This is a genomic window from Chryseobacterium sp. C39-AII1 (assembly GCF_039672645.1).
In the GTDB taxonomy this organism is placed as follows: domain Bacteria; phylum Bacteroidota; class Bacteroidia; order Flavobacteriales; family Weeksellaceae; genus Chryseobacterium.
In genome coordinates, this window is the sequence record NZ_JBDFPQ010000018.1 from 1 (window position 1) to 57671 (window position 57671).

At 34.5% G+C, this 57671-nt stretch carries 52 protein-coding genes and 1 tRNA gene (1 of these 53 running past the window's edge); 30 read left to right on the forward strand and 23 right to left on the reverse strand.

Annotated elements, in window-relative coordinates:
• Positions 1-479: 479 nt before the first annotated feature.
• From ccsA to ABEG63_RS18955, 5 genes are all read right to left on the reverse strand, one after another.
• On the reverse strand, positions 480-3725 hold the full coding sequence (ccsA, locus tag ABEG63_RS18935; RefSeq protein ID WP_346586900.1) for a cytochrome c biogenesis protein CcsA: 3246 nt from the start codon (positions 3723-3725) through the stop codon (positions 480-482).
• A gap of 298 nt (positions 3726-4023) precedes the next feature.
• Complete coding sequence (locus ABEG63_RS18940) at positions 4024-4605, reverse strand: Crp/Fnr family transcriptional regulator (RefSeq protein WP_267406289.1); 582 nt, start codon at positions 4603-4605, stop codon at positions 4024-4026.
• A gap of 80 nt (positions 4606-4685) precedes the next feature.
• Entirely contained in the window at positions 4686-5330 is a 645-nt protein-coding gene (locus tag ABEG63_RS18945) for a cysteine hydrolase family protein (RefSeq protein WP_346586902.1), read from the reverse strand.
• A gap of 28 nt (positions 5331-5358) precedes the next feature.
• The gene (locus ABEG63_RS18950; protein ID WP_312393369.1) at positions 5359-6006 is read right to left on the reverse strand and encodes a cysteine hydrolase family protein; all 648 of its coding nucleotides are present in this window, start codon (positions 6004-6006) and stop codon (positions 5359-5361) included.
• A 42-nt stretch (positions 6007-6048) separates the two neighbouring features.
• Entirely contained in the window at positions 6049-6600 is a 552-nt protein-coding gene (locus ABEG63_RS18955; RefSeq protein ID WP_267406286.1) for a cysteine hydrolase family protein, read from the reverse strand.
• Positions 6601-6788: 188 nt separating this feature from the next.
• Here ABEG63_RS18955 and ABEG63_RS18960 point away from each other — a divergent pair, with 188 nt between their 5' ends.
• From ABEG63_RS18960 to ABEG63_RS18985, 6 genes are all read left to right on the forward strand, one after another.
• Complete coding sequence (locus ABEG63_RS18960) at positions 6789-7262, forward strand: hypothetical protein (protein ID WP_346586905.1); 474 nt, start codon at positions 6789-6791, stop codon at positions 7260-7262.
• A 346-nt stretch (positions 7263-7608) separates the two neighbouring features.
• Positions 7609-10200 carry a DNA translocase FtsK gene (locus ABEG63_RS18965; RefSeq protein WP_346586907.1) on the forward strand — a complete coding sequence of 864 codons (2592 nt, stop codon included), beginning with the start codon at positions 7609-7611 and terminating at the stop codon, positions 10198-10200.
• A gap of 70 nt (positions 10201-10270) precedes the next feature.
• On the forward strand, positions 10271-10918 hold the full coding sequence (locus ABEG63_RS18970; RefSeq protein WP_312393357.1) for an outer membrane lipoprotein carrier protein LolA: 648 nt from the start codon (positions 10271-10273) through the stop codon (positions 10916-10918).
• Positions 10919-11040: 122 nt separating this feature from the next.
• On the forward strand, positions 11041-12489 hold the full coding sequence (locus ABEG63_RS18975; RefSeq protein ID WP_267406282.1) for an LptF/LptG family permease: 1449 nt from the start codon (positions 11041-11043) through the stop codon (positions 12487-12489).
• Between the two features lie 137 nt (positions 12490-12626).
• Positions 12627-13412 (forward strand): hypothetical protein, encoded by a 786-nt coding sequence (locus ABEG63_RS18980; protein ID WP_346586909.1) that lies wholly within the window; start codon positions 12627-12629, stop codon positions 13410-13412.
• 105 nt (positions 13413-13517) lie between these two features.
• The gene (locus tag ABEG63_RS18985) at positions 13518-14150 is read left to right on the forward strand and encodes a hypothetical protein (RefSeq protein ID WP_346586911.1); all 633 of its coding nucleotides are present in this window, start codon (positions 13518-13520) and stop codon (positions 14148-14150) included.
• A gap of 54 nt (positions 14151-14204) precedes the next feature.
• Here ABEG63_RS18985 and frr read toward each other — a convergent pair whose 3' ends face one another.
• Positions 14205-14759: a ribosome recycling factor gene (gene frr, locus ABEG63_RS18990; RefSeq protein WP_312393341.1), complete on the reverse strand. Its 555-nt coding sequence runs from the start codon at positions 14757-14759 to the stop codon at positions 14205-14207.
• 143 nt (positions 14760-14902) lie between these two features.
• Positions 14903-15610: a UMP kinase gene (gene pyrH / locus ABEG63_RS18995; RefSeq protein ID WP_267406278.1), complete on the reverse strand. Its 708-nt coding sequence runs from the start codon at positions 15608-15610 to the stop codon at positions 14903-14905.
• Between the two features lie 473 nt (positions 15611-16083).
• Between pyrH and porQ the strand changes: the two genes are divergently transcribed.
• The 5 genes from porQ (at position 16084) to ABEG63_RS19020 (ending at position 19182) form a co-directional block, all read left to right on the forward strand.
• Complete coding sequence (porQ, locus tag ABEG63_RS19000) at positions 16084-17076, forward strand: type IX secretion system protein PorQ (protein WP_312396030.1); 993 nt, start codon at positions 16084-16086, stop codon at positions 17074-17076.
• Between the two features lie 95 nt (positions 17077-17171).
• Positions 17172-17846: a (d)CMP kinase gene (gene cmk, locus ABEG63_RS19005; protein WP_346586913.1), complete on the forward strand. Its 675-nt coding sequence runs from the start codon at positions 17172-17174 to the stop codon at positions 17844-17846.
• Positions 17847-17941: 95 nt separating this feature from the next.
• Positions 17942-18292 (forward strand): YtxH domain-containing protein, encoded by a 351-nt coding sequence (locus ABEG63_RS19010; protein ID WP_267406275.1) that lies wholly within the window; start codon positions 17942-17944, stop codon positions 18290-18292.
• A gap of 80 nt (positions 18293-18372) precedes the next feature.
• Positions 18373-18681 carry a phage holin family protein gene (locus ABEG63_RS19015; protein WP_267406274.1) on the forward strand — a complete coding sequence of 103 codons (309 nt, stop codon included), beginning with the start codon at positions 18373-18375 and terminating at the stop codon, positions 18679-18681.
• 3 nt (positions 18682-18684) lie between these two features.
• Positions 18685-19182: a phosphoribosyl-ATP pyrophosphatase gene (locus ABEG63_RS19020; RefSeq protein ID WP_267406273.1), complete on the forward strand. Its 498-nt coding sequence runs from the start codon at positions 18685-18687 to the stop codon at positions 19180-19182.
• A gap of 93 nt (positions 19183-19275) precedes the next feature.
• Here the strand turns inward: ABEG63_RS19020 and ABEG63_RS19025 are convergent, their stop codons facing one another.
• The gene (locus ABEG63_RS19025) at positions 19276-19998 is read right to left on the reverse strand and encodes an RNA methyltransferase (RefSeq protein WP_346586914.1); all 723 of its coding nucleotides are present in this window, start codon (positions 19996-19998) and stop codon (positions 19276-19278) included.
• Between ABEG63_RS19025 and ABEG63_RS19030 the strand changes: the two genes are divergently transcribed.
• Positions 19984-22584, forward strand: a complete 2601-nt coding sequence (locus tag ABEG63_RS19030; protein ID WP_346586915.1) for a BamA/TamA family outer membrane protein — start codon at positions 19984-19986, stop codon at positions 22582-22584. The genes ABEG63_RS19025 and ABEG63_RS19030 overlap by 15 nt on opposite strands.
• On the opposite strand, the gene ABEG63_RS19035 is transcribed toward ABEG63_RS19030, so the two are convergent.
• Complete coding sequence (locus ABEG63_RS19035) at positions 22581-23198, reverse strand: ElyC/SanA/YdcF family protein (RefSeq protein WP_267406269.1); 618 nt, start codon at positions 23196-23198, stop codon at positions 22581-22583. The genes ABEG63_RS19030 and ABEG63_RS19035 overlap by 4 nt on opposite strands.
• Complete coding sequence (locus ABEG63_RS19040; RefSeq protein WP_346586917.1) at positions 23195-24319, reverse strand: 2Fe-2S iron-sulfur cluster-binding protein; 1125 nt, start codon at positions 24317-24319, stop codon at positions 23195-23197. Before ABEG63_RS19040 ends, ABEG63_RS19035 begins: the two co-directional genes overlap by 4 nt.
• 32 nt (positions 24320-24351) lie before the next feature.
• Between ABEG63_RS19040 and ABEG63_RS19045 the strand changes: the two genes are divergently transcribed.
• The 9 genes from ABEG63_RS19045 (at position 24352) to ABEG63_RS19085 (ending at position 34263) form a co-directional block, all read left to right on the forward strand.
• Complete coding sequence (locus ABEG63_RS19045) at positions 24352-24912, forward strand: TlpA disulfide reductase family protein (protein WP_346586918.1); 561 nt, start codon at positions 24352-24354, stop codon at positions 24910-24912.
• Between the two features lie 15 nt (positions 24913-24927).
• Positions 24928-25899 carry an iron ABC transporter permease gene (locus tag ABEG63_RS19050; protein WP_346586920.1) on the forward strand — a complete coding sequence of 324 codons (972 nt, stop codon included), beginning with the start codon at positions 24928-24930 and terminating at the stop codon, positions 25897-25899.
• A 251-nt stretch (positions 25900-26150) separates the two neighbouring features.
• Positions 26151-27074 (forward strand): ABC transporter ATP-binding protein, encoded by a 924-nt coding sequence (locus ABEG63_RS19055; protein WP_346586922.1) that lies wholly within the window; start codon positions 26151-26153, stop codon positions 27072-27074.
• A gap of 166 nt (positions 27075-27240) precedes the next feature.
• Entirely contained in the window at positions 27241-27690 is a 450-nt protein-coding gene (locus ABEG63_RS19060) for a MarR family transcriptional regulator (protein WP_267406263.1), read from the forward strand.
• A 20-nt stretch (positions 27691-27710) separates the two neighbouring features.
• A complete protein-coding gene (locus tag ABEG63_RS19065) occupies positions 27711-30104 on the forward strand; it encodes a 3-hydroxyacyl-CoA dehydrogenase/enoyl-CoA hydratase family protein (RefSeq protein ID WP_346586923.1) in 2394 nt (797 codons plus the stop codon).
• Positions 30105-30188: 84 nt separating this feature from the next.
• Positions 30189-30653 carry an IS200/IS605 family transposase gene (tnpA, locus tag ABEG63_RS19070; protein ID WP_346586924.1) on the forward strand — a complete coding sequence of 155 codons (465 nt, stop codon included), beginning with the start codon at positions 30189-30191 and terminating at the stop codon, positions 30651-30653.
• A gap of 104 nt (positions 30654-30757) precedes the next feature.
• Positions 30758-31939 carry an acetyl-CoA C-acyltransferase gene (locus ABEG63_RS19075; RefSeq protein ID WP_346586925.1) on the forward strand — a complete coding sequence of 394 codons (1182 nt, stop codon included), beginning with the start codon at positions 30758-30760 and terminating at the stop codon, positions 31937-31939.
• 172 nt (positions 31940-32111) lie between these two features.
• Positions 32112-32363: a four helix bundle protein gene (locus ABEG63_RS19080; protein WP_346586927.1), complete on the forward strand. Its 252-nt coding sequence runs from the start codon at positions 32112-32114 to the stop codon at positions 32361-32363.
• 121 nt (positions 32364-32484) lie between these two features.
• Entirely contained in the window at positions 32485-34263 is a 1779-nt protein-coding gene (locus tag ABEG63_RS19085) for an acyl-CoA dehydrogenase family protein (RefSeq protein WP_346586929.1), read from the forward strand.
• Positions 34264-34317: 54 nt separating this feature from the next.
• Here the strand turns inward: ABEG63_RS19085 and ABEG63_RS19090 are convergent, their stop codons facing one another.
• Complete coding sequence (locus ABEG63_RS19090) at positions 34318-34722, reverse strand: DUF805 domain-containing protein (RefSeq protein ID WP_267406257.1); 405 nt, start codon at positions 34720-34722, stop codon at positions 34318-34320.
• A 211-nt stretch (positions 34723-34933) separates the two neighbouring features.
• Between ABEG63_RS19090 and ABEG63_RS19095 the strand changes: the two genes are divergently transcribed.
• The 3 genes from ABEG63_RS19095 to ABEG63_RS19105 all read left to right on the forward strand — a co-directional run bounded on the left by ABEG63_RS19095 (position 34934) and on the right by ABEG63_RS19105 (position 36308).
• Complete coding sequence (locus ABEG63_RS19095; protein WP_346586931.1) at positions 34934-35206, forward strand: hypothetical protein; 273 nt, start codon at positions 34934-34936, stop codon at positions 35204-35206.
• Positions 35207-35236: 30 nt separating this feature from the next.
• On the forward strand, positions 35237-35572 hold the full coding sequence (locus tag ABEG63_RS19100; protein WP_346586933.1) for a YegP family protein: 336 nt from the start codon (positions 35237-35239) through the stop codon (positions 35570-35572).
• 289 nt (positions 35573-35861) lie between these two features.
• The gene (locus tag ABEG63_RS19105; RefSeq protein ID WP_267406254.1) at positions 35862-36308 is read left to right on the forward strand and encodes a phosphohydrolase; all 447 of its coding nucleotides are present in this window, start codon (positions 35862-35864) and stop codon (positions 36306-36308) included.
• Here the strand turns inward: ABEG63_RS19105 and ABEG63_RS19110 are convergent.
• Positions 36305-37021 (reverse strand): DUF2490 domain-containing protein, encoded by a 717-nt coding sequence (locus ABEG63_RS19110; protein WP_346586935.1) that lies wholly within the window; start codon positions 37019-37021, stop codon positions 36305-36307. The two genes, ABEG63_RS19105 and ABEG63_RS19110, sit on opposite strands and share 4 nt — an antisense overlap.
• 77 nt (positions 37022-37098) lie before the next feature.
• Positions 37099-38907 carry a TonB-dependent receptor gene (locus tag ABEG63_RS19115; RefSeq protein ID WP_346586936.1) on the reverse strand — a complete coding sequence of 603 codons (1809 nt, stop codon included), beginning with the start codon at positions 38905-38907 and terminating at the stop codon, positions 37099-37101.
• A gap of 636 nt (positions 38908-39543) precedes the next feature.
• On the opposite strand from ABEG63_RS19115, the gene uvrA reads away from it, so the two are divergent.
• A complete protein-coding gene (uvrA, locus tag ABEG63_RS19120; protein ID WP_312395919.1) occupies positions 39544-42336 on the forward strand; it encodes an excinuclease ABC subunit UvrA in 2793 nt (930 codons plus the stop codon).
• Positions 42337-42720: 384 nt separating this feature from the next.
• Here uvrA and cqsA read toward each other — a convergent pair whose 3' ends face one another.
• Positions 42721-43926 (reverse strand): alpha-hydroxyketone-type quorum-sensing autoinducer synthase, encoded by a 1206-nt coding sequence (cqsA, locus tag ABEG63_RS19125; RefSeq protein ID WP_346586938.1) that lies wholly within the window; start codon positions 43924-43926, stop codon positions 42721-42723.
• Between the two features lie 376 nt (positions 43927-44302).
• Between cqsA and ABEG63_RS19130 the strand changes: the two genes are divergently transcribed.
• The 4 genes from ABEG63_RS19130 to ABEG63_RS19145 all read left to right on the forward strand — a co-directional run bounded on the left by ABEG63_RS19130 (position 44303) and on the right by ABEG63_RS19145 (position 46804).
• Positions 44303-44374 (forward strand) — tRNA-Arg (locus ABEG63_RS19130).
• 46 nt (positions 44375-44420) lie between these two features.
• Entirely contained in the window at positions 44421-45422 is a 1002-nt protein-coding gene (locus ABEG63_RS19135; protein WP_346586940.1) for a hypothetical protein, read from the forward strand.
• 10 nt (positions 45423-45432) lie between these two features.
• Complete coding sequence (locus tag ABEG63_RS19140) at positions 45433-45861, forward strand: hypothetical protein (protein ID WP_312395894.1); 429 nt, start codon at positions 45433-45435, stop codon at positions 45859-45861.
• A 28-nt stretch (positions 45862-45889) separates the two neighbouring features.
• Positions 45890-46804, forward strand: coding sequence for a hypothetical protein (locus tag ABEG63_RS19145; protein ID WP_346586942.1), 915 nt, complete (start codon positions 45890-45892; stop codon positions 46802-46804).
• Here the strand turns inward: ABEG63_RS19145 and ABEG63_RS19150 are convergent.
• Positions 46801-47715: a helix-turn-helix transcriptional regulator gene (locus ABEG63_RS19150; protein ID WP_346586944.1), complete on the reverse strand. Its 915-nt coding sequence runs from the start codon at positions 47713-47715 to the stop codon at positions 46801-46803. The genes ABEG63_RS19145 and ABEG63_RS19150 overlap by 4 nt on opposite strands.
• Positions 47716-47872: 157 nt before the next feature.
• Positions 47873-48670 (reverse strand): SDR family oxidoreductase, encoded by a 798-nt coding sequence (locus ABEG63_RS19155; RefSeq protein ID WP_267406244.1) that lies wholly within the window; start codon positions 48668-48670, stop codon positions 47873-47875.
• 290 nt (positions 48671-48960) lie between these two features.
• Between ABEG63_RS19155 and ABEG63_RS19160 the strand changes: the two genes are divergently transcribed.
• Positions 48961-49908 carry a 3',5'-cyclic-nucleotide phosphodiesterase gene (locus ABEG63_RS19160; protein WP_346586946.1) on the forward strand — a complete coding sequence of 316 codons (948 nt, stop codon included), beginning with the start codon at positions 48961-48963 and terminating at the stop codon, positions 49906-49908.
• A gap of 95 nt (positions 49909-50003) precedes the next feature.
• Here the strand turns inward: ABEG63_RS19160 and ABEG63_RS19165 are convergent, their stop codons facing one another.
• From ABEG63_RS19165 to ilvE, 7 genes are all read right to left on the reverse strand, one after another.
• The gene (locus tag ABEG63_RS19165) at positions 50004-50801 is read right to left on the reverse strand and encodes a T9SS type A sorting domain-containing protein (protein ID WP_346586948.1); all 798 of its coding nucleotides are present in this window, start codon (positions 50799-50801) and stop codon (positions 50004-50006) included.
• 166 nt (positions 50802-50967) lie between these two features.
• On the reverse strand, positions 50968-52233 hold the full coding sequence (gene ilvA / locus ABEG63_RS19170; RefSeq protein WP_346586949.1) for a threonine ammonia-lyase IlvA: 1266 nt from the start codon (positions 52231-52233) through the stop codon (positions 50968-50970).
• Complete coding sequence (gene ilvC / locus ABEG63_RS19175) at positions 52223-53284, reverse strand: ketol-acid reductoisomerase (protein WP_267406240.1); 1062 nt, start codon at positions 53282-53284, stop codon at positions 52223-52225. The genes ilvA and ilvC overlap by 11 nt, the downstream gene beginning before the upstream one ends.
• 120 nt (positions 53285-53404) lie before the next feature.
• Positions 53405-53938: an acetolactate synthase small subunit gene (gene ilvN / locus ABEG63_RS19180; RefSeq protein ID WP_267406239.1), complete on the reverse strand. Its 534-nt coding sequence runs from the start codon at positions 53936-53938 to the stop codon at positions 53405-53407.
• A gap of 10 nt (positions 53939-53948) precedes the next feature.
• Positions 53949-55685, reverse strand: a complete 1737-nt coding sequence (gene ilvB / locus ABEG63_RS19185) for a biosynthetic-type acetolactate synthase large subunit (RefSeq protein WP_346586951.1) — start codon at positions 55683-55685, stop codon at positions 53949-53951.
• A gap of 11 nt (positions 55686-55696) precedes the next feature.
• Positions 55697-57379 (reverse strand): dihydroxy-acid dehydratase, encoded by a 1683-nt coding sequence (gene ilvD / locus ABEG63_RS19190; protein WP_346586953.1) that lies wholly within the window; start codon positions 57377-57379, stop codon positions 55697-55699.
• A protein-coding gene (gene ilvE / locus ABEG63_RS19195) for a branched-chain-amino-acid transaminase (RefSeq protein WP_346586954.1) crosses the window boundary here: on the reverse strand, positions 57372-57671 show its end. Its footprint extends 603 nt past the window's final position; only the last 300 of its 903 coding nucleotides appear in the window; its start codon lies off the right edge, out of view; it ends in the stop codon at positions 57372-57374. The genes ilvD and ilvE overlap by 8 nt, the downstream gene beginning before the upstream one ends.

The window sequence follows — 57671 nt, forward strand, 5'->3', positions numbered from 1 at the left end:
AAATGCTGGTACTGAATAATGTGAGAAATAAAATTGTTCACAGAGTTTTTGCCGTAATAAATCAACAAAAACCCTATGAAAAAAATTATATAAATAGCTTGGTTTTGTCATAGAAATCAGCATGACATTTCTAATACTAACTGTTTTATTAGCAATTCATTTGTAGCGATGTCATGCTGAGCGAAGTCGAAGCATTTTTTATTAAGTTTTCTTTTGTCTTAAAACAAAAGAAACAAAAATTCAAGACTTGGAAACTTCCGTTAAAAATTAAACTTTAATCCTAAAATTCCTAAAATTTGCGCAATGTCAGCATTGATTCTTAGATTGAACATTTGTGTCGCTCTTCGAACAGTGGAAATTTTTTAACGGATTAATTTTTAATTTTCTTAACGCTTCAGTTTCCTAAGTCTTTAAATATTGCACCAAAAAAATCCCTGAAAAATTAATTTCAGGGATTCTATTTTATTTATAAATGGAATTTATTTTTTGTTTAACGCTTTAAATTTAAAGAAAGAAACAGCCGATAAAAGTGCCATTGAAGCTAATCCGATATACACCCAAGCCGGAACCGGAACCGGATCTCCTGCTGCGTAAGAATGCAGACCGCTTAGGTAATAATTAACTCCGAAATACGTCATAACCATTGAACAGAATGCAAACATTGTCGCTACATGGAATGCCCATTTGCTTCTTAATCCCGGAACTAATCTCATGTGCAATACAAATGCGTACACCATGATCGAAATGAAAGCCCAAGTTTCTTTCGGGTCCCAGCTCCAGTATCTTCCCCAAGATTCATTTGCCCAGATTCCACCTAAAAAGTTCCCAACTGTTAATGCAAATAAACCAATCGTTAAAGACATTTCAGAAACAATAACCAATTCCTTCAATGTCGTATCATGTTGAATTTTATACGTTTCTTTATTTGAAATAATATAGAATACCAATGAAATTACGGCAATAATCATCGACAAGGCAAAGAAACCATAACTTGAAGTAATAATCGCAACGTGAACGATCAACCAATATGATTTCAATACAGGCACAAGTGGCGTAATCTGTGGATCAAGCGCTGAACCTCCGTGTGCAAACCCCATCATAATAACCGCTACCATAAATCCGGCTGCAGGAATCAAAGCGTTTGAATTTCTATATAAAATTAAACCAGCAGTAATACCTACCCAAGAGATAAAGATGATAGCTTCATAACCGTTACTCCAAGGTGCGTGACCAGAAATATACCATCTCGCCACCAATCCTAAGAAATGGAAAGCATAACCAATAATCCCCAGTACGATAATTACTTTGATCGCTTTATTTAAAACTTTATTTTTCTTAAATAAATCAACAAAACCAAGAATGAGAAGCAAACCTCCAACAATTGTATAGAAGATTAATAATTTAAAGTTGATGTTTACTTTATTCATGAAAACCTCAAGATCTACTTTAGATTTTGAAGGAACAACTGCTTTACCCCATTTTTGCTGATAATCTGAAAGTTTTGATAATTCAGCATCAGCTTTAGACCAGTTTCCGTTTTGTTGAGCCTGTAAAACTTCTGCAAAATAAGGCCCCATTACCTGCTGAGATTCCATATCTGGTTCGAACTTTTGATCCAACCAAGAATGCCATGTATGATTCGCATCATTTTTTACAGGAACAATTCTCATAAACTGTCCGCTGAAAAATTCATTAAAAATCTGAACTCTTTCGTTTACAGCAATTACTTCTTTATCATAATTTGTCTGTTCAGACGGTTTTTTACGGAAAGCAGCATTGTAATCACTTTCAAGAATATATGTTAAATTTCCGTTTTTATCTGCCGGGAAAAGGTTCATTAATGACGTGTAATCGTCATCATTAGCCTTTGTTTTTTGCTTTAATGCATCACCACCTTTTGAACCTATTTTAATCATCGGAACCATCGTCCAGCTTGGTGTATCTGTATTTACCGATAAAAACCATTGGTCTGCAGTAAGCGATTTGCCGTCCGTTCCTTTGAACTCATCTTTTTTATACAGTTTTCTTAAAACATCCAAAGCTTCGGTGTTGATAGGAACAATTCTTCCTTCAAAATTCTGAACTAAAAGATGTCCGAATTTTTCAGCATGCTCCGCGCTGATCTTATTTCTTGCAATAATTTCATCCGCAGAAACCACTTTCATTTTACCAAAAGGCTGTGCGCCTTGAGGACGAATTGTTTCAGAACCTGTATCGTGTGTATGACCATCACCTTCAACGTGAATATGCTCTCTGCTTCCGTCTGTAGTACCATGTGTTTCAATTTTCTGAGCATTCAAACCTAAGCTTAAAAGCAATAAAACAACAGCAGCCGTTTTCTTTTTGTTTACATCTTTCAGCATTTTATTTAATTTCCAGAAGTGAGTTCCTTTCCAGAAGAACATGAAGAACATTCCTCCAAATAAAAATGTATATCCGATATAAGAAATTAAAGTTCCCCAATAATCGTGGTTTACAGAAAGTACTGTTCCCATTCTGTCCGGATCGAAACTAGACTGGAAGAAACGGTATCCTTTATGATTCAAAACGTGGTTCATATAAATTTTAAAAGGCGTTTCTTTTCCTTCGTCGATAATTTTAATGTGGCTTTCATAAGCACTCGGCGATGAGCTTCCGGGATAAGTCTCCATCACGAAATCATCTAGTTTAAGTGCAAAAGGAGTGTTGTAAACTTTAGGTCCGAAACCTAACATGATATTCAAACCATCCATTGTGATTTGTTTGAAACCATTCGGATTTCCTTTTTCAACTGATAATTCAACCAATTGTTTTGTTTTTGGCCCCTGAATTTCAACTTTCAACATATCAGGGACATTTTGGTCTTTTTTTCTGTCACCTTCAATCGCTAACAGTTTTCCTTTTTTAAGACCTTCAGGAACCACCAGTTTCAACTCATTGATCGTGTATAAACTTCTCATTGCCAAAGGCTGGAATTCGTCTTTCGTTGTATTTCCTGTCGCCTGCGTTGCCATCGTCATATACGTTGCATCTACAGGAGTTTTGATGAACAATTTTCCACCTTCATTTCTAAATTCAACTGCGCCATCAATTGCTCTGTTGAAAGTTACCAATGTACCGTTGATTGATTTAGTTTCTCCCGGTTTGATGTAAATATTCTGTCTTCCGGTATTTCCTGTTGAAACCAGGTGAAGATATTCAGCACCGTTAGGATCAGCCAATAAACTGTCTTTTTTTCTCTGAATATAATCTTTAGCTTCAATTTTTACCGTTTTTCCGTGGAAATCATAAGTCGCATTGAAATCTTTATGCAACGGAGACATCATATAAGGAATATCTTGATAATCAAGAGCATCACCTTTTTCTTCGATTTTAATTTTAAAGAAATTTTTGTCGGTTACAATTTCGTTAGATGTTTCCCCTTCACGAATGTGCATTGTACCTTCAAAACTGATGTATCTTGTGATAGCACCTCCAACGAAGATCAATACAAATGCTAAGTGGAAAACCAAAATCGGCCATTTTTCTCTTTTCCAAAGTCTATATCTTCCGATATTTCCGATGAAGTTGAGAATGAGCAATAGCATGATTAATTCAAACCATTTTGCTTCATAAATTAGGGCTTTTGCCGTGGGCGTTCCGTAATCATTTTCAAGGAACGTTGCATAAGCCATCGCGAACGCGTAAACCAGCAACAATACAGCCATTGTTCTGGTTGAGATAAGAATATCTTGGAGCTTCTTCATGATTTATATACTTGACATGCAAAAATAAGCATGTAAAATAACAAAGACGTTAAAAAAAGCTGTTTTTTATCACTTTAGCCCCTGTTTACGCTATTTTGAATCATTCTTAATAAGCGAATTTTAATTGAGAAAAATTTAAATTGTAATCTCTAAAAAATATGAATTCATAATAGCTATTCCAGTTATTGAGCAATTCTATTTCCAAAATATTTAAATATGACTTAAAATAATAATATACAGCATGTTACAGCACCAAAGGAGATAGATACCTTATTGTAAAGAAAATTTAACCTGAAAATTATTTACCTAAGACAGTTCTTTTTCTGATTTTACTTAAAAATTCATGAGAAATCCCAAGATAAGAAGCAACCTGCTGTTGGGTTAGTCTTTGTTCCAAAGTTGGATATTTTTCAAGAAACTCGATATAACGTTTATCTGCTGTTTTATGCATTAGAGATAAAATCCTTCTTTGCAGCGAAATAGAAGTCTGCTGATTCATGATCCTGAAGAGTTTTTCTACTTGTGGCATAGTTTCGTACAACAAATTCTTATCTTTTTTAGAGATCATCAACACCTCGCTATCTTCCAGTGCCTCAATACTTAAAGTACTTGGGACATTATTGATAAGGCTATCGAGATCTAAAATCCACCAGTTTTCAACAGCAAAATATAAAGTTTGCTCCAAACCTTCTTCGTTCATAAAATATACTTTAAAACATCCGCTCGTTACAAAACCTTCAAAAAGGCAATATTCTCCTTCGCTAAGAACAACTTCTCTTTTTTTAAATTTTTTAAGCTCAAAAGGAGCCGAAAATTGTTTGAATTCTTCTTCAGAAAATTGAACACGTAATCCGATGTTTTTATATAGTTTTTCCAGCATTTTATCTTTTTTAACGAATAAAGATACCAATAATTATTGGTATCCTTACTTATAAAACTAATCATTTGTGTTTTGTTTTATTATTTTCCTTTAAGGTAATCTTGCGTGTTTACAATTTTAGCATAAAGGTTATCCAGTGCAGAAATACCCGCAAGGAAAGATTCGTGAACAGTAGCAGCCGGAACCACTTCACCATTCAATTCTCTGTCTCTCGTCGCACAAGCATCACCAATTACTGTATTGTTGTACCCAAGATCGAAAGCAGCTCTTGTTGTAGACTCTACACAAACGTCTGTCATCATCCCTGTAATTACAAGATTTTTGATGCCCTGAGCTTTAAGATATTCCTGAAGATCTGTTTCTCTGAAACTGTTTGGATAATGTTTGATGATTACTTTCTCATCCTTATTAGGTGCTACCAAAGCATTGATTTCCGCTCCCGGAGTGTTTGGTAAAAAGAAAGTAGCTCCTGCGTTGGTTGCAATATGCTTGATATGAATGATTGGCATTTTTTTAGACCTGTAATATTCCAACATTTTCTTTGCGTTTTCACCCGCTTCTTTTGCACCTACCAATTCCATACTTCCGCCAGGGAAATAGTCATTTTGCACGTCTATAATTAATAATGCAGTATCCGATTTAGTATTTTTCACATTGTCTGAATCATGACATCCTACTAAAACCATTAGCATTACAGATAATAATCCTAAGAATAGTTTTTTCATTTTTATTGAATTTGAATTAAATTTTAAATTATTGACCATTTACAAATTGTGCCGTTGTTTTTACTTTAGCGTATAATCCTCCAAGAGAATTTAATCCCGCCAAATAAGACTTCTGAACATTTGCAGCACTTACTGTTTTTCCGTTCAGCGTTCTGTCTCTCGTAGCTGTAGCATCTGTGATTACAGTATTATTGAATCCGAAATCGAAAGCAGCTCTTGTTGTAGAAACCACGCAAACATCCGTCATCATTCCGGTGATTGTAAGGTTTTTAACCCCGATACTTTTCAGATATTGCAGCAAATCTGTATCTCTGAAACTGTTCGGATAATGCTTTACAATTACTTTCTCTCCTGATTTTGGAGTAACCAATGCGTTGATCTCCGCTCCGGTAGTATTTGGTAAAAAGAAAGTAGCTCCGGCATTCGTTGCAATGTGCTGAATGTGAATTACAGGCTTTCCTTTCGCTCTGTAAGCAGCTAGCAATTCTTTTGTTTTTTGCCCTGCTCCGTCAGCATTTACTAAAGTCATTTTTCCACCAGGAAAATAATCGTTCTGAACATCGATAATCAGAAGCGCACTGTTGTCAAAATTTGTACTTTGAGCAAAAGCATTCTGCAAAACAGACGTTAAGAAAACACATGCGACCACACAGGTCTTTAAAAGAAACTTCATCATTTGTGTGAAAATTTTAAATTAATTTTTATAATAGCTTTTAAATCATTTCAAATAATCTTCAGTTGTCATTACATTCGCGTAAAGTCCGCCCAAAGCCGTTAACCCGGCAAGATAACCTGTATGAATGTCTTTTGCTTCAACTGTTTTACCATACAATTCTCTGCTTTCAGTAGCACAAGCATCGCCGATTAAAGTGGTATTAAAACCGTTATCCATCGCAGCTCTTACTGTTGCATCTACACAAACATCAGTCATCATTCCGCAAACCACAAGATCTTCAATTCCCAAAGCTCTCAGGTAGCTTAAAAGTTTTGTTTCTCTAAAACTGTTCGGATAATTTTTCTGAATAATTTTCTCATCCTCTAACGGTTTTACACAATCATTAATTTCAGCTCCGTAAGTATTTGGCAAAAAGAAATCAGCACCTTCATTGGTTGCGATATGCTGAATATGGATAACCTCTATTCCTTTTTCACGAGCATCTTTCAGTAATTTACCCGCATTTTCACCTGCGATTTCCGGTTGATATAAAGTATGTGTTCCTCCAACGAAATAGTCGTTTTGAACATCGATAATTAAAAGTGCGTTTTTCATAATGATTTTATTAATTATTTAATTTTACACTTGCAAAGTTATACCGTGGAAAGCGCAATACATTTGAACTAGTTCAAAAAGTGATTTATGCAAACCTTCTTTATAAAATTATCTATCATTAAACTTTTTTAAAAAGGATCTTGTAAAAGAAAATGCGAAATATTCCGTTTAATTCTTAAATTTGGCCAATGCAAAAGAATCTTTATATCATCATCATATCATTTTTTCTTGTGAGTTGTTATACGTATCAGGTAAAAAAACAGCATGATCCAGCCGCAGCAGAAACAAAAGCCGGATCAAAAAAAACAGCTACTGCGAATAATGATATTGCCCTTCAAGCAAAAAGCATCACGGCAGCGCCTCAAAATTTAAGCTCACCACAACCGCCCGCTCCTATGAGTATTCAGGAGAAATTGACTCCCAATAAAAATGTGAGAATTGAAGTTGATGGCAAAACTTACAAAGTAATCGTGGATCGTTGGGAAAGTGACAGCTTGGTTGCCCATCCGATTCGTAGTCCTAAAAAAATTCTGAAATTCCATAAGAACCAAATCAATAGTGAAAAAATTGCTGAAAAACGTTTTTCACAACCCATTGCAGATATTATTACTGTGGCAGTTTACACCGGAATTGGCGTTTTAGTTTGGTCGCTTTTGAAATAAATTCATTACAATTTATACAATATCGAAAGTCTTTTAAAGTTTTAAAAGACTTTTTCTTTTGTTGGCTAAAATATTGTATTCAAAATCTATTCTAAAAAATAAAGACATCATTCAGACAAGTTAAAAAAGTTTTACGCTACAGTTTAAAACATATTTTTACTATTTTTAAATCAAAACAAAGGAAAATTTAGACTGACAATTCAATTATTTTAAATATTTTTAATCAAAATTATTCAGAGAAAACAAAACGAAAAAGCCTTTTGTGAAAGGCGAAATTTACCATTCTTTTTAAATAAAAAAGATTCTTTGAATGTTGAAAAAACACTAAATTTGCCCACATTATATTATGGATAAAAAGACACAAAACACGCAGCAGGAATCGCCTGATAAAGGCAAATTTTTATCAAAGCCACGAGTATTTTCGGGGCTCACGTTTATTCTTTTTTCTATAGTTCTTACGTTTTCATTTGTTTCTTATTTAACAAACTGGAAGGCAGACCAAAGCCAGGCAGGAACTATGCTCGATAAAAGTATAAAATCTTCAAATATTTTTGGAAAATTGGGAGACTGGCTCGGAAATATTTTCATTTTTGAAAGTATCGGTGTCGCTTCTTTTATTATAGCCTTTTTATTTTTGGTTTTCGGAACAATTATTCTGAAAAAGAAAATCTTCAAACCTTGGAAAACCGTTGGTCACTCTTTGTTTTTCATTTGCTGGCTTCCTATTTTATTCGGAGCCATTACAAAAGGGCAAGGCGTCTTGAGCGGCGTTTACGGATACCAAATTATGGATTCTTTGAATGCCATTATCGGAAGTTACGGCCTTTGGCTAGTTTTGATTTCGAGCATTATCTTGTATTTCGTATTGGAATTTAATTTAAGACCCAGCTCGATTAAAAATAAATTCAACGAAATCAACGAAAATACCATTGGAAAAGTAAAATCGATGATGCCAAGTTCTGATGCAAACTTTGAAGCAGACGAAGAATTAATCGAAGAAATTGAAACGCCAGAAGAAATTCAACAAGTAAAAGCTGAAGAGCCCAAGGTAACCGTAACAGAAGTTGTTCAAAAACCGGCTCCTAAATTTACAGAACCGGAACCAGTGAGCGTTCCGAAAGGATTTCCTGAAGTTCCGGTTTCTACCAATTTAGATACGATCGTTACGCCAAATCATACTTCATTTGAAGAAGACAATAAAAATGATTTTTCAAACTCGATTAATTTAAACGTAAATACAAAACCTAACTTTCCGACATCAACTCCGGAACAGGCTTTTGATCTTCATCCAACGCCTACTCCGACTTCGGTTGCAGCAGTTTCAACAGCAGTAAAAGAGGAAATTAAATTTAATGTTGAGGTAGCTCCGGTTATAGATATTTTAGACGATTCCGACAAAAAATCTCAGGAATTGGTAGATCAGCACGGTCTTTACGATCATAAGCTTGATTTGGCTAAATTCCAGATGCCACCTGTTGAATTGTTGAAAGACTACGGAAACGAAGAAATTTCTATTAATAAAGATGAATTAGAAGAAAATAAAAACAAAATCGTTGGATTGCTGAAAAACTTTAACGTAGGAATTTCTGAAATTAAAGCTACGATTGGGCCAACTGTTACTTTATATGAAATTGTACCGGAAGCGGGAATTCGTGTGGCAGCCATTAAAAAACTGCAGGATGATATTGCGTTAAATCTTTCGGCATTAGGAATCAGAATTATTGCTCCGATGCCTGGAAAAGGAACGATTGGGATTGAAGTACCAAGAAAAAACCCTACGATGGTTTCTATGCGTTCGGTGATTGCCTCGCAGAAATTCCAAAATACAGATATGGATTTGCCTGTTGTTTTCGGTAAAACGATTTCGAATGAAATTTTCATGGCCGATCTTTCAAAAATGCCTCACTTACTAATGGCGGGTGCAACGGGACAAGGTAAATCGGTTGGGATTAACGCAATTTTGACTTCCCTTCTTTATAAAAAACATCCAAGCGAACTGAAATTCGTAATGGTGGATCCTAAAAAAGTGGAACTTTCTTTATATTCTAAAATTGAAAGACATTATTTAGCGAAACTTCCTGATGCGGAAGAAGCGATTATTACAGACACGAATAAAGTAATCAACACGCTGAACTCTCTTTGTATCGAAATGGATACGAGGTATGATTTGCTTAAAAATGCTTTCTGTAAAAACTTAAAAGAATACAACAAAAAATTCACGGAAAGAAAATTAAATCCTGAAAACGGTCACCATTATTTGCCATACATCGTTTTGGTAGTGGATGAGTTCGCCGATTTGATCATGACAGCCGGAAAAGAAGTAGAATTACCAATTGCCAGATTAGCACAGCTGGCGAGAGCGGTTGGAATTCACTTAATTGTTGCAACACAAAGACCCTCTGTAAACGTAATTACAGGTATGATTAAAGCCAACTTCCCTGCGAGAGCGGCATTTAGAGTAATTTCGAGTGTGGATTCAAGAACGATTTTAGATTCGCCGGGTGCAGATCAGTTGATTGGTAAAGGAGATATGCTTTATTTTAATGGAAATGAAATTTTAAGACTTCAGTGTGCTTTTGTAGATACGCCTGAAGTTGAAAGATTGGCAGAATTTATTGGCGAACAGAAAGGATATGCTTCGGCATTTATCCTTCCGGAATATGTTTCTGAAGATTCTACAAGTACGGTAAGTGCTTTTGATCCAAATGAAAAAGATGCGTTGTTTGAGGAAGCAGCAAGAATTATTGTTTCGACTCAGCAAGGTTCGACGTCTATGCTTCAGAGACAATTAAAGTTAGGCTACAACAGAGCAGGAAGAATTATGGATCAGCTGGAAGCTAGCGGAATTGTAGGCGGTTTTAATGGCGCAAAAGCAAGAGAAGTTATTATCAGCGATCTTCATTCTTTGGAACAGTTTTTGGAAGACCTGCGCAGTTAAGCATAAATAAAGGATTTAGATTTAACCTTTAAGACTTATAAAAATCTAAAATTAAAAGATTAAGAAAAAAATGAAAAGTATTATTTCAAAAATTATATTAGGAAGTTTTGTTGTGGGAGCCGTTGGTTTTTCTAACGCACAGAAAATTGATGCGAAGGCTAAACAAATCTTAGACGACATTACGGCAAATTATAAATCTAAAAAGAATTCGTATTTCAAATTTTCATTCGGAAGCGGTGTAAACGGTCAGGTTGCTAAAACAGAACCCGGAATTTATTACACAGCAGGCGATAAATACAAACTGAAGATCATGGATACTGAACAGATTTTTGACGGCAATAAAATCTACAACATCAGCGCCGATGATATGGAAGTTACCATTGCCAAGCCTAACGGAAGCAGTACCATGTTCTCTCCTATCAATTATCTTACCACCTACAGAAACGATTATAATGTAACGTACGGAGGTAAGAAAAACGTAAATGGCGTGAATGCAGATTTCATAAAACTGACTCCTGTAAAAGCAAACGGATTAAAATATGTTTATCTTTTTGTAGATTCAGCGAAAAAGCAAATGGTAAAACTAGAACAACACGGAAACAATAAAGATGTTGCCGTAATTGCTATTAAAGAATACAAAGAAAATCAGGAATTAGATCCTAATATGTTTGTTTTTGATAAGAATAAGTTTAAAAATTACGTGATTACAGAATTGTAAAATAAAGAAAGTGAATAAGGCAGATGAGCGATTTAGCGTAGAAGCCATTTTCTTTCATAAAAATTTCATAAAATATAAGAGCTGCAAAGAAAACTTTGTGGCTTTTTCATTAATTTTGGCGCATGTTAAAAATACTAGATCGATATATCATAAAAACCTTCTTTGGACCGTTTTTCTTTATATTCAGCGTATTGTTTTTCATTTTTATTGTAAACATTATCTGGGTTCAATTGGGGCAATTTATGGGAAAAGGATTAAGCTACTGGCAAATCCTTAAATTACTTTTTTATCTTGGGGTAAGCGTCGTCAGCTTGGTACTTCCGTTGACGATTCTTTTGGCAAGCATCATGTCCTTCGGAGAATTTGGAGAGCGGTACGAGCTTGCCGCGATGAAAGCCGCCGGAATCTCACTAACACGAGTAATGCTGCCGTTATTTGGCGTAACCACCATTCTCGCTATCCTACTCTACTTCTTCTCTAATAATATTATTCCGGATTTCCAGAAGAAGGCAAAGAATATGCTTTTTAACATCGCACAAACCAAACCCGCATTGAATTTCACTCCCGGTCAGTTTCTCGATCAGCTTCCCGGATATATGGTGAAATTTGATAAGATTTATGGTGAAAACGGTGAAAACATAGAAGGGGTTTTCGTTCATAAAAAAGCAAGTAACTACGAAAATCAACAGACCATCGTTGCTGAAAAAGGGAAATTTGCTCCGGCTGCCAATAAGAACTTTTTGAAATTGGTTTTATATAACGGATATATTTATGAAGACAATATTAAAGGTGGCGACGCAAGGCAGAAACAACCCGATCAGGCGATAAAATTCGATACGTTGGTTTCGCATTTCGACATTAGCGAAATCATTAATCAGGCCATTGAAAAAGAACAAATTACAGACGATTATCGTTTCAATACCTATACCGAGCTTAATACGACCATTGCGAAAATCAAGAAAGATAATCAGACGTTTTTTACCACGGTAAGCAGCGACGCTATGAATCAGGCTAACCCTGTAATTGGCTATATGGATCAAAATAAGTCTAAAGCTAAACCCAAACAGCAGGTAAAGCTAGACACAGTAAAAAGCAATAAAAAGCTTGAAATGATTTTTAATGCACATAGCAGACTGGATAATCTAAAAAATACGGTGGATGGGAAAACTACTGAGATCAAACAAAATGTAAAATACTTCAGTAAAGTTATTATTTACCAGCAGAGAATTCTTTCTTATTCTGTGACGTGTATTATTTTCTTTTTGATTGGAGCGAGTTTAGGTTCCATCATCAGAAAAGGAGGAATGGGAGTTCCTGTGATTATTGCCATCGTTATTTTCATCATCTTTTATGTAATGAATCTCGGAATTGAAAATGTTGCATGGGGCGGAACAATGGATCCTTATCTTGCGGCATGGCTTCCGAATATGATTTTGCTGCCATTCGGAATCTGGATGACATTTAAGGCACTTACCGACTCTCAGTTGTTTGATGCTGAAAAATACAAAGCATTCTTTAAACCAATCAGAAAGCTGTTTGTAAAAAGCGAAGAACACAAACGTTATCAATAATTATTTAATTAAAAATTTCGAAATAATAGTAAAAGATTCAGAGTTTTCTGGATCTTTTTTATGGTATATTAATTTTATTTATTTAATCTTTAATTAAGGATAAAAAATTATCTTTGTCCGAATTTAAAATTAATAACATGAAGAAATTTTTACTCGTGGGTTTATTAAGCCTTGCTTCTTTCAATGCTTATGCTCAGGAAGAAACTGAAACATACAATGGTGAAAAATATGGTTATATCATCGATAAAGCCGGAAAAAAAGTAGACGGGGTTGTACAATTATATGGTGGTTATTCCAGTCCGTGGCAGAATCAGGTGAAAGTTAAATTTGCCGCAGTTTCAGACATCGATAAAACGAAAAACAGAATAAAATTCAAAACGTATGATGCCGATGATATTAAAGAATATATGCTTTTTGAAGGTGATACGCCAAGAGTTTTTCAATCTATAAAATATACCAATACCAGAGAAGCACTTAACAGCTCTGAAAGCTCTACAGGATTGGGCGCAGGTTTTAAAGCCTTAAATAACCTTACAAGAACCTCTCAGTTTGCAGAATTGGTAATAGAAGGTAAGATTAAAGTATATAAATTATACGGTTATCCAACGGCATTACTATCCAACAGTTCGCAAGCTATTACCAAGCAGGAATCTGACAGGCTGATTAACAATCCTAATTATGTTTATTCAAAAAAAGGAGGAAAAGTTGAAGATTTTACGCCTGCAAAAGTAAAAATAGCGATTGCAGACTGCCCTTTCACCAAAGGAAAAATGACAAAAGGTGAATATGGTTCTTTAAAAAATGAAGAAAAGCAAAGAACTGGACTTGGAAAATTCATCAGAGATGAGATTAAAAATGCAACCGTAGACAAGTTATCTATTGTAAACGAAGTAATTTATGATTATAACGAAAACTGTAAATAGACAGTTTAATTTTAATAAAAATAACAGCAGTTTCGGTTTTGAAGCTGCTTTTTTCTTTATCTGAAGTATATTTTTTTCGTATTATTGGGCAACCAAATTTATTATATGAAAATTGTAATCACAACACTTTGCCTCGCATTGGTTATTTCATGCCAAAAAGAATCAAACTCGGCTATTAAAAATAAACCTTCAAAAGATAGTTTGACCGTTAAAAATGATTCAACCCAATCAAACGAAAATCCTCAAAACATCGATGAAATCAAGAAAGAATTTGCTCTTCTCAACAATAAATTATTAGCTAAAGAACTCGATTCAACCGGCTTTGATTATAACTGTGAAGAAATAGAAGGTGACGTGTATTTCTATTATGAAAACAAGAGCCTGAAAATGGTAAAACACTTTTTTTCGGATAGTCACTTTTCTTCTGTCACAAAATATTATGTGAAAAATGACAAGGTATTTTTTATTTTTAAAGATGATACATTATGGCAATTTGATGGTGGAACTCCTGAAAAACCGATTACAAAAGACAGTATCAATCAACAAAGGATTTATCTGCAAAACGATAATCCGATCCAGTGTTTAGAGAAAAACTTCATCATCAGATCAGCCGGTAAAAATGTAGATCCCGAAACGGTTCCGAATAAAGAAGGAAAATGTGATGTAAAAGAATTGATGAAAACCTACCAAACCATTCTGAAAAATAAAGATAAAAAAGACAAAGTACTTTGCTTATAAAACAAAAAGAGGTTCCCAAAGCGGAAACCTCTTTTATATTTTCAAGACTGAAAATTATACTTTCATAATTTCAGCATCTTTTACTTTCAGATGATCATCACAAGCTTTCACATATTTATCTGTAAGCTCCTGAATAGTTGCTTCAATCCCTTTAATAAGGTCTTCAGAAACACCGTCTAACTTTTTAAGTTCTTTCAAACCATTTTGTCTTGCGTTTCTTACAACGATTTTTGTATCTTCAGTTTCTCCCTTAGCCTGTTTTGCCAATTCACGTCTTCTTTCCTCTGTTAAAGGCGGTACATTAAGGATAATATTTTCCCCGTTGTTAGAAGGTGCAAAACCTAAGTTTGAGTTAATAATTGCCTTTTCAATAGCGTTAATCGCTGTTCTGTCCCAAGGTTGAATAGAGATTGTCATGGCATCCGGTACAGAAACGTTAGCCACCTGATTAAGCGGAGTCGGAGCCCCGTAATACTCTACCATCACATCCTGAACCATTGCTGTAGACGCACGCCCCGCTCTGATTCTTTGAAATGCATGATCCAAGTGCTTAATAGCTGCTTCCATGTCCTGCTGTACAGATTCTACTATAAGATCTAATTCTTCCATTATATAATAAAAATTTGATAAATTACACATTTATAAATGATTCAAGTAAAAAGAAACAGGTTAAAACTACAAAGTTCATTTACTTATTAACTTTGTAGTTTTTATTCCACTTGGCTCTTTTTACTTTTTACTTGGCTCTTAACTTATAAGTCAACTAAAGTACCAACATTTTCTCCGTCTACAATTTTTTCTAAATTACCATCTTTATTCATATCAAAAACAATGATTGGCAATTTATTTTCGTGGCTTAACGTGAATGCTGTCATATCCATCACTTTAAGGTTTTTAGCATAAACTTCGTCGAAAGATAAAGAATTATATTTTACCGCGTCAGCATTTTTTTCAGGATCGCTGTCGTAGATACCGTCTACTCTCGTTCCTTTTAAGATTACATCAGCATCAATTTCGATCGCTCTTAATGTTGCCGCTGTATCTGTGGTAAAATAAGGATTTCCTGTTCCTGCTCCGAAGATCACTACTCTTCCTTTTTCAAGATGTCTTACCGCTCTTCTTTTGATGAAAGGTTCCGCCACTTTGTCCATTTCAATAGCAGATTGAAGTCTGGTTTTCACTCCTGCATCTTCCAAAGCGCCTTGCAAAGCCATTCCGTTGATTACTGTAGCAAGCATTCCCATATAATCTCCCTGCACTCGGTCCATACCTTTTGCAGCACCTGCAACACCACGGAAAATATTTCCTCCTCCAATTACTATGGCAACTTCACAGCCTTTTTCTACCACTTTCTTGATTTCAGCAGCATATTCCTGCAGCCTGTCCGTATCAATACCGTATTGTCTGTTACCCATTAAGGCCTCACCACTCAGTTTAAGAAGGATTCTTTTATATTTCATCTTTATTTTAAATAACTTTTTTTCGTTAGAATGCGTCAAAATTTGACTTTGCAAATATAATCATTAATAAGGTTGATTTTATATTATAGATTATAAATTTTAAAAGTGGTGTTTCATACCTTTAATAAAGGCTTTTTCTGAATTATTATTGAAAATTTTTCTCCTTATTTCTTTTTCAAGAAGCTATTTCCCGCTTTTCGCACTCGCTATTTTCCTGGTTTCGGCTGCGGCTGGCAAAGCCAGCCGCAGCCGAAACCAGGAAAATGAGCTCAAACAAAGCTGCAATCGGGGCTAGGGATTGCCCATCAATTCAAAATCAGCCAAAAAATACAATGTTTTTCCTCCCGATTTCCACTTCAAAATCAAATGAAAACCACAATTTTCACAAAACTTAACTATTTACGTATAAATAATGTGATAAATATTTTGAAAAGTACGAAAAAGGATTATTTTTGCATTAATAATAAACTGAATTGAAGAAAATTGTCATTTTTTCATTATTTCTGTCAGGAATTGTTTCTTATGCACAAACAGGAGCAAATGTTTATCCTTTCTTAAACATTCCTGTGTCTGCAAGACAGGCTGCCTTGGGTGGAGATGCAATTACCATAAGAGATTATGATGCTTCCTTTGCGATTGCAAACCCGGCGTTGTTAAATAAAGATTCTGATAAACAGCTTTCTGTTAACGGAGCTGCATATCTGGCAGACTCCAAATACGGAACCATAGCCTATGCCCGAGACTTTGAAAACGGTCACATGGCCACCGTCAATGCACGATATATGAGCTACGGGAGTATCCCGAGAACAGATGAAAGCGGTTACGAAAACGGAACATTTTCAGCTTCTGATGTTGCTATCGGAGCAGGATATGCTTACCAGTTTGAAGAAGACTGGACGATTGGTGGAGGTCTAAATTTCATCACTTCAAAAATTGATAATTATACTTCTTCTGCCATCGCAGGAACTGCCGGAATCACTTATCACAATAAGAAAAGTAAGGAAGTTGCCTCTTTAGTTTTAAGAAATTTCGGATATCAGTTTAAATCATTTAACGGCACAAGAGAAAACCTACCTTTCAGAATCGATCTTGGATATACAAGAACGTTGAAGGCAATTCCTTTGGCGATTACTATTACCGCTCACGATTTGCAGGAGTTTGATATTTCTTCCCCCTATAATGTAGACGGACAGGAAGTAAATGTAGGAAGAAAAATCGCCGATCACTTTTCTGTGGGTGCAGAGCTATTTCCTGAGAAAAATTTCAACATTCGACTAGGTTACAATGTAAAAAGAGGAAATGAAATGGCCGTTGCAGATCAAAGAAACTTTTCCGGACTTTCCGGTGGTTTTGGGATTAAGCTTGCGAGATTCCGTTTAGATTATGCGCACATAAGATATCATAACGCTTCGAATGTCAATCAGATAGGTGTTTCGGTAGATTTAAGCAGCCATGCAGGATATTAATTCAGATCCTATTGATAAACAATATAAAACAAAAACCTTAAGAGATTTTCTTAAGGTTTTCTTGATTTTAAAGAAAAATTTTTGAAATTTGCGGTATGAAAAAACCTGTAATTGCTATCGATGGGTACTCGTCTACCGGAAAAAGTTCAATCTCAAAAATTATTGCCGATAAATTAGGACTTATTCATCTTGATACAGGGGCTCTTTATCGTGGGGTTACCTGGTTTGCATTACAAAATTGTACCGATCAAGCAGGATCTATTGATTTAAATAAGTTATTTTCAAATTTAAATCAAATTGATCTTGAATTTAAAAATCAGGAAGGAGGATTAATTCTTTTCCTTAATCATATTGATATTTCAAAACAAATCAGAACCAACGAAGTTTCAGACAATGTAAGTTTGGTTGCCAAGCAAAAAGAAGTGAGAGATTTTCTGTTGCAGTCCCAACGTAATTTAGCCGAAAAAGGAGGAATTATTATGGATGGAAGAGATATTGGAACGGTTGTTTTACCCAATGCAGATTACAAGTTTTTCCTAACAGCAAGCATCGATGAAAGAACTAAAAGAAGATTTCTCGAACTGAAAAGTTTAGGAATTGAAGCAGATGAAGAGCAGGTAAAACAAAATCTGATTGAACGTGACAAAATAGACAGCGAAAGAGAAATTGCGCCATTACGTCAGGCAGAAGACGCTCTTGTCATTGATAATACGAATCTGACGAAAAAAGAAACAATAGACGCTATTTTATCTCACATCGAAAAGATTTAACAACTTTTATTACGACATTTGGCTCCTTTGGTATGTTAATTGTAGACTTTATCAGTGTAAAAACTAATCTTTATTAACTATTAAAAAAACGAAAAATGTCTAGAAAAGGAAACAATACAGCGGGTATATTGGCAGGACTTCTTGCAGGTGCTGCGGCGGGTGTAATTTTAGGAATGCTTTACGCTCCTGAAGAAGGAAAAGAAACAAGAAAGAAAATCAAAAATAAGGCGAATGATCTTAAAGATCAGGCTAAAGATAAATACGGTGAGGTTTCTGAAAAAGTAAAAGATCAATACAATAATATTTCTTCTACTTTCAAAGAAACAGCAAACAGTGTAGCACACACAGTAAAAGACGGTTACGATAAATACAAAGATCAAATTGTGTCTCAGACAACTAACGTAGTAAAAGATGTAGAGGCAGAATTAAACGATCTTAAAAAATAAATAATTTAATTTCTGATTAAATTATTAAAAGGGACTTTGGAAATTAAAGTTCCTTTTTTTGTAACTTTTAAAAAAAAACAATGATAGAGACTATTAAAGAATACGCATCGAAGAGAATTGACCTCTTAAAAATTGAGGCAACCGAAAAATCTTCCCTTTCTGCAGGAATGATTGCCTATTTCGTAGTACTGCTTGTTGCTTTTGCCTTTTTTATTGTTCTTTTCAATTTTGGAATAGCATTTCTTATCGGTAAAGCACTGAATAATACTTCTTTCGGCTTTCTGATAGTGGCTGCATTTTATTTTGTAATCATGATTTTTATCGTTATCTTTAAGAATAAGATTGTAAATACTGTGGCAGACAGTGTTATTAAATTTTTAAACCACTAAACTATGGGGAGAAACTACGAAAATTTAAATGAATTAAGAATAAAGAAAAAGCTGTTGAAGGGGGAAATTGATGATCTTGAAAATCTTTTGACATTTAAAAACACAAAAGAAAGCTTAAGCGCCTTTACAAACGGACTGACGGATCAATATCTTCAGGAAAAGGTAGGCGAAAACGGTGAAGAAAAAGTGGTAATCCGCAAAGATGTTATCGCCAAACAGGTTACCTCAGAAGTAAAAGATATTTTACTGAGCAAAAATACAGCAATGGGCATTGCAGGTTCTGCCTTTTCAGGAAACGCTTTAGACGGCGTAGTAAGATTGGGCGTAACTGCTTTGGTAGGAAACTATGCTAAAAAGAACATGAAAAGCTCTAACTGGAAAAAGAAACTTTTAGGTGCTGCCATGATTTATCTTGCCCCAATTGCTTTAAAATATGTAAGAAAACAACTGGAGAGCTACCAGAAAAACAAAAGTGTTTCCAGTATGGAACAGCTTATATGATGTTTTAGAGTTATAGCGTGGGAGTGTTTGAGTTTAGAAAGAATGAAAAACTCTAAAATCCTCTGACTCTATAACTCTAAAACTCTATTTTCACTATCGAAAGAGCTGTCCTAAAATAATCCCTGCTGCCATAGAAACATTCAGGCTTTCTGTAGATTGCGACTTTCCAAATCTTGGAATCATTATACTTTTCTTAATTAATTTTTCTGTTTCTGGGCGCATGCCTTTTCCTTCATTTCCTAAAATAAGGTTGATTTTTTCGGGTTTTTCAAATGTATAAATATTTTCGCCATCCATATCGGTTCCTATATTTATATTTTCTGTTTTTGAAAGATATTCAACCAAATTAGTATAAACCATATTGACTCTAGTAAAAGAGCCCATACTCGCCATAATTACTTTCGGATTATAGAAGTCTACAGTGTCTTCGCTGCAGATAATTTGTTCAATCCCAAACCAGTCTGCGAGGCGAATAATTGTTCCTAAATTTCCGGGATCCTGAATGCCATCCAAAACCAGTTGAATATTTTTATCTTCAAGTTTTTTTTCTTCATTTAAATAACAAATCGCCACAGAATCTTTCGGATTTTGAAGAAAACTAATTTTTTTCAACTCATTTTCAGAGATATGAGTAATTGGTACATCTGTACGGTCTAATTTTTGCGGATCCGTAGAGAAAATTTCTTTAATTTTAAAGTTAGATTCAAAAAGTTCACAAATGATTTTATTACCTTCAACCAAAAACAAATTGTATTTTTGTCTGAACTTCTTTTTATCTAAAGACTGTAAAACTTTTATTGTATGAGCTGTAAGCATTATAAGAATTCTCCTCAAAAGTATTATAAAATTATTTCATTTGCAACATTTGTTGGTCTCTTGTATGCTTGTAGTACGACGAAGAAAGTTCCTGATGGCGAATATCTGCTTACCAAAAACAGTTTTGAGTTTGAAGATAAGAAAGAAAGTTTTGATGATGAATTAAAAAATTATGTTCAGCAAAAACCCAATAAAAAGCAATTGCTCTTTATGCCTTTAAGCTTATTGCTTTATAATGCTGCCAATCCTAAATACGACACGCTTCTTAACGAATATATGACGTATCCTAATGAAATGAGAAATCAGAAATTAAGAGATTCTCTTTTCATTAAATACAATATGAAAAGTAGTATTGGAAAAAGCTTATTGATGGATAGGTTATATCACAATTGGGGAACTCCTCCCGTAATTTTAGACCAGACGAGAACTGAAAAAAGTGCAGAATCTATCGAAAAAAGGTTAACGTACAGAGGTTTTTGGGATGCTGAAGTAAAATTTAAACACAATTTAGATTCTACAGGGAAAAAAGCTGCTGTAAATTATTTCATCAAACATAATGATGCTACTTATATAAAAGACTATTATTATAATATTCCGGATCCTAAAATTAAGTCTGTTTATGAACAGTCTAAATGGGAAACTAATATCAGAGCCGGACAGGTTTTAGACCAAACCGTTCTTGAAAAAGAGGTAACAAGAGTCAATGATTTGATGCGGAAAAATGGTTATTATCGATTCAATAACTCCAACGAGGAAGTTTATTTCGTGGCCGATTCTTTGAAAAGCAGAAAGCAGGTTCCTTTAACACTGGAAATTCATAGAGATTCTCTTGACACTCCTTACAAAGTGGCAACTATTGGAAATATTGACGTTGCTATTGTAGATGATGCCAGTGATTTTCCAAATAATACAAAGAAAGACAGTTTAAGAAGAGTTCGATTCCATAAGATGAATGATAATTACAAAAGCTCATCATTATGGCGTGCTATCATTGTTGACAGCAAGCAGGTTTATGATCAAAAAAAGCTTGACGTAACAAAGAGAAACTTTCTGACTATGAACAACTTTAGCATATTAAAAGCTAGAGATTCATTAAGACATGGCGGAGGAACTGCTCCGAATGACAGTATTGTTGATGTTTTGTATTTGTTAAAACCTCTTCCTAAATATGAATTGAAAGTAGGAACAGATGTTAATTATTCCCAGCTTTTGAATTTGGGGATTTCTCCATCTATCGATTTGACAACCCGAAATGTTTTCAGAGGTATGGAAAATCTTTCTACAAGTTTATCCGGAACATTTGGATCTATTCGAAGTACTCAGGATATCAATAAGAGAGTTTTAGCATATGAAATTTCGGCTCAAGGATCACTTAATTTCCCAAGGCTATTACTTCCGTTTGATTATTACAAATTTATCCCAAAAAGATATACCCCTACTTCATCTATTATTTTAGGAGCATCAATTCAAAATAATATTGGCCTGGGAAGGGTAAATTTTAATACAGGCTTAAATTATCAGGCGAATGTAAATGATCAGGTATATCACAAACTAACGTTGTTTAATACACAGCTGAGTTTAACTAAAAATAAATCAGCTTATTATGATTATTTCGTAAATGATAATGCGATCAGGGAAGAAATTTTCCAAAATTATTTCGCCTACAATACCAATGTAAGAGACGAGTTTAAAGCAGGTTTACTTACCAGAGATCAGGTTTCACAATTAATAACTGAAGACAATCTGTATCATGGAACTTTAGATGCACAAGGGCAAGATCTTTATACCGCATTTATCGGAACTTTGGTAAATAAAGACAGACAAACTCAGGATGTAATTATTTCATCTATGATTTACAATTTTGTCTATAATGAAATTGGTAAGAAAGATTATCCTAATGCCTTTTACTTTAACGGAAAAGTAGAATTGGCAGGAAATATTTTAAGTGCTTTCAACCAAAAAAGAAACGACGGTGGCGGTATTGTGACACAACCACAAAGAACCATTTTCGGAATTCCTTATGCACAATTTGTGAAATTTGATATTGATACGAGAAAGTATTTTAAATTTAACAGAAATACCCTAGTTCTTCGTCAGTTTATCGGCGTCGGAATTCCTTACGGAAATTCTAAAGATATGCCAATTGTAAGATCATATTTTAATGGTGGATCTAACGACATCCGTGCTTGGGTGGCTTTCGGCGGTCTTGGTCCGGCTGATTCTCAGGTCGATGAGAGAGTTCGAACGTATATGACTGATAATATTAAATTAACCACCAATATCGAATTAAGAGTGCCTTTTACGGATATGTATGAAGGAGCATTATTTACGGATATTGGTAACACCTGGAGTCTTAAAAACTACAACGATGGTTATGGAGATGAGTTTAAATTTAACAAATTCTTAAGCCAAGTGGGTATCGGTAGCGGGTTCGGATTGAGGGTAAATGTTGCTTACATTACTTTAAGAGTCGATTTAGCCTATAAAATTTACGATCCGAACAAACCAGATGGAGAAAAATGGAGATTCAATAATTTTAATCCATTCAAACCTACATTGAATATCGCGTTTGGATATCCTTTCTAATCCGGCGAAATTCCCAATGCAAAATAAACTACAGCAACCGTTCTGGCGAGTATCTCTCGGAACTGGTTTCTGTAGTAACTTTCTGGTTTTGTGACATCTTGAGCATCAAAACCTAAGGCATTCATGCTATTATTTCTTGCGAAAAGCAATGCTCTTAAATTATGGAAACCTTGTGAAACGATAATCACATTATCTTTCTTGTAAACATCTTTACAGCGTAAAATACTTTTATACGTATTGAAACCTTTCGGATCTTCAATAATAATATCTTCGGGCACCCCTTCCTGATATATGAGATACTTTTTCATGGCAGCAGGCTCATTGTAACCTGTACTTTTTTCGCCGCTTACAATAATTTTCTTAATTTTTCCGTGATGATACAACAAAGCCGTTGCATCCATCCTTTTTGTAAAATAAGGATTGGAAACACCGGATCGCATTTTCGGGGAAGTTCCCAAAACCAAAGCAATTTCTCTAGGCGGAATTTTAGAAATTTTAGTGTACGTTCTTCCGTCCGTCAATGCAAAAACCCACGCATTGGCAAGACATATCAGAAGAATACCAATTTCGATTGATATAAAACCTAAATTAAATATGTTTCTTATGATTCTCAAGTCAAATCAAAGTTAAGCTTTATTTTTTTAGTTTTCGCTATCGACATACAAGCTAAAATATGACCTTTCGCTTCTTCTTTTTCCGTTAAATATTCATTTTCCAGCAATTCCACCTCTCCTTCTTCCAAAACACATTCACAACTTCCGCAGATTCCTGATTTGCAAGAATATGGAACTTCAAATTTCTGAACCAATAATTGTTGAAGAATCCTTTCTTCATTTGTCGGAAGCTTCGTTTGATAGTCCTTTCCAAGCATTTTAAATTCTACTTCCACATTTTCAATCAATGGAAATTCTTTTTCTACAGGATAAATATCGTCATTAAATTCCTGAAAAAGCTCAAAGTGAATATTTTTCTTCGGAATTCCATGATGATAGCACGCATTGGCAAGAGCTTTAATCATTTCACCTTTTCCGCAGATCAAAACATCATCTACAGCGTCCCAAATAGTAGACTCTTCATCGGTATCATCTAAATGCAGAATTTGATTAATAATTAAACCCAATTTTTTTTCGTCAAGCCTTCCATAAAAGAAATGATTATCCGTTTTCTCTCTCGAATAAAAATAAAAAATCTGCAGTCTGTCACGATAGGTTTTCGCCAGATTATCCAGAGTTTCTCTATAAATTAAATCCTCTGAACTTTTATTTCCATAAAATAAAAACAACCTTGTCCTAGGCTCGTTATGAAGAATATTTTTAAAATGACTTAAAATAGGTGTAATTCCAATTCCTGCAGCAAAACCTACAATCGTTCGGAATTCGCTTGGCTTTGATATTAAAGTAAATCTTCCATTAGGTTCACTAACCAGCAATTTGTCTCCAACATGATAATTTTTAAATAGCGCTGAAGTTGCTCGTTCAGGCGAATTCACTTTTATTCCCAACGCTATTTTTTTCTCGTAAGGCGCTGAAGTCATTGAATAATCATTAATAATTTCTTCCCCGTGAGATTGAAATTTTACACTTACAAACTGTCCTGCATCAAACTCAAAATTCTCCTTCAAATTCTCAGGAATTTCAAACTCCAGAGAAAAAGTATTTTTGGTCAGTTCTTCCTTTTTCGTTATTTTTAGCCAATGAAACTGCGTCAGTTTCCCTTTATAGATTTGTTGTTCCATACTTCAATTCAAAAATAGATAAAAAATAATTTATGAAGAAGATAATTTTATCCACGCTTGTTCTGTTTGCCTTGGCAAGCTGCAAAAAAGAAAGCCAGAAAAATGATGCCACAACAGCTACAGATTCTATTTCTGTGACCGAAAATACAGATGCAACAAGCAGTACATTTACTTCTCCGGAAATTGCGCCCGAAAAAATAGGTGATTATTTAGCTAAAAATAACGACACTTTATATGTAACGAATTTCTTTGCAACATGGTGCGGACCGTGCATGAGAGAGATTCCTCATTTTAAGAATAAAATAAACGAATTAAAAGGAAAACCTGTAAAATTTACTTTCGTGAATTTGGATGAAAAATCTGAATGGAATGGCGCTGTAAAAAAGTTCGCAAACGAAAATGGGCTTGCTGAAAATATTGTTTTGCTTGACGGACAAAAACTTGATGAGAACTTCTTTCCGAAAAACTTCAAACAATGGGACGGAGGATCTATTCCTTTTACCTATTTTAGAAAAGGTGATAAAACGGAAGAATTTTTAGGAATGATGACAGAAGGCGAATTGGATAAAAAAATCAATTCTTTATTACAATAAATTTGACTTTTTAGAATGTCAACTCAATTCAGAATCCTGTGTTTGCTATTATTGGTCGCAATTATTTTCATGGCAGTTATCAATTTAAACACAGGATTTTTAAGTTTAAATTTTCATGATTTTTTTTCAGAATCTTCCAATAGTCAGATTGCAGAAATACGAGTAAACCGTGTTTTAGTTATGCTTTTGGCTGGAATTTCAATTCCGACGTCTGGTTTTCTGATGCAGGAATATTTTCAGAATCCCTTGGCGGGACCTGACATTTTGGGAATAACTTCCGTAGCGAGTTTATCGGTGGCATTTTATATTTTTTTTTCACATGATATTCTGATTCCGGAATTTCTTCAAAACAGTTTTTTAAGTTTAGCGGCCATTGCAGGAAGCTTATTATTAATGCTGGTTTTGCTTTCAATGTCAAATAAATTTCAGGATAAATCTTATCTAATTATTTTTGGTTTTCTGGTTTCAGCTTTTGCGGGAGCAATTGTTTCGTTGCTGCAATTTTATGCTGAAAATCAAAGCCTGAAAAACTATATTTTATGGTCTTTTGGAGCGAATAATATGGTAACGAGGAATCAGATTTATGTCTTATCGATTTTAGTTTTAATCGGACTATTTATTTGCTTTAAAACAATAAAGCCCTTGATTGGAAATTCACTGGGAACGTCTTATGCGCAAAGTTTGGGCGTGAATTTAAATCAGTTAAAAATATTCATCATTGCCGCCTCTTCTCTACTTTCAGCTTCTATTACAGCATTTTTAGGTCCTATTTTATTTATTGGAATTATTGTTCCGCATTTTTGCAGACTCATTTACAATCCCTCAAAACTTTGGCAGCAATGGATTTTAAATATGTTTTTAGGAATGTTGATGATGTTGTTTTTCTCAATCATTGCCGAAAAATCTCAGATTCCTTTGAATGTGATAAGTTCCGTTTTTGGAATTCCTGTAATTTTGATGATGCTTTTGAGACAGAATAAAGTATGAAAGTGAATGGTGAATGAGTGAATTGTTAATTTTAAAATCTCTCGCTGATTTGGCAGATTGCGCGGATGATTGAGAATAATTTTTTATTAATAAAAAACGTCAATTTGTCATTCCGGAGGAATCTAAACTAACTTTGTAGAGATGCTTTCAGCATGACAAACGAGACTTAAATAAAAATCAGCGTAATCGGCAAGATCTGCGAGAAAAGAAATAAAAACTCTCTAAATCCGGGTAAATAAAAATTAAACAAAATGTACCTACAAATCAACAAAGCAAACATCGGCTACAATAAAACCTTAATTTCAAATACCAACACCCATGTGAATTTAGGAGAAGTATGTCTGTTGATTGGTAACAATGGTGTCGGAAAAACCACTTTAATTAAATCTATTTTACATCAGATCCCGATTTTGGGTGGAGAAATTTCTATCAATAATAAAAATATTAAAAATCTTTCCGTTAAAGAAATTGCTGAACATATTGCGGTTGTTTTTTCAAAATCTATTGTTCCACAAAATTATACGGTTGAAGATTTGATTTCGTTGGGAAAATATATTTATTACCCTTTTTATTTTGAGCTTAAAAAAGAAGATCGTGAGGAAGTTTCGCATATCATCGAAGAGCTTGATTTAATTCAATATAAAAATACTTTACTTAAAAATCTGTCAGATGGAAATCTTCAAAAAGCCTTTATCGGACGAGCTTTAACGCAGAACTCTTCTATCATTATTCTTGATGAACCAACCACTCATTTGGATGAAAAAAATAAAATCATCATTCTAAAAACGCTTCGAAAATTAGCTCAGGAACAAAACAAATTAATTCTTTTTTCTTCTCATGACTGGCGTTTGGCAAAGGAATTTGCAGACAAAATTTGGTATGTAAAAGACAATCATTTGTATTCCGGAATTGTTGAGGATGTTTTGCTTCAACATGATGAATTGATCAACGCTTCTTTATTTCAAATTAATGACAAATTTGTTGCGCCAAAAATCGTTGCTCCGGATTTTTATAAAGAAATGTTGTATTCTTTGCTTCAAAAAAACTTTCAAAGAGACCTTTCTGCTCTCCATTTTGAGTTTCAAAACAACTTTTGGTTAATTTCTAATGATTCTTTAAAACAACAATGCGAATCTTTTGAAGAAATTATTAATTTCGTGAAAACCATTTATTAATCCACTCTTTTCTTTATACATTCCATATACTATGCATGCATAGTATTATGCAAATCATACAATTTAATTCATTTACAATCAGATTATTAACAAATTTTAACGTTAATAAATACTATGCATGCATAATATTTATTATATTTGAATATAACCATTTCAACAAATTTTGATGGACAATAACAAGGATAAAATAGAAAATGTAGATCTAATTTTGAAGCAGACCTGGTTAGCTGTTTCGAAAATGTATACAGAATTAGCTCAGGAACACGATTCTACGGCTGTACAAGCCCTTACTCTTCTTAAAATCGACCCGAAAGAAGGAACAAGAAGTACGAATCTGGGACCTAAAATGGCAATCGAGCCGACTTCCCTCACAAGAATCATTAAACTTCTCGAAGACAACGGATATATCTATAAGGAAAAAACCACCACAGACAAACGTGAAGTAATCATTAAACTTACAGACAAAGGATTGAATTCCAGAAATATGTCTAAAGAAGTCGTCGTGAATTTCAACAAAAGAGTGATGGAAAAAATTGCTCCTGAAAAATTGGAAACTTTTAAGGAAGTCATGACCGAAATCATGAAGATCGCGACAGATTTAAATAATAAAAAATAATATACAAATCAATAAATCAAATGAAAAGAAGAATCAAACACGTTACAGTTCTTGGTTCAGGAATTATGGGAAGCGGTATTGCAGCGCACTTTGCCAATATTGGTGTAGAAGTTTCGTTGTTGGATATCGTTCCTTTTGAACTCACTGAAGCAGAACAGAAAAAAGGTTTGACAAAGGACGACAAAGCGATAAGAAACAGAATCGCTTCCGAAAACTTTGAAAAACTGAAAAAAGCAAGTCCGGCTCTACTCTATTCTCCGAAATTCGCAGATAGAATTAAAGTTGGAAATTTTGATGATGATTTACCAAAAATAAAAAATACAGACTGGATTATTGAAGTTGTAGTTGAAAGACTGGACATCAAAAAATCTGTTTACGAAAAAATCGAACAGTTCAGAAAACCGGGAACTTTGGTTTCTTCAAATACTTCAGGTATTCCAATTAATATGTTGGTGGAAGGAAGAAGTGATGATTTCAAACATTATTTTGCAGGAACACACTTCTTTAATCCTGTAAGATATCTTCCTCTTTTAGAGATTATTCCAACCAACGATACAAATCCGGAAATCATTGATTTCTACATGAATTACGGAGCAAAATTCTTAGGTAAAACAACTGTTTTAGCAAAAGATACTCCAGCATTTATCGCCAACAGAATCGGAGTTTTCTCAATGATGGATTTGCTTCATAATGTTCAGAAATTAGGTTTAACCGTTTCTGAAGTTGATAAATTGACAGGTCCAGTTATCGGTCGTCCGAAATCTGCAACATTCAGAACTGCGGATGTTGTTGGTTTGGATACATTGGTGATGGTTGCAAACGGCGTTCGTCAAAGCGGCGCGGAAGCGAATGATTTTAACGATGTTTTTACGCTTCCTGATTATATCCAGAAAATGGTTGATAATAAATGGTTAGGTTCAAAAACAGAGCAAGGTTTCTACAAAAAAGTGAAAAATACAGAAGGAAAATCTGAAATTCACGGATTAAATCTTGATACTTTAGAATACGAACTTCAAGGAAAATCTTCTTTCCCAACATTAGAATTAACTAAAAATATTGACAAGCCGATTGATAGATTTAAAGTCTTAATTGGCGGAAAAGATAAAGCCGGAGAGCTTTACAGAAAGTCTTTGGGAGCATTATTCGCTTACGTTTCGCATAAAGTTCCTGAAATTTCTGATGAAGTTTACAAAATCGACGATGCAATGAGAGCAGGTTTCGGTTGGGAAAATGGACCTTTTGAAATCTGGGATGCCGTTGGTGTTCAAAAAGGTATTGAATTGGCTAAAGATGCAGGTTATCAGGTTTCAGACTGGGTTAAAAATGTTGAAACTTTCTATAAAGTTAATGATGAAGGACAAACGATTTATGTTGATAAAAATTCGGGAGAATACAATAAAATTCCGGGACAGGATGCTTTCATTATTTTAGATAATATCAGAAAAAACAAAACACTTTGGAGCAATTCAGGTGCTGCAATCGAAGATTTAGGCGACGGAATTATCAACTTCGAGATTCGTTCTAAAATGAATTCTTTAGGAGGCGAAGTATTGGATGGATTGAACAGAGCCATTGATTTAGCTGAAAAAGAATATGACGGTTTAGTGATCGGAAATCAAGGTACTAATTTCTCTGTTGGAGCGAATTTAGCGATGATTTTAATGATGGCTATCGAACAAGATTGGGACGATTTGAATATGGCGATCGCTTATTTCCAAAAATCGATGATGAGAGTTCGCTACTCTTCTATTCCGGTTGTTGTCGCTCCTCACGGAATGACGCTTGGTGGCGGTTGCGAAATGACTATGCACGCCGATAGAGTTGTCGCAGCAGCAGAAACTTACATTGGATTGGTTGAAACCGGAGTTGGTGTAATTCCTGGCGGTGGCGGAACGAAAGAATTAACATTGAGAACCTCAAGAGAATTCCACAGCGATGATGTTAAAAACAACAGACTTCGTGAAGCTTTCATGAATATCGCAATGGGGAAAGTAGCAACTTCAGCTTATGAAGCCTACGACATGGGAATTCTTGAAAAAGGAAAAGACATTGTCTCTGTAAGTAAAAACAGACAAATTGCCGAAGCTAAAAAGGTAGCAAAACTATTAGCTGAGCAAGGTTATACTCAACCAATCGAACAGAAAGTTAAAGTTCTTGGTAAAGATGCTTTGGGAATGTTTTATGTAGGAACCGATCAAATGTTAACCGGAAATTATATTTCTGAGCACGACAAGAAAATTGCAGATAAATTAGCTAACGTAATGGTGGGAGGAAATCTTTCTGAACCAACCGTTGTTACCGAACAATATTTATTGAATCTTGAAAGAGAAACATTCTTGCAGCTTTGCGGGGAAAGAAAAACATTGGAGAGAATTCAGTATATGTTACAAAATGGGAAACCTTTGAGAAATTAATGGCGAGCTCCGTAGGAGCGAACTGTTAATAGCAGAATAATTTTAGAAAACATCGAGCCTCGTAGAGGCGACCTGTTAATTCTTATGGCAAATACATACACACAAATTTATATTCAAATTGTTTTCGCTGTCAAAGGAAGACAAAATCTGATTTCAAAAGAAAACACAGAAGAATTACATAGATTTATTACAGGTATTATTTCTCATAGACATCAAAAATTATTCGCAGTTTTTGCAATGCCGGATCATATACATATTCTTGTAAGTATGAGTCCAACAGTTTCAATTTCAGATTTAGTAAGAGATATTAAAGCGGGTTCATCAAAATTCATTAATGAAAAAGGATGGATGAATGGAAAATTTAATTGGCAGGAAGGATACGGAGCTTTTTCTTATTCTAAAAGCAGTTTAGATTCTGTTGTTAAATATATTTTAAATCAAGAAGAACATCATAAAAAGAAAACATTTCAAGAAGAATATTTGGATTTCATGGAAAAATTTGAAATTGAGTATGATCCAAAATATTTATTTGAATGGATTAAAGATTAACAGGTCGCTCCTACGGAGCTCCGCACAAACCGCAATTGGATTGCTATTAACAGTAAGCCTCTACGAGGCAAAAACTTTTAAACTAATTTTTAATTAACAAAAAAATGTCAAAACAAGCATATATAGTAAAGGGTTTCAGAACTGCCGTTGGAAAAGCTCCAAAAGGAAGTTTAAGATTCACAAGACCCGATGTAATGGCGGCCACCGTGATTGAAAAATTAATGGCTGAACTTCCGCAATTAGACAAAAACAGAATCGATGACCTTATCGTAGGAAACGCGATGCCAGAAGCTGAACAAGGCTTGAATATGGCACGCTTGATTTCCCTGATGGGTTTAAATACAGATAAAGTTCCAGGAGTTACCGTAAACAGATATTGCGCATCCGGAAGTGAGGCGATTGCTATTGCTTCTGCGAAAATTCAGGCAGGAATGGCTGATTGTATTATTGCAGGAGGAACAGAATCAATGTCTTACATTCCGATGGGAGGTTATAAACCAGTTCCTGAAACGGATATTGCCAAAACCAACCCTGATTATTATTGGGGAATGGGCTACACGGCAGAAGAAGTTGCAAAACAATACAATATCACAAGAGAAGAACAGGATCAGTTTGCGTTTGAGTCTCACATGAAGGCTTTAAAAGCGAATCAGGAAGGTAAATTTGCCAATCAGATTGTTCCGATTCCTGTTGAATATAATTTCTTGGATGAAAACCAGAAAATGCAGACTAAAAAGTTTGACTTTTCGGTTGATGAAGGTCCAAGAGCTGATACTTCTTTGGCTGGTTTAGCTAAATTAAGACCCGTTTTCGCCAACGGAGGAAGCGTAACCGCCGGAAACTCTTCTCAAATGAGTGACGGAGCCGCTTTCGTAATGGTAATGAGTGAGGAAATGGTGAAAGAATTAGGATTACAGCCTGAAGCAAGATTAGTCGCTTATGCAGCAGCCGGACTTGAGCCAAGAATTATGGGAATGGGACCAATTTATGCGATTCCAAAAGCATTAAAACAAGCAGGTTTAGAATTAAAAGATATTGAATTAATCGAATTAAACGAAGCATTCGCATCACAGTCTGTTGCCATCAAAAAAGAATTAGGCTTAAATCCTGATATTTTAAATGTTAATGGAGGCGCAATTGCTCTTGGTCACCCACTTGGATGTACAGGAACGAAATTAACGGTTCAGCTTCTTGATGAAATGAGAAAACGAGGAAACAAATATGGAATGGTTTCTATGTGTGTTGGAACGGGACAAGGAGCAGCTTCAATTTTTGAGCTTCTTTAAAGATAAAAAGAGAATAGACTGATAGATAATAGATTAGAAACATACAAGAAAAAATGATGAATGATTTTAAAAGACACAATTTTAAAAAGCTTAAAATTTAGAAAATGGGTATGGAATTATCAAGAGGAACATTAGATCTACCGATACTTTTCCAGCTTATGAAAAATATGGTTTGAAAAGCCAAATGGATCGATGCTCAATTTCCATTCCTTCAAATATAGCCGAAGGTTCAAGCAGAACAAATAAGTCTTTTAGTCATTTTTTAGATATTTCTTTGGGTTCATCTTTTGAATTGCAAACTCAAATATTGTTAGCAAATCATAGAAAATATTTATCTGATGAAAATTGCGAAACCTTTGAAATAAAAATTGAAGAATTTCAAAGAGCAACAATGGTATTTCAGAATATGCTTAATAAAGACTAAAAGATAATAGACTGATAGAACATAGATAATAAAATAACTTTTAAAGAGTGAAAAAGTCTATCCTCTATCCGTCTATTATCTAAAAGTCTCAAAAAATAATAAGAAAAAAATCAAATATTAAATGGGAAATATATTAAAAGGTGGAGAATTCTTGATTAAAGAAATTCCTGCAAACGAAATTTTCAGTTTGGAAGAACTGAACGAAGAACAAAAAATGCTTCGCGATTCCGCGAAAGAATTTATAGATAGAGAAGTAATTCCTCACCATGATCGTTTTGAGAAAAAAGATTATGCATTAACGGAACAAACAATGCGTCAGTTGGGCGAAATGGGATTGCTAGGAATCACCGTTCCAGAAGAATATGGAGGTCTTGGAATGGGATTCGTCAGTACAATGTTGGCTTGCGATTATGTTTCTGGAGGAAACGGTTCGTTAGCAACGGCTTACGGAGCTCACACAGGAATTGGAACGTTGCCTACTCTACTTTACGGAAGTGAAGAATTGAAAAAGAAGTATCTTCCAGATTTAGCAACAGGAACAAAGTTCGGAGCATATTGCTTAACCGAGCCGGATGCAGGTTCTGATGCAAACTCAGGAAAAACAAGAGCGAGATTATCTGAAGATGGAAAACATTATATCATCAACGGACAAAAAATGTGGATTTCCAATGCAGGTTTTGCTGATACTTTCACGTTGTTTGCTAAAATTGATGATGATAAAAATATCACAGGTTTTGTAATCAACCGTTCTGAGTTAGAAAATCCTGAAAGCTTAACTTTCGGTGAAGAAGAGCACAAATTAGGTATTCGTTCGTCTTCTACTCGTCAGGTTTTCTTCAATGATATGAAAGTTCCTGTTGAGAATATGTTGGGTGAAAGAAACAACGGTTTCAAAATCGCTTTGAATGCATTAAATGTAGGTAGAATCAAGTTAGCTGCTGCAAACCTTGACGGACAGAGAAGAATTTTAAATCACTCTATTCAATATTCAAACGAAAGAAAGCAGTTTGGAGTTTCAATTTCAACTTTCGGAGCGATCAGAAAGAAAATTGCTGAAATGTCAACCGGAGTTTTTGTAAGTGAAGCTGGTTCTTACCGTTTAGCAAAAAATGTTGAAGATAAAATTGCAGAATTAGTTGCAGGAGGAATGGATCATCAACAAGCTGAATTAAAAGGAGTTGAAGAATTCGCAGTTGAAGCTTCAATTCTTAAAGTTTTTGTTTCAGATTTAACACAGGTTACGGCAGACGAAGGAATCCAGATTTATGGAGGAATGGGATTCTCAGAAGATACTCCAATGGAATCTGCTTGGAGAGATGCCAGAATCGGTAGAATTTATGAGGGAACTAACGAAATCAACAGACTTTTGGCTGTTGGAATGTTGATCAAAAGAGCAATGAAAGGAGAATTAGATTTACTTTCTCCAGCAATGGCGATCAGCAAAGAATTGATGGGAATTCCATCGTTCGAAGTTCCTGATTATTCTGAATTCATGAGCGAAGAAAAAGCAATCATCGCCAATCTTAAGAAAGTGTTCTTAATGGTTTCAGGTGCTGCGCTTCAAAAATATATGATGGATATTGAAAAACAACAACATTTATTATTAAATGCTTCTGAAATTTTGAATCAAATCTACATGGCAGAATCTGCTGTTTTGAGAGCAGAAAAACATTTCTCTGCTGACTCTGTGGAAGCTGCAATGGCTCAATTAAATCTTTACAAAGCGGTTGAAAAAATCATTACATCGGCAAAAGAAGGAATTGTTTCTTTCGCGGAAGGTGACGAACAAAGAATGATGCTTTCTGGATTGAGAAGATTCACGAAGTATACAAACCATCCGAATGTAGTTGCTTTAACTGAAAAGGTGGCTGCGCATTATATTGAAAAAGGACATTATTAATAAAATGTTTTCACAAATAAAAAACCGGAATTTACTTCCGGTTTTTTTATGATTTTAAAATTCTTTCTGACCTATTTCGTTGATCTCATTATAATTTCCTTTAGGATCTTCACCATATTGATTTCTTCCTTGTGTTCCTTCTGTGCAGTATAATATTAGTAGCCAAATCCCACCAATAATAGGAATAAATGAAATAAGCAGAAACCATCCGCTCTTATCAACATCATGCAATCTTCTCACAGAAACCGCTAAGCTTGGAAGGAAAGTTGCAAGAACATACAACAAATAAATATATCCATAAGGAATTTGTTCGTTAAATCTCAATCCCAAAAGATTATCTAAAATTGTAGCTACAATAGCGAAAATCATGTTGAATAAAAGATACATCCAATACTCTTTTCTTCTTGCTCTTCCGTTAAAATCAGCGTACTGTTTTAATACTTTTAAGTACCAATTCATAGTTTTTAATTTTTTTAGTTGACTTCAAAAGTAATGATTTTTCTTTCTTAATAAACATTATTTTAAATACGATTAAAAATAAATGAAGTTCTAGTTAATCAATTTTCTGTTAATTAGAATAACCCAGTAAAAATTATTTTTTACAATAAGTAATAGATTTTAAAGCTTTTATAAAGAAAATTTTTATTAATTTTAAAGAAAATTCAAACTGATGAGACTTTTATTATTCCTAATGCTCTTACTTTCTATTTCTGCAAATGCACAAAGAAAGAAAATTGATCCGCAAAAAAAATCGGATAGTGCCAAATTTAAAATTTCAAGAGATACCGTTAAAACAGAAATCAAAAGAAAAAATCTGAATAATATGCCTGTTTTTAAGCCTAACGATAGTATTTATTCAGGCTTAAAATCAAGCAATAAAAATCATTCTCAATATAAAATTCTGAATGCAACTCCCAAAGAAAAAGAAAAAACATCAAAATAAACTAAAATCATAAACTTTAAATATCAAACAATGGGAAAATTTATTATCTCTAAGAGAACAAATGACGATTATCAATTTAATCTAAAAGCTGTAAACGGGCAAGTTATCCTGACTAGTCAGGGATATAACTCTAAAGCTTCATGTGAAAACGGAATAGAATCTGTAAAGAAAAATGCTCCAGATGATTCACGATTTGAAAGGCTTACGGCAAAAGATGGTCGCTGGTATTTCAATCTTAAAGCCGGAAACGGACAGGTGATCGGAACAAGCCAGATGTACGAATCTGATAATGGAATGGAAAAAGGTATTGATTCGGTGAAAAACAATGCTCCAAATGCTTCTGTAGAAGACGATACAAATAATTAATTGATAAATAAAGCCTCAAGTTTTGGGGCTTTTCTTTTTGCAGACTTTTGGAATGCTTAAAATAAATCCAATAAAATCTTTTGTTTCTTTTGCGGTTAAATTTAAAATAAGTTTGATAATCAATACTAATAAAACTTTATTCCATCAATTAAAAAGGTCTTAAAAATATCATTTAAAATGCCTGAGAAGAAAGGTGAAACAAAACATGAATATTATGTAAAATAATTCCTGAAAAAATCTTTAGAATGTGGTGGCATTTTTTATTTTTGTACTCTATTTTCCAATTGGGATGACAAAAGAAGAATTACTAAACAAAGCTATAAAAATCGCCGATAAGGCACATAAAGGTCAGAAAGACAAATACCATGCGCCGTATATTGCTCACGTAATGAGAGTTATGGAATATGGTAAAACGATGGACGAAAAAATTGTAGGCGTTTTACATGATGTGGTTGAAGATCATCCTGTAGAATTCAGTCTGGATTTCCTGAGAAACGAAGGTTTCCCGGAATATATTGTTTTCGCCATCAGCTGTTTAACAAAATTTGATCCGGATGAAAGCTATGACGAGTTCGTAAAACGTACCGAAAGATCGCCCCTTGCCGTTGCTGTAAAATTAAATGACCTTCGTGACAATATGGATCTTCGAAGAGTGACGGGTGAACTGGTTCCGAAAGACATCAAAAGATTTAACAAATACCTGAAAGCCTATCATTATTTGATTGACAAATATTAATCTGCTCCCGGGAAATGATACGTCTTGGCAGGAGGATTAGTATCGTCTATATTGATGTTTAAAGCAAGATATACAAAATGTACGTTTTTGTTGCCTTTTGCCTCAAATTCTCTTTGCCAAAGATAACCGCCCAAGATTCCGAAGTTTTCATCGATTTGATATCCAAAACCGCCGTAAACTCTGTTTCTTGCAAAAGCAGGTTTCATAGGGGTAACTACAAAGATTTCATCGTAAACATTGGCAAAAACAGTTCCCGGTTTGATGCTTTTAGCATTCAAAGGCACAGAAATATTAAGACGATAACGGTAACGCATTCTTTCAGAGGTTTTATCGTTTTTCGGCTCATTAAACCACGACTTTTCTACACGAAGTCTGTTCTCGAATTTTACAATTCCTTTTTTGAAATCGATCACATCCTGAAGCCACACACGGAATTCTTCTTTGTTAATCGCATGATCTTTATACGTTGCATATCTTCCCAAACCAATGAAAGGTTTGTGATTTTTAGTAAGATTATAGCCTAAACCACCTTTTATTTCGTAATAATCAGGATAAGAATATTCTTCAATACCTCTTGATTGCCCTTCTGCATAGAGGAAAAATTTGGGATGAAATTTGTAAGTCAGAGTCAGGGCATTGAAGCTGGAGACATGCTCCTGAGCTTTGAAAAATGTAACACTTAAAAGTAAACCAAGACTTACAAACAGTTTCATTTAAAAAATTTTTGCAAATGTAATTGAATTAACAATTTCGTAATATTAACTTTAATTCATTCTCAATTAACATTAATTTAATATTGAATATTATAGGTAAAACCAATATGAAACCACCTTTGCGGCATTTTCACACCAAAAGCTTCAGAATATTTTGTATTTGTTAAATTGTTGATTAAAACGTAAATCGAAAAATCTTTTTGGTTGAAAGTCAGCTTTTCATCCACCAAATTATAACTCGATTGGTTCAGTCTGTCATTATATCGATAAACAACTTCATTGGTAAAATGTTTCAGGAAAGTAGTCTGTAATTTAGCAACAACTTGATGCTTTAAATTATCTAAAGTATATCTTGAAACAAAATCCTTAGGTTGCTTAAAATCATTATCTAAATAAGTATATCCCAATGAATATTTCAGCCAGCTCATCAACTGATGATTCACCTCTATTTCTACACCTTTCGTTTCGATATCGCCAACGTTTTGAGCATACCAAATAGGATCATCGATCGTCATTTTCATCCAATCGATAGAGTTATTAGAGCTTCTTAAAAATCCGCTTACTTTTGCTAAAAGGCTCTTGGTCTGGTATTGATAACCAACTTCTGCATACAAGGCATTTTCAGGAACCAAAGCTTCATTTCCCTTTTCTGTATTGCTTGAATAATAAAGATCGGTAAATGTAGGAACTCGGTGAACTTTAGCGACATTTCCGTAGACTTTATTGTTTTCATTGAAATTATATCCTACATCTAAACCGGGATAGAAAAAATTGCCTTCATTAGAATAATTTGCCCAAGAAATTCCCGGAGATATATTCATTTTTTTATCAAAAAAAGAAAAATAATGCTCAAAGAAAACCTGAGAAACAAAACGATCTCTATGTCCTAAATTATTACTTGCCAGAAATTCTTTTCTTAATTCTACCCCTAAACCCGTGGTTCCCAAAGCCCAATTATAGCTGGAATTCACCTCTCCGCCTACATTATTCCCGATGTGCATATTTCGGTAAACTTCGGGTTTATCTCTGATATACAAATACATATCCTGCCCTCTTCGCCAATACACATTCGAATTGAGTTTAAACTTTCCAAAACTCTGTCTGTGAGCCAAACTGATGATAGAAGCCTGCATTTCCTCATATTGCTCTGTCGCTTTTGCTGAAGAATAGAAACCATTTGCACCAAACTTTTTTTCCGAAAAACCAGCCTGCAATCTCAAATCTCCATCTTTGATCTTCAACTGACTCTGATAAAAAGCATTCCGAATATCATAATCCGTATTATGCATATATCCCTGCGAACTATTTGAATTTATATTCAATGAATTAGAAAATTTTTCACCTCCCAGATTGGCATTCATTCCAAACCCATAGGTTTCATAATCACCTGCTTCGGCACTAATCTTTACTTTTTTACCCTGATCAATCTTGGTGATAATATTAATGGCTCCCGCATAGGCATTTTGTCCGAATCTTCTTGCAGCAGGACCTTTTATCACTTCAATTCGTTCAACATCTTCTAAGTCCACAGGAATATTTAAGGAATTATGCCCTGTTTGAGAATCGTTCATTCTGATTCCGTTGATGAGAAGCAAAACCTGCTCAAAAGAACTTCCTCGGAAAGCCACATCACTTTGTACGCCGTTGGCTCCTCTCCTTCTAATATCCATTCCGGCAACTTGCTGAAGCATTTCATCGATACTTTTGGCAGGCGAATTCGCAATTTCTTCCTTTGTAATCACCGTAATATTTTGATTAGCGGATTTATAAGGCGTAGAAATAAATTTCCCCTGAATTTCAATCGTTTCGATGTCTGAACTTTTTTCCTGAGCGCTCACGAAAATTGCCGAACCCACGAAAAAAATACTTCCTAGTTTTTTGATCATACCCAAATAGTTTATTGCAGATTAGTTTCTTTTTGCAAGCCCCAAAAGTACTGGAGTTCCATAAGATTAGAAAATGATAATTGTCATAAAAAAAGATGCAGTATGATACTGCATCTTGGGAAGTAATGTAAATTATTTTATCTTTTTCTCATTAAATGTGTAACTAGATCTCTGAACAATTTTCTCATTTCTATATTACATATTTATGAATACAATTTTAACAAATTTTAAAATACCAAACAATACCATAGTCATAAAAAGTAATAAATATCATAAATTTAACATTGACTATCAACAATTTGCAGTAGAATCTTTCTTTTGATTGAAATATTTCAAATTTCCAACCCTTTAAAAACCTTATTGTTATGAATCTTTCAATTTTATAATATTTCTCTGTTAAATGTATTTTGAATTAACTCCTATTTTCTAATGATTTAAAATATTTTTCAACTTTAACATTTTATAATTAAAATCTAAATAATTTCACTGTGAAAATCCTTATTATCTGATTGTAAATGCTAATGTCAATTCTAAAACAGGGAGTGTAATTTATGATTGATTCATATTAAAAATCAATTGAATCAAATCATAAAAAATCCGCTAAAAATTCGTATTTTTGTTAGTCTTAATTTTACTATGGCTAATACAACAGATATAGATATTAAAAAGCAGATTTTCGTTAAGAATGCACACCTTAACAATCTGAAACACATAGATGTTCTCATCCCGAAAAATAAATTAATTGTCATTACAGGAGTTTCCGGAAGCGGAAAATCTTCATTGGCTTTTGACACTATTTATGCTGAAGGACAGAGAAGATATGTCGAGAGTTTGAGCTCTTACGCCCGTCAGTTTTTGGGAAAATTAGAGAAACCGAAAGTTGATGATATTAAAGGTTTGGCACCTTCCATCGCGATCCAGCAAAAGGTAATTTCTTCGAATCCACGATCAACAGTAGGAACTTCTACGGAAATTTATGATTATATGAAACTTCTTTTCGCAAGAATCGGGAAAACCTATTCTCCGGTTTCGGGTGAAGAAGTGAAAAAAGATTCAGTGACGGATGTTGTGGATTTTATTAAATCTTCAAAAAAAGACGTTTCGTTTTTACTGACTGCACCTTACGAATATGACGCTGCCAATTTTGGTGAAAATTTAAATGTCTTAAAACTGGCAGGTTTCACAAGATTAGAAATCAATGGAAATGTAGCTGGAATCGAAGATTTGGAAAGTTTTGGTTTCACTCCCGAAAAAGGAATGGAAATCAATCTCGTGATCGACCGTTTTTCGTATGAAGAAGACGAAAGTTTCCTTCAGCGTTTGGCAGATTCTATCCAAATGGCTTTTTATGAAGGTCGTGGCTATTGTTCTTTAAAAAATACAGACACAGGAAAAATAAAAGAATTTTCAAATAAATTTGAGCTTGACGGAATTGAATTTTTAGAACCAAATGTTCATTTTTTCAGCTTTAATAATCCTTATGGTGCTTGTCCGACTTGCGAAGGTTACGGAAAAGTGATTGGAATTGATGAAGATTTAGTCATTCCAAATAAAACATTATCCGTTTTTGAAGATGCGGTTGCTTCATGGAAAGGCGAAAGCATGAGCGAATGGAAAAAAGATTTCATTAAAAAAGCAAAAGACTTCCCTATTCATAAGCCTTACCATCAATTATCCAAAGATCAGAAAAAATATCTTTGGAAAGGCGACGGAAAAAGCACGTTCCCTTCGATTGATAATTTCTTCAAAATGCTGGAGGAAAATTTATACAAAATCCAGTATCGTGTGATGCTTTCCCGTTATCGCGGAAAAACGCTTTGCCCGACTTGCGAAGGTTTGAGATTGCGTGAGGAAACGACTTGGGTAAAAATCGACGGACATAATATCCAGTCGATGATTGAGCTTCCTTTGGATGAACTTTTTCCTTTAATTAACAGTTTAAAATTATCCGAACACGACCAAGAAGTTGCCAAAAGATTATTATACGAAATCACCACCCGACTTGAATTTTTATTAAAAGTTGGTTTAGGGTATTTAACGTTAAACAGAACATCAAACACACTTTCAGGAGGCGAAAGTCAGAGAATTAATTTAGCGACAAGTTTAGGAAGTTCTTTGGTGGGTTCAATTTATATTCTGGATGAACCGTCAATCGGACTTCATTCACGAGACACGGAAAATTTAATTGAAGTTTTACAGAATCTTCGCGACCTTGGAAATACCGTTATCGTTGTAGAACACGATGAAGACGTAATGAAAGCTGCCGATTATATCATTGATATTGGTCCGGAAGCAGGTTATCTTGGTGGCGAACTGGTTTTTGCCGGAGATTATAAAGAACTGAAAGATGCAGATACTTTAACTTCGAAATATTTAACCGGAAGATTAGAGATTGAAGTTCCGAAAAAACGAAGAAAAGCAAAAGAATGGATTCATATAAAAGGCGCTCGACAAAACAATTTAAAGAATATTGATGTTGATGTTCCTTTGGAAAGCCTTGCTGTAATTTCCGGAGTGTCAGGAAGTGGAAAATCTACTTTGATGAAGGAAATTTTAACGAATGACATTCAGATCCAGTTAGGAATGGGCGGAAAAAAAGGAGATTATGATGCTGTGGAATTTCCCAAAAAGCTGATTCAGCATATTGAATTGATCGACCAGAATCCTATCGGAAAATCGTCCCGTTCGAATCCTGTAACATATTTAAAAGCTTACGACGACATCAGAGATCTTTTTGCGAAACAAAAGGTTTCAAAAATGATGGGTTACAAGCCTAAGCATTTCTCTTTCAACGTTGATGGCGGAAGATGCGACGAATGTAAAGGGGAAGGTGTGATTAATGTTTCGATGCAGTTCATGGCAGATATTGAGCTTGAATGTGAGGTTTGTAAAGGAACCCGTTTCAAAAATGAAATTTTGGAAGTAAAATACGACGAAAAAAATATTTCGGATATCCTTCACATGACCGTTGATGAAGCCTTGGAATTTTTCCGAGATAATCATGAAGATAAAATTGCAACCAAATTGAAGCCTTTGCAAGACGTTGGTTTGGGATATTTGCAGTTGGGACAGAGCTCTTCCACCCTTTCCGGAGGTGAAGCACAGCGTGTGAAACTGGCTTCGTTCCTGGTAAAAGGTGTGACAACGGATAAAACGTTGTTTATTTTCGATGAACCTTCTACAGGTCTTCATTTCCATGATATTCAGAAGTTGTTGAAGTCTTTGCAGGCTTTGATCGATTTAGGGCATTCTGTGATTGTTATTGAACATCAACCGGATATCATTAAATCTGCTGATTACATCATCGATATTGGCCCCGAAGCCGGAAAACATGGCGGTGAAGTTGTTTTTACCGGAACACCGGAAGAGTTAGCAAAAAATAAAAAATCTCACACAGCGAAATATATTAAAGAAAAGCTGGAGAATTAAAATAGAAAGAGAGTCGTTTTGGCTCTCTTTTTTTGTTTAAATTGTCCTCTTAACAAATGACTTTTATGAATTACAAATATTGACTGGTTATACTTTGAAATATTTGCAGGAAAATTAAAATAATAAGCATCTAAAAAACTTTAAACTTTAACATTAAATTCATAAAAGCAATTAAAATATTCACTACATTTACTATGTAATAAATCTGAAATGAACTCAATTTTTGCTTTTTTCAGCTTTGAAATTGCAATTAAATTTATAAAAATTTAAGCACAGCATTGTCGGCTGTGCTTTTTATTGTTGTCTAATTAAAAAAATGAGATGTTTTATCTACTGAATCCACTTCTAAAGAGTGGATTCTTTTATTGGATTTTTGAAGGTTTATCAAATATTAAGCTCTGTAAGCGCTTTTCTACAACTCGATGCAATATATTGAATATCGTTTGGATCTAGCTCTGAATGTAAAGAAAATCTCAGAATAGGTCTTTTTCGTGCAGTAGCAGGCGAACAAAATGGAGCACCAAAGATTCTTTCATTTTCCAGCATTTCTTTTAAATGTAGAAGATTATTTTCAGATTTAGCCTTAATTCCCAAAATTTGCGAGTTACTTTCGCTTACATCAATTCCCAATTCCTGCAAATGATCTTTTAATATTGTAGAATAATTTACCAATTTAGATCTTCTCTCATCACCCTTTTGAGAATCAACTAAATCCAGTATTCCTCCTAAACCGGCAATATCGAAAGGCATTAAGGCCGAACTGAAAATCTGTGGTTTTGAGGTAACATTAAAGAAATCTGCAAAATCATGAGGGCACAAAATCAATCCGGCACGTGAAGCAAAAGTTTTGGCAAGACTTGCTGTTCTGAATAAAACGGTTTCCTGAATTCCTAAACCAACGACTAACCCTTTTCCATTCGGGCCGTGTGTACCAAAAGAATGAGATTCATCAACAATTAACATACAGTTTTTTGATCTTGCACTTTCAGCAAGTTGAGGTAAAGGCGCTATGCTTCCATCGGTACTGTAAACCGCATCCACTACAATAATTCCGGAGCCCAATGCATTAATTTTCTGCATCAAATGATCTACATCATTATGAGCAAATTGCACTGCTTTTCCTCCGCCTAAGCGGATACCGTTCCAAATGCTCATATGCGCCATAGAATCAATATAAACAGGGATATCCATATCTTCAATTAAAGTTTGCATCAATCCTAAATTGGCAACATATCCTGATTGGCACAAAATAGCACTTTCCGCTTCAAAAAATTTGGCAAATCTGTTTTCCAATTTTGCCTGTGGAGCTTCTCCATGAATAAAAGAGGCAGACATAAGAGGCATATTAGAAATTTGAGTCAGTATTTCAGCCTGGCAATTTAAAACGTGAGTCTCTGTAGAAAGACGAAGATAATCGTTGCTTGTAAGGTTGATTGATGATTCTTCCGGCATTCTTCCTCGAATAATATGCCGCCCTTCCCATTCTTTTTGCAGACGATTGACATAAAAATCATCCATCTTTTTGGCTATAAAATCTGGATATTTCCTGTGATTTTCTGTAATTACTGAATGATTAAATTGAGTTTCCATAATTAAAATATTTGTATTAGCTAATAAATTTCAATCCCTATCTATACATATATTTGAATTAATTTGTTCATTAAAATTACAACATTATGATAAACAAATATAGATTTACTGTTAAAAATTCATTAAATGATGAATTAAAAAATAAATTCTTTCGTTAAACTTTCCTAAAAATGATAAAATTTACCATTCATTCTTTTATTTTTACTCCTCAAAAAAACTAATGAAACAAATTATATCGGATATTGTTTTTCTTACAGACAAAGTGTTATTCAGGCTCAAATTAAAAACTGCGGTTTTAAACTTATTAAGAATGGATAGACACCAATCAGAAATACAATGTACAATGTGCAATGAATAATTTGTAATTTTAAACATCGGTCTCATAGTTCAACGGATAGAATAGAAGTTTCCTAAACTTTAGATTCAGGTTCGATTCCTGATGAGATCACGAGGAATAAAATTATTATATATTAGCATTACATTCACTTCACAAAATGAAAAAAAATATAATAACCATTTTATTTCTTGGAATAATTTCATGCAAACAGGAAAAGAAAGAAACGATTAAAGACGAAAATATAGCATCATCGGAAAGTTTTCAAATTCCTGACAGTTTATCTAAAAACAGCATTTTTATAGAAAAAAATAAAGATGGAATTTTCAGATTGAGGGTTCAGAGTAAAGAACAGCGAGGTAAATATTTTTTTGCAGACACCGCCAATATTCTAAAGGCTGAGCAATATCGTTTTGAAAATAATCATTTCATTAAAACTAACAGCGTTGACCTTGAAAAAACAGAATGGTCATATTTTGAGATTGACAGTACAAATATTACATTTAAACAGCTAAATAGCAAAAATTATTTTCTTGTTTCTGCAAATACAACGAATATGGGAAAAGCTGTTCCTAATCAAATCGTTCAGTTTTGGGCAATCAATAAAAATGATGTGAAGGAAAACTATAATTTATTGTATTCCGGTTATCCTTCCGAGTTTTGTAATGAATGTATAAAAGGTGACTTTGCAGAAAATGAGAAACTTAACATTAATAAATCTGTAAAAAACTTACTTTATCAGTTTGCCAAAAACTCTAAATTGATTTATCATCCTAAACTCAGCGAAAAAAATCCGAATAATTATAAAAATTATCAGGAAAAATGGGAGACAGATAATGGTCAGGATTCTCATTTTGGTGCAGGATATATTGGCGAATTAGATAAAATATATTCAACATATTACCAGAAAGATTTGTTTTCAATCTTGGGAACCCCTGAAATGACTATCGAAAATGATCGCTATTTTGTGGGAACTTATTTTCGTGGAAACCTTTTAGCTTACGATAAAAAGAAAAAGCTATACTTCCCTGTTATTGTTGAAAGCTGCGCTGGTTTTTGTAATAAAAAAATTGAATTTGTAAACGATCATACTTTAAAAATCACTTATGAAGATGACTCTTCTTTCGAGATAGATTTAAATAAAATTATTTTTGACACCTAAAATATAAACTATGAAAATGAAAATTGCAGCTTTTGCAATCGCACTGTTTTCTTTCGGGAAAATATCTGCTCAGGAAATAAAAAAACATCTTTTTAAAGGAACAATTGATAAATTTCCTGTAACCATGTATTTGGTAGAAGAAATTTCCGGCTGCCCAACAACACATTATACGGGAATGTATAAATACGACAACGTAAGCAATTGGCTTTATCTGGAGATTTCTGATGATGAAGAAAACCGTCTCGTTATGGTAGAAGGCGGAATTACAGGAATTATCAGCGTTAAAAAAATAGGCGAAACATTGAAAGGTTTCTGGATCTCACCCGACGGAAATAAAAAATTGAATGTAAATTTGAAAAAAATACCAACGAACAGCAAAACAATTAAGCCGTATGAAGAAAAATACGACAACGTAAATTATGAAATGAATGATTGCTAAACTGTTTTTACATTAATCTTGAAATTTTATGAAAAAAATTATATTGAGCTTGGCTTTAATTTCTTTAGCATATTCTTGTAAAAAGGAAGAAAAAAACGAGCAAAAAACTTTAGAAAATACAGCAACAGCCACAACTAAAACCAGTTTTCCTTTACCGCCAGTTTATATGGATTCTTCAAAATCTGAAGAGGAAATTTTAAATCATATTAAACAGAGAAAAGAAGAGATTATCAATATTTTAGAAAATTCATCATCACAAAAAAATAATCTGATCTACGAAAATTATAAAAAAGAAAATGACTCTGCTTTAGCCTTATTAACATTAAAGGAAACTCACCTTTTGGAAGAATTTTTCACGTTTTATGACTATAATCCTGATACCGATAAACATATTATAAAAGTTCCGGAAAAGTATAAAAAACTGGTAGACAGGTTTAATCAGGTCGGAATTGAATTTTGGGATATTGGTGAAGCAGATACTGAACTTCGAATGTTTCCTGATTTTTATTTTAAAATTTTTAATGGTAAACTGACTGCAGATTATCAGAAATATCTGGAAACAATAACAGAGGAAGACAAAGTACTTTTTCAGTCGGATGCCGCCATCTCGATTCCTTGGCGTGATGTGGCAAAACGTGTTGAGGTTCGGGAGAAATTTTTACACGACTATCCTACTTCTAAATTAAAAAAAGTTATTGAAAGAGAGCTTCAGCTTTATAGATATGCTTATATTTTAGGTTTGGATAATACGTCAACACAAAATGACGAAGGCGGTTTCACTACTGAAAATCTTCAGGAATTTCATCGATTTATTAAAGAAAATCCTAATAGCGAAACCACAGAAATCATTAATCAATTACTTACAATGCCAAAAGACAGAGAAAAAGTATTTGATTTTGTAAATAAATGGTTAAATTATCCTTACGGCAAGCCTTTAGATTAATTAAAAGACTGTTTATAGCTTAAAGGCGTTGTATTCGTCTTCTTTTTAAATAATTTATTGAAAGATTGTGAATGCTCAAAACCCAATTGATAGGCCACTTCCGATACCGAAAAATTCGTTGTGGTAAGGTACTCTTTTGCCTTATCAATGAGTTTTTCGTGGATGTGCTGTTGGGCATTTTGTCCCGTCAGATTTCGCAGCATATCACTTAAATAATGCGGCGACAAATGTAAGGCAGAAGCCAAAAATTCTACAGTGGGCAAACCATGAGTTAAGGTTTTCTGCTGATTGAAATAATCGTTGAGAAGATCATCCATTTTAGTCAACAGATCATGGCTCACCACTTTTCTCGTGATAAACTGTCTCTTGTAAAAACGGTTGCTGTAATTCAGTAAAACCTCGATATAAGAGATGATAACATCCTGACTTACTTCATCAATCGCCGTATTCAGTTCATCTTTAATATTGTTTAATAAACCTACAATTAACGTTTTTTCTTTGTCTGATAAATGCAGCGCTTCATTGGTATCATACGAGAAAAAGCCATACTTCTTAATATTTTTAGCCAAAGTATAATTTCTCAAAAAATCGGGATGAATAAACATGGTATATCCGAAATATTTAGCATTATCATCGGTCGCCAATACCTGATTGGGAGCGGTAAACATCATTCCGCCTTCATTAAAATCATAATATCCTTGCCCGTACCCCATCTTTCCGTGCTCAGAAAATTTATAGGAAATTTTGTAAAATCCTAACGTAAAACTTCGGTCAAGATAGCATTTATCGACTTCCATCTCAGTATTATTCACCAAGCTGATTAACGGATGAAGCGGCTTCGGAAGCTGCAAAATAGTATGCAGTTCAGAAATCGACAAAATTTTTAATGGAGAATGATCTTTTTTTTCCATAATATAAAGGTATGAATTATGTGGGATTTTTTTGAGTTGGAGAGTTTTTGAGTTTGAGTGTTTGAGAGTATTAGTGTTTTAGTGGTAAACTATATTTTGGATATACTTAAACCCTCTGACACTAATACTCTAATACACTCCATTCTCACATTATTTTTTAAATAAACTGTTTGCCAAATTCAGTTCTAAAAGCTTCAGCTCCCAATTCCTGACGCTGAGCAAACAACGCTTTTGCATCTTCTCCCGCCTGATATCTCAACTGTTTTTTTCCGTCTGTTGCAGCTTCATAAACTACTTCAGCAATCACTTCCGGCTCAGAAGCAGCTTCCATCATAGCATCCGTTCCAGCCATCATTTTATCAATAATTCCCTGATATTCTGGATGTGTTCCCATATCTAAAGATCTTGTGATAAAATCGGTCTTAATTCCTCCGGGAGAAACGGTTTTCACATCAATTCCAAAAGTGTTTAATTCAAAAGCAAGACTTTCACTCCAACCTTCGAGTGCCCATTTTGTAGCATGATAGGTTGATGAAATCGGGAAAGTAACCAAACCACCAATAGAAGTGGTTGTAATAAACATTCCGCTTTTTCTTTCTCTGAAATAAGGAATAAACTCTTTAGTCACGCGAATTACTCCTAATAAATTCGTATCCAATTGTCTGATAATCTGGTCATCGCTTAAAGATTCTAAAGGGCCAATCAAACCATATCCTGCGTTATTAAAAACTAAATCAATCTCGCTGATTTCTAAAGCCTTATGTATGGTTGATTTAATTTGCTCCAGATTCGTAACATCTAACGGCAAAAGCGTTACGTTTTCCAATTGATTCAGTTCTGTTTCTGCATCCGGATTTCTCATCGTTGCGATAACGTTCCATCCTTTGTTTTGAAATAATTTAGCAGTTGTTTTTCCTAAACCTGTTGAGGCACCTGTGATGAAAATTGTTTTCATTTTTTTATTGTTTAAATTTTACATGACAAAGGTCTGTACTTACAAAAAGATTAAAGTTGCCAAAACGGATATTGATGTAGCCAAAATGAATAGAACTGAAAATTTCAATATTTTAAATTAAATAATCATCAACTCAATGTATTTTAATGACTTGGAATGAATTTAACGTTAAAATGATACGCTTTCCAAAGCTTAATCAATGTAAATCCTTAATTTTGCAGAAGTTTTTAAGTTACATTCATTGTATGATTTTCTTTCAAAAGACTCATGCAAAACATATTAATCATTCTATGATAAAAAAGGTATTTGGTCTGGCTATGTTGATGTCAGCCACTCTTTATTCAGCTCAGAACAGTTTTAAAATCATTCCTTTAGGTACGTATGGCGGTGGAGATGAAAGTAATCTTTCCAGCTATATGGCGGCTCCGTTGAATTCTGAAAATTATGTAGCATTAGATGCAGGAACATTGCGTTCAGGTATTCAGAAAGCCATAGAAAAAGGAAATTTTTCAGAAAAATCGGCGGCAGAAATTCTTCAAAAAAATATTAAAGGATATATGATTTCGCATGGTCATCTCGATCATGTAAGCGGAATGGTCATCAACAGTCCGGATGATTCTAAAAAATATATTTACGCATTGCCATCGGTAGCAAAAATTCTGGCAGATGACCACTTTTCGTGGAGAACATGGGCAAATTTCACCAATGCCGGCGAGGCTCCCAGACTTGGTAAATATAATCTTATCACTCTTACGTCCGGCACAGAAATTCCTGTTACAGATACAGAAATGGAGGTTACAGCCTTTCCGTTAAGCCATGTAAAACCTTACGAAAGTACCGCGTTTCTGCTTCGTCACGGAAAAGATTATGTACTTTATCTGGGTGATACAGGAAGTGACCGCGTAGAGCAAATTGATCGCCTTCAGAATCTTTGGAAGCAGGTGGCTTCGCTTATTAATGGAAACCAGCTGAAAGGTATTTTAATAGAGGTTTCATTTCCGAATGAGCAACCTGAAAAATCTTTGTTTGGGCATTTAACCCCGAAATTGCTTCAGGAAGAATTAAATACTTTGAATTCCTTTTGTAAATCAGGAAAATTGAAACAAGTTCCGGTAATCATCACTCACATGAAGCCTGTTGATGATAATATTGAAAAGATAAAGCAACAGTTGAAAGATCAGAAAAACTCAAATATCAATTATATTTTTCCGGTTCAGGGAGAGAAAATTGTATTGTAATATATTCTGATTCAACCATAAAAATAAACCGGCGGATATGGCCCGCCGGTTTGAAAAAAACAAAAATTGATATGGATATGATTAGATATGTGTTTTTACTTTTTAATCACTTTTTCTGTAATAATTTTCTGGTTTTCAGTCTGAATTTTAATCACATACGTTCCCGCTGAAATAGAGCTCATATTGATTATATTTTCTTTCCCTTCTGCCACTTTTCTTCCTGATGAATTATAAATTTCATACTTCTCCAATTTTTCTTTAGTCTGAATATTCACCATATCCATTGTTGGATTAGGAAATATTCTTAACACACTATTTTTCTGCGTTTCAATGGTAGAAAGAGCTCCTTGTGTGATATTTAAAGAATAATCTTCTGCCTGCCCCGATCTCAAACTCTGGCAAGCGCTGTTAATACTATTCGCAGCATTCGCGTCTGAATATGCAGCAACATTAGAATTTTTAAGAACTCTCATTCTTGTTGTTCCAATAGCGGCATCTGCAGGAACAGTAATCTGCGCTGTGACTGTAAAAGCATTTGCCGGATTTGCAGACGCTAAACGCCCAATATAAAAGCTCTCCCCTGCATCATCAAAACTCCCATTTTTATTAAAATCTATAAAAACCGTCACATCACTCGGAAAACTGCTCGAAGGCCCTTTTACCGAAATCGGATAGCTGCTTCCCGTATACAAATTTGTTGAAAGACTCGTAAAATCTTCATAAACAGGCGTGCTTCCCGATTGAAACGGCGATGTTTTATTAATAGATTCAAATGTTACATTCGTTATCATATTACTATCTGCACCATATTGAAAAGTTGGCTGACAATACTGAGCTTTTACCTGCATGACAGCACAAAAGCCAAGTGAAAATAGTAGAGATGTTTTTTTCATGAATAGTTCGTTTTTACTGATGACAAATTTATATTTATTTAGAATTAATAAAAATAACAAACTAATGATATTTATCAGTAAAATGAAATTTAAATCTAATTGATTGTCTATCAAACTATTTACATAAAAAAAGAGAAGCTACCTTAAAAAAAGTAGCTTTTCTATATTAAATCATAAGGCTCATCGTACTTGGCGAATCGTTGAGATAAAATTCAAAATAGCCAAGATCCTTCATCCGTCTGCTAAGTCCTTCAAAATCTTCAGGTTTTGAAAGTTCAATTCCCACCGTTGCCGATGCTGTCTCTCTTGAATTTTTCTTTGTATATTCAAAAAACGTAATATCATCATTTTCACCTAAAACATTCAAAACAAATTCTTTAAGCGCCCCCGGTCTTTGCGGAAATTTTACAATAAAATAATGTTTCAGCCCTTTATAAAGCATCGCCCGTTCTTTAATTTCCTCAGTTCGGGTGATGTCATTATTGCTTCCACTTATAATGCAAACCACATTTTTGCCTGAAAGATTTTCATCAAACAAATCCAAAGCCGAAATTGATAAAGCTCCCGCAGGTTCCAAAACCATTGCATCTTTGTTATAAACTTCCAGTAAAATTTCGCAGACTTTTCCTTCATCCACAGGAACACATTTATAAATATTATTCCTACAAATATCGAAAGTTAAATCTCCTACTCTTTGCACCGCAGCTCCGTCTACAAAAGAATCTATGGAATCTAATTTTGTATTAACTCCATTTTCCAAGGACTGTTTCATTGAAGCGGCACCTTTCGGTTCCACCGCAATGATTTTTGTTTCAGGAGATAATTTTGAAAAAACACTTACAATTCCCGCCAATAATCCACCACCACCAACAGGAACAAAAATATAATCTATTTTTTTATCGGTTTGGTTTAAAATTTCCATTGCCAAAGTCGCCTGTCCTTCAATGATCTGAACATCATCAAAAGGATGGATAAATTCTGCTCCCGAACTTTCTGAAAACTCAATCGCCGCATTTTTGGAAGCATCAAAAGTATCTTCGAAAAGTTTGATTTCAACAAAATTTTCTCCAAACATGGCGACCTGTTCCAACTTCTGTTTTGGAGTCGTCACCGGCATGAAAATCGTTCCGTGTATCTGAAGCTTATTACATGCAAAAGCCACTCCCTGAGCATGATTTCCCGCACTTGCACAAACAATTCCGTTTTGGATTTTACCTTCTTTGTAAAGACTGTAAATTTTATTATAAGCACCTCTTATTTTGTAAGAACGAACAGGCTGCATATCTTCTCTCTTCAGAAAAATATTCGCTGAATATTTCTTTGAGAGTCGTAAACTTTGCTGTAATGGCGTATTTTCTATTACGTTTTTAAGCGTTCCCTGAGCTTTTTTAATTAAATCTAAAGATGGGTAACATAATGTATTAGTTTTCATATTCAAAGGTTCTATCCGGACGAAGCGCTCTTACGGCTTTTCCGGCTTGCCATAATTCACTGTTTTTCAACTCATCCAATTCTGCATTCAGCTTTTCTCTGTAATCTTCTTTACTGTTGCTTGAAATAGATTTTTGAGATTCCTGCCCTTGTTCTACACTTTCATACAACTCTTCAAATACAGGTTTTGTAGCTTCATAGAACTTTTTCCACCAGTCTAAAGCACCTCTCTGCGCGGTCGTAGAACAGTTGGCATACATCCAGTCCATCCCGTTTTCTGCAACCAAAGGCATTAGAGATTGTGTTAACTCTTCCACAGTTTCGTTAAAAGCTTCCGATGGTGAATGCCCTTTTGCTCTCAACACTTCAAACTGAGCAGCAAAAATCCCTTGGATCGCTCCCATCAAAGTTCCTCTTTCCCCAACTAAATCACTGTAAACCTCTTTCTTAAAGTTGGTTTCAAATAAATAACCACTTCCAACAGCAATTCCCAATGCAACAACTTTATCTTTTGCATTTCCTGTTGCATCCTGATGAATGGCAAAACTACTGTTCAACCCTTTACCTTCCACAAAAAGTCTTCTTAATGATGTTCCCGAACCTTTTGGCGCAACCAGCACAACATCAACATCTTTCGGTGGAACAATGCTTGTCTGGTGATTATAAGTTACTCCAAAACCATGTGAAAAATAAAGCGTTTTTCCTGGGGTTAAATATTTCTGTAAAGTCGGCCAAAATTCGATTTGTGCGGCATCGCTCAGAAGATAGCAAAGAATTGTTCCTTTATCTGCCGCTTCCTCTAACTCGAATAAAGTTTCTCCCGGAACAAACCCGTCTGCAACTGCTTTATCCCAACTTTTAGAATTTTTTCTTTGTCCTACAATCACATTGATTCCGTTGTCTTTAAGGTTTAAAGCCTGTCCAGGTCCCTGAATTCCGTATCCTAAAACCGCAACTGTTTCGTTTTGTAATACTTCCTGGGCTTTTTCTACCGGAAATTCTTCTCTTGTTACTACATTTTCTTCTACTCCTGCAAACTTAATTAGTGCCATAATTTTTATAATTTGATTGTTAATTTGTTGAAGCCAATGCTTCGTTTTAATTTAAATTTTTTTATTCTGCTGTCTTATATTTTAACGCAACAGATGCAAAGTTTAATATTGTATAATTATTTACTGATAATCCATTTCAAATGAATTAAGCTTTTGGTGGAAACCAACATTTTCCTTGATGATTGCAACTCTTCCGCTTCGGATGAATTCTGATAATCCGTGAGGTTCTATCACTTTAAGGAAATTATCAATCTCTTCATAATGCCCAACAATGTTGAACACAGTGTAATCTTTTCTAACACAGACGATTGTCGCTCCATATTGACGCAAGATTCTTTCAACCTGAAATTTTTCGGAAACAATGTCGGTTTCAATTTTAAATAAAGCCATTTCCTGCCAGACAATTTCTTCATCGGTATTGTAATACACCTTAATGACATCAATCATTTTTTGAATTTGTCTTGAAATTTTTCTTACCAATTCGTAGCTTTCTTTCACTACGATGGTAAACCTTGAAATACTGTCAATTTCTGTTGGAGAAACATTTAAACTCTCGATATTTACTCCACGTCTTGAAAAAACGATTGCTATTTTAGTCAGTAATCCCACCTGATTTTCGGTGAAAACACTTATAGTATATTCTTGTTTATTCATTATAACTGATTTATTTTAAACGAATTTCGCTGATGCTACATCCCTGCGGAACCATCGGAAATACATTGTTTTCTTTACCTACTTTTACTTCCAAAAGATAAGCTCCTTCCGTTTCGAGCATTTCTTTTAATGAAGATTTTAATTCTTCTCTTTGCTGAACATGTTTCCCATTAATTCCATAAGCCTTCGCTACTGCAGGAAAATCAGGACTCGTAATGTCTACAAACGAATAACGACGGTCATGGAAAAGCTCCTGCCACTGACGAACCATCCCTAAAAATGAATTATTCAGAACAATCATTTTAACTCCGATATTAAACTGGGAAATCGTTCCCAATTCCTGAATATTCATCTGGAAACCACCATCTCCGGCAATACAGATCACATGTTTTTCAGGATTTGCCATTTTTGCTCCCATCGCGGAAGGCAAACCAAATCCCATTGTTCCTAAACCTCCGGAAGTCACATTTCTTTTGGAATCTTTAAACTGTGCATATCGGCATGAAATCATCTGATGCTGACCAACATCCGTACAAATAATATAATCTCCATTGGTGATTTCATTTAAGCATTTTAAAACTTCTCCCATCGTTAATTCTTCTGAAGTCGGATTCAATTCTTTCTCAATAACTTCCTGATTTTCTTCATTTTGAAGTTGTTTAAATTGATTCAGCCATTCTTCATGTTGATTGTCATTCAATAAATTCAATAACAACGGAAGCGTTTCTTTACAATCTCCTAAAACCGGAACATCTGCCTTTACATTTTTATCAATTTCAGCTAAATCGATATCTAAATGAACCACTTTTGCCTGTTTCGCATATTGGTCTAAACGCCCTGTTACGCGATCGTCGAAACGCATTCCGACAGCAATTAAAACATCACAATCGTTGGTTAATTTGTTGGGAGCATAATGACCATGCATCCCCAACATCCCGACATACAAAGGATGATCGGTAGATAAAGCACCCAAACCTAAAGCAGTTGCAGCAGCAGGAATTCCTGTCTTTTCAATGAAATTTTTCAATTCATTTTCTGCATTTCCAAGAATTACTCCCTGACCGAAAAGAAGAAAAGGTTTTTTAGCTCCGCTAATGATATAAGCTGCCTTTTCTAAATATTCATGCTTTACTTTAGGTTTTGGAACATAAGATCTTATACTTGTGCACTTTTCATAACTTTCAAAATCAATTTCCTGAAGCTGTGCATTTTTGGTAATATCCACCAAAACAGGCCCTGGTCTACCCGATTTTGCGATATAAAATGCTTTAGCCAAAGCCTTTGGAATATCTTCTGCATCCGTAATCTGGCAATTCCACTTGGTAACGGGAGCCGTAATGTTCACTACATCGACCTCCTGAAAAGCATCGGAACCCAATAAAGAAGCATAAACCTGCCCCGTAATACAAACCACAGGCGTGCTGTCAATCATCGCATCGGCAAGTCCGGTCACCAGATTCGTAGCTCCGGGACCACTTGTCGCAATCGCAACTCCCACTTTATCCGAAGACCTTGAAAATCCCTGTGCAGCATGAATTGCCCCTTGCTCATGTCTCACCAGAATATGCTGAATTGAATCTTTATAATCGTACAAAGCATCATAAACAGGGATCACCGCACCTCCCGGATATCCAAAAACGGTGTCTACATTCTCTGCTTTTAAGATTTCGAGAATTACTTCTGCTCCTTTTAATTTTTTGGAAGCTGAAGTTTTATTTTCTTCTAATTTATTTAATGATAATTCCATTTTTTTTGATTTTAAAAATCTGTTATACAGCCATTTGAAGCATCAGAAACCAGCTTGGCATATTTGTATAAAACGCCACTTTTTACTTTATAATCAGGTTGTTGAAAGCCTGACTTTCTTTTATTTAATTCTTCCTCAGAAATCATAAGATTAATGATATTTTTTTCTGCATCGATTTCGATAATGTCATTGTTTTCAACCAACCCAATCAATCCGCCTTCAAAAGCTTCGGGAGTAATATGTCCTACCACAAAACCGTGTGTTCCTCCGGAAAATCTTCCGTCTGTAATCAAGGCAACATTTTTTCCTAAACCTGAACCCATTAATGCTGAAGTTGGTTTCAACATTTCCGGCATGCCGGGAGCGCCTTTTGGTCCTTCATTTTTTATCACAACAACATCGCCTTCCTGAATAATTTTATCTTCAATTCCTTTGATAAATTGTTTTTCGCCATCAAAAACTCTTGCTTTTCCTTTAAAAAAACTACCTTCTTTTCCGGTAATTTTTGCCACACAACCTCTCTCTGCAAGATTTCCGTACATAATTCTGATATGCCCAGTTTCTTTAATCGGATTATCAACTTTTCGAATAATATCCTGCTCTCTATCAATAATTGATGTAATATTTTCAAGATTTTCAGCAACTGTTTTTCCTGTTACGGTCAAACAATCTCCATGAATTAAGCCTTCATCCAACAAATATTTCATCACCGCCGGAACGCCTCCTACTTTATGTAAATCCTTCATCAGATATTTTCCGCTTGGTTTTAAATCTGCCAACAAAGGTGTTGTATCACTTACTTTCTGGAAATCATCAAGCGTCAAATTGTGACCGATACTTTTAGCAATCGCAATAAAATGAAGTACAGCATTCGTACTTCCGCCCAACACCATAATCATTCGTAAAGCATTTTCAAACGCTTTTGGCGTCATGATATCCGAAGGTTTTATATCTTTTTCAAGAAGAATTCTGATGTAATGACCTGCATATTCACACTCTTCTTTTTTCTCTTCACTTAAAGCCGGATAAGATGATGAATAAGGCAAACTCATTCCCAATGCTTCAATTGCTGATGCCATTGTATTGGCTGTGTACATTCCGCCACAGGCTCCTGCGCTCGGGCACGAATTTTTTATAATTCCATCATAATCTTCGTCAGAAAGTTTTCCGGCAATTTTATTTCCTAAGGCTTCAAAAGCGGAAACGATATTCAAATCATTTCCTTTGTAATGACCTGCTTCGATACTTCCCCCATACACCATAATTGAAGGACGATTCAATCTCGCCATTGCCATCACAGAACCCGGCATATTTTTATCACAACCCGGAACGGTAATCAATCCGTCGTAATATTGTCCGGCACAAACGGCTTCAATACTATCTGCAATGATGTCTCGACTTACCAAAGAATATCGCATTCCATCGGTTCCGTTGGTCATTCCGTCGCTGATTCCGATGGTGTGGAACATCAAACCTACAAGATTCTGACTGTTAACTCCTTTTTTTACAATTTCGGAAAGTCCGTTCAGGTGCATGTTGCAGGTATTCCCGTCATAACCCATACTCGCTACGCCAATCTGAGCTTTATCAAAATCTTCTTTTTTAAAGCCAATTCCGTAAAACATTGCTTGAGTTGCAGGCTGCGTAGGATCCTGCGTCAACGTTTTCGAATATTTATTGAGTACATTACACATATTGCAGCTGATTTTTTAAGTATGAATAATCTTCTCCTACTACCAAATGTCTGTATGCTTTTTGAACCACAGCAGATAAACTATCTTCCCACTTTAACTTAAACTGAACATTATCGAGCGATTCCAAGGCTACAATTTCAGCAGCCGTTCCACAGAAAAATGCGGCATCTGCTTCCTTCATTTCTGATGGCGTAAAGTCTTTTTCTTCACTATAAATCCCTAACTGATCCAATATCTCGAAAACCGTCTCACGCGTGATCCCCGGCAGGATATTTCCTTTTTTCGGAGTATA

Bases quoted from the DNA above. Each gene is read 5' to 3' on its own strand.
- pyrH (WP_267406278.1), bottom strand. From the start codon at position 15,610: ATGAAATATAAAAGAATCCTTCTTAAACTGAGTGGTGAGGCCTTAATG.
- ccsA (WP_346586900.1), bottom strand. From the start codon at position 3,725: ATGAAGAAGCTCCAAGATATTCTTATCTCAACCAGAACAATGGCTGTA.
- ABEG63_RS19050 (WP_346586920.1), top strand. From the start codon at position 24,928: ATGTCAACTCAATTCAGAATCCTGTGTTTGCTATTATTGGTCGCAATT.
- ABEG63_RS19110 (WP_346586935.1), bottom strand. From the start codon at position 37,021: ATGAAACTGTTTGTAAGTCTTGGTTTACTTTTAAGTGTTACATTTTTC.
- ABEG63_RS18940 (WP_267406289.1), bottom strand. From the start codon at position 4,605: ATGCTGGAAAAACTATATAAAAACATCGGATTACGTGTTCAATTTTCT.
- ABEG63_RS19085 (WP_346586929.1), top strand. From the start codon at position 32,485: ATGGGAAATATATTAAAAGGTGGAGAATTCTTGATTAAAGAAATTCCT.
- ilvB (WP_346586951.1), bottom strand. From the start codon at position 55,685: ATGGAATTATCATTAAATAAATTAGAAGAAAATAAAACTTCAGCTTCC.
- frr (WP_312393341.1), bottom strand. From the start codon at position 14,759: ATGGAAGAATTAGATCTTATAGTAGAATCTGTACAGCAGGACATGGAA.
- ABEG63_RS19100 (WP_346586933.1), top strand. From the start codon at position 35,237: ATGGGAAAATTTATTATCTCTAAGAGAACAAATGACGATTATCAATTT.
- ABEG63_RS18960 (WP_346586905.1), top strand. From the start codon at position 6,789: ATGCAAAAGAATCTTTATATCATCATCATATCATTTTTTCTTGTGAGT.
- ABEG63_RS18970 (WP_312393357.1), top strand. From the start codon at position 10,271: ATGAAAAGTATTATTTCAAAAATTATATTAGGAAGTTTTGTTGTGGGA.
- ABEG63_RS19040 (WP_346586917.1), bottom strand. From the start codon at position 24,319: ATGGAACAACAAATCTATAAAGGGAAACTGACGCAGTTTCATTGGCTA.
- ABEG63_RS19025 (WP_346586914.1), bottom strand. From the start codon at position 19,998: ATGCTTACAGCTCATACAATAAAAGTTTTACAGTCTTTAGATAAAAAG.
- ilvA (WP_346586949.1), bottom strand. From the start codon at position 52,233: ATGAAAACTAATACATTATGTTACCCATCTTTAGATTTAATTAAAAAA.
- ABEG63_RS19045 (WP_346586918.1), top strand. From the start codon at position 24,352: ATGAAGAAGATAATTTTATCCACGCTTGTTCTGTTTGCCTTGGCAAGC.
- ABEG63_RS19060 (WP_267406263.1), top strand. From the start codon at position 27,241: ATGGACAATAACAAGGATAAAATAGAAAATGTAGATCTAATTTTGAAG.
- cqsA (WP_346586938.1), bottom strand. From the start codon at position 43,926: ATGGAAACTCAATTTAATCATTCAGTAATTACAGAAAATCACAGGAAA.
- ABEG63_RS19105 (WP_267406254.1), top strand. From the start codon at position 35,862: ATGACAAAAGAAGAATTACTAAACAAAGCTATAAAAATCGCCGATAAG.
- ABEG63_RS19165 (WP_346586948.1), bottom strand. From the start codon at position 50,801: ATGAAAAAAACATCTCTACTATTTTCACTTGGCTTTTGTGCTGTCATG.
- ABEG63_RS18965 (WP_346586907.1), top strand. From the start codon at position 7,609: ATGGATAAAAAGACACAAAACACGCAGCAGGAATCGCCTGATAAAGGC.
- ABEG63_RS19140 (WP_312395894.1), top strand. From the start codon at position 45,433: ATGAAAATGAAAATTGCAGCTTTTGCAATCGCACTGTTTTCTTTCGGG.
- ilvC (WP_267406240.1), bottom strand. From the start codon at position 53,284: ATGGCACTAATTAAGTTTGCAGGAGTAGAAGAAAATGTAGTAACAAGA.
- ABEG63_RS19145 (WP_346586942.1), top strand. From the start codon at position 45,890: ATGAAAAAAATTATATTGAGCTTGGCTTTAATTTCTTTAGCATATTCT.
- ABEG63_RS18955 (WP_267406286.1), bottom strand. From the start codon at position 6,600: ATGAAAAACGCACTTTTAATTATCGATGTTCAAAACGACTATTTCGTT.
- ABEG63_RS19030 (WP_346586915.1), top strand. From the start codon at position 19,984: ATGAGCTGTAAGCATTATAAGAATTCTCCTCAAAAGTATTATAAAATT.
- ABEG63_RS19010 (WP_267406275.1), top strand. From the start codon at position 17,942: ATGTCTAGAAAAGGAAACAATACAGCGGGTATATTGGCAGGACTTCTT.
- ABEG63_RS19065 (WP_346586923.1), top strand. From the start codon at position 27,711: ATGAAAAGAAGAATCAAACACGTTACAGTTCTTGGTTCAGGAATTATG.
- ABEG63_RS18975 (WP_267406282.1), top strand. From the start codon at position 11,041: ATGTTAAAAATACTAGATCGATATATCATAAAAACCTTCTTTGGACCG.
- ABEG63_RS19155 (WP_267406244.1), bottom strand. From the start codon at position 48,670: ATGAAAACAATTTTCATCACAGGTGCCTCAACAGGTTTAGGAAAAACA.
- ABEG63_RS18945 (WP_346586902.1), bottom strand. From the start codon at position 5,330: ATGAAAAAACTATTCTTAGGATTATTATCTGTAATGCTAATGGTTTTA.
- ABEG63_RS19160 (WP_346586946.1), top strand. From the start codon at position 48,961: ATGATAAAAAAGGTATTTGGTCTGGCTATGTTGATGTCAGCCACTCTT.
- ABEG63_RS19150 (WP_346586944.1), bottom strand. From the start codon at position 47,715: ATGGAAAAAAAAGATCATTCTCCATTAAAAATTTTGTCGATTTCTGAA.
- ABEG63_RS18985 (WP_346586911.1), top strand. From the start codon at position 13,518: ATGAAAATTGTAATCACAACACTTTGCCTCGCATTGGTTATTTCATGC.
- ilvD (WP_346586953.1), bottom strand. From the start codon at position 57,379: ATGTGTAATGTACTCAATAAATATTCGAAAACGTTGACGCAGGATCCT.
- ABEG63_RS19135 (WP_346586940.1), top strand. From the start codon at position 44,421: ATGAAAAAAAATATAATAACCATTTTATTTCTTGGAATAATTTCATGC.
- ilvN (WP_267406239.1), bottom strand. From the start codon at position 53,938: ATGAATAAACAAGAATATACTATAAGTGTTTTCACCGAAAATCAGGTG.
- ABEG63_RS19090 (WP_267406257.1), bottom strand. From the start codon at position 34,722: ATGAATTGGTACTTAAAAGTATTAAAACAGTACGCTGATTTTAACGGA.
- tnpA (WP_346586924.1), top strand. From the start codon at position 30,189: ATGGCAAATACATACACACAAATTTATATTCAAATTGTTTTCGCTGTC.
- cmk (WP_346586913.1), top strand. From the start codon at position 17,172: ATGAAAAAACCTGTAATTGCTATCGATGGGTACTCGTCTACCGGAAAA.
- ABEG63_RS18980 (WP_346586909.1), top strand. From the start codon at position 12,627: ATGAAGAAATTTTTACTCGTGGGTTTATTAAGCCTTGCTTCTTTCAAT.
- ABEG63_RS19015 (WP_267406274.1), top strand. From the start codon at position 18,373: ATGATAGAGACTATTAAAGAATACGCATCGAAGAGAATTGACCTCTTA.
- ABEG63_RS19095 (WP_346586931.1), top strand. From the start codon at position 34,934: ATGAGACTTTTATTATTCCTAATGCTCTTACTTTCTATTTCTGCAAAT.
- uvrA (WP_312395919.1), top strand. From the start codon at position 39,544: ATGGCTAATACAACAGATATAGATATTAAAAAGCAGATTTTCGTTAAG.
- ABEG63_RS19020 (WP_267406273.1), top strand. From the start codon at position 18,685: ATGGGGAGAAACTACGAAAATTTAAATGAATTAAGAATAAAGAAAAAG.
- ABEG63_RS19115 (WP_346586936.1), bottom strand. From the start codon at position 38,907: ATGATCAAAAAACTAGGAAGTATTTTTTTCGTGGGTTCGGCAATTTTC.
- ABEG63_RS19055 (WP_346586922.1), top strand. From the start codon at position 26,151: ATGTACCTACAAATCAACAAAGCAAACATCGGCTACAATAAAACCTTA.
- ABEG63_RS19075 (WP_346586925.1), top strand. From the start codon at position 30,758: ATGTCAAAACAAGCATATATAGTAAAGGGTTTCAGAACTGCCGTTGGA.
- ABEG63_RS18950 (WP_312393369.1), bottom strand. From the start codon at position 6,006: ATGATGAAGTTTCTTTTAAAGACCTGTGTGGTCGCATGTGTTTTCTTA.